Here is a 57671-nt window from a genome sequence, read left to right on the forward strand (position 1 = left end):
TATGATTTTCAGCAAAAACATTTAGAAGTTGTTGAAAATCTTGATATTCTGGACTTTCGAGATAAGAAACTTTCTTTTTATAATTTTCCAGATGTTTATATTTGGATTTTATTCTCTGATTCCAAACATTATTGTTAATTTTGAAAGGATTGTTATTTGAACTCTTTTCTCCTTGGTCAACTGCCAAGCGATTTAAATTCTCTGATGTTGGATCATTGGGTAATTCTTTTGCAAATTTGTTGATTTTTGGAGAAAGTCCCAAATGATCAGCGGTGAATTGAGACATATTTGAGAAAAGTAAATCTTCTTTCCGCCAAAATTGTAAGTTGGTTGCCACAGTCATTTTTTGCAAGGCAGTTAATGGTTTTTTAGCTGCTAAACGTTCTAGAGAATTATAAATTGTTTCCTCAGATTTAAGTGATCTGAATTTTAATAGATGTTTTGCAAGCTGTGTTGTTGTGGCAGCTTTAGGGTCTGCTTCTTTCAACCAACCATAAATTTCACCTTTGGATACAAAGTTCTTTAGTTCACTTTCAACAATTCCTTGTTTAGAGAACCATTGTGGACTAATAACAAAAACAATTTTACGATTTTTTAGTTCGTCTGCCACTGAATTCATATAGAAAAAGTGAGTTAATGTCGTTGTTCCGGGTTGTCCTACTAAAAATGGTATGAAACCTGAATTATACTTGCTGAAATAAGCACTTGGGTGAAATGAATCAACGTGTTCCATTTCTGACGAACCAAGAACTGGTAAAAATTCAGGATCTGAATAGGCTTGTTTCTTAATTGAATATCCTGTAAAAGTAGGTGTATTTAAGGGTGACTGTGCAAACTTAACGAGTTGGTCTTTAGAATATTTCATTCCAACGTTAAAAGGGAGAAATATTAATAAAGCAACGAGAACTAAAGCTGCAATTAGTGGGCCAATTGCTCTAAAAATTTTAATTTTCATCCGTTTTTTCCTGAACGCGTGCTGCTATTTTATTTGCTGTATTCCAATCTTCACGGTCCATTTCTGATGGTGGAAGACTAATATCAAATGCACCTTCTAATTCAACGATAAGCATAATAGCTCTCATTGAATCAAGAATTCCTTCTTCAAACAAATCCATGTCTAAGTCTTCACGGAATTCGTCTGTGCCTGAGATTGTTTCGATAATGTCAAAAATTTGTTCTTTCATTTTTTTCTCCTAATGTTTTTATAAGCCTAACTCTTTTAGAAGTTAGGAAGTGGGTAATGTGGATCTAAGCAGTGCATAATGATGTGGTTTGGTATTCCTGAGAAGATAAGGAAACTGATAAATACTAGGTTAAAAGTGATAAAAATACTTACAGCACTTGTCCATTTATTATCTGGAATCTTCCAGTTCTTTCGTTTTTTCAAACGTTTCCAAGCATCATAACCAATCATTAACATGGCATGGTAGAAACCATATAGAATGTAATACCAAGTCAATCCGTGCCAGAATCCCATGAGTAGCATGTTCGCAAGGTAACCAATATTTGAAATGGTTACCATATTTTTTGACCATTTTTTGACCATGAATGTTTTCACTAGACGCATGAAGACAAAATCTCGGAACCAAAAACTTAAAGTCATGTGCCATCTTTGCCAGAAATCATGGATGTTTTTAGCTAAGAATGGTTTATTGAAGTTATGTGGCAAATCATAACCCATTAAATTACTGACACCAATGGCAAAGAGTGAATAACCAGCAAAGTCAAAGAATAAATACAATCCATAAGCATACATAGATGATGAAACATTCAAGAAACTTGGGTGAAGCGTTGCACTAATTGCGATACCATGTAACCAATATTGGTCAATCAAATAACCGATGATAAATTTATAAAGGAAACCTTGGAAAATTCTAAATATCCCTTTATTTAATAAATCAAGATATTTTTCAGTAACTACTGGTGCTTTTAATTCTTTAACGAAACGGCGGAAGCGATCGATTGGCCCTGATGAAATTGTTGGATAGAAATAGAGGAAATAAAGAAATTCTTTGAGTGGAACTGCTTTAATAAGCCCATCTCTTATTTCTATAATCATCGCAACGGTTTTAAAACTGATGTAAGAGATTCCTAAAAATCCAAGAATTGAACCAGGACCCGGTCCAGGATTGAACAAAGGATGAACTTTTACAATCACTAATGGCAAGATTGATAGTAAAATGATGAGATAAAAAACAAAGGTTTGGTTTTTACTCTGTTTTACCCGATACCATTCATAAAACTTAACAATGATGGTCTGAAAGACCCCAAATCCGATTAGAGCCCAAATAGTAACTGTCCCTGAAAATGTAAGCCAAAGAAAAGCAATGGTCAGTAAAACTTGATACCACATAAGCTTTTTGCCAAGGAGCTGAGCAATAACAATCGGAATTAAAGCCAGGCCTAGAATCAGGAAGTAAAAGGGAGTTGAATAGGGTTGCACTAGTTGTCACCTCGCTCTTTTTGGGCGAGTGCCTTACGGTCAACTTTTCCATTTTGATTCAGAGGGAACTTTTTGAGATAAATAAATTTGGTTGGCATCATATAATCCATAATTGTTTTTGAAAGCTCTGCTTTGAGTTGCTTTGTAAAGGCTCGTTCTTCAGCACGATCCGCAAATGTTTTGTCACTTTCAAGATAAGCGATTAAAGCTGTAACTTTATGTTGGTCATTCGTTTTAGGTAAAACCACTGCTTTTTCGATATCTTTTAGGTTTTGAATATTAGCTTCAATATCTTGAAGTTCAATCCTAAATCCATTAAATTTGACTTGAAAATCAATTCGTCCTTGATAACGAAGCATGCCCTCATCAGTTAGTGAACCGGCATCGCCTGTATGATAGGCAGGTTTTCCATCTACTGTGAAAAAGGCTTGAGCTGTTTTCTCTGGGTTTTCAAAGTAACCTTTAGCAACGGAATCACCGATAATAATGATTTCACCATCCATGATTTTTAGTTCTACACCAGATTTGGCAAAACCAATAGGAAGACGGTCATTTTCTGTCAGTAATTTTTCAGTCACTTTTATTGATGAAATGGCTCCTGTTGCTTCTGTTGGACCATAAGTATTATAAATAGTTGCTGACGGAAATGCTGTCAGTAATTTTTCAGCTGTTTTTTTCGTCAATTCTTCTCCACAAAAGATGAATTGTACTAAATTAGGATGTTCTTTCTCTGTGAATGAGGGATCCAATAAGCAAATATCAACAAATGATGGTGTCGAAATCCAAGTATTGATGACTGTTGAATTCAATCGTTCAAAAAGCAATTTAAAGTTTGTTGTTTCGTCACGTGAAAGTGAGACTAATGTTCCACCAGTTGTCAGGCTTGGATACAAACTAAAAATTGATAAGTCAAAGCTATAAAGGGCTTGTGATAAAATTTGATTATTTTCAATTTTGTTAAAGTCGTTGTTCATCCAGTTTGTGAAGGTCACAAGATTATCATGGCTGACTTCAACACCTTTTGGTACTCCAGTTGTTCCCGAAGTATAGATAATATAATTGCTGTCATTACCAGAAACGGCTTGACTAAAATCAAGTTCTGGAAGTTTTTCATCGAGAGATAGAGTGTTTAGATTAACTGAGATTCTGTCAGTAAAAAGAGCAGAAAAATCTTCTGAAAGATTAACAGTCGTTATCACAACTGCTGGTTTTGCTGCTAAATTAATCATTTCTGTCCGCTCAAATGGAGTGTGCGCATCGACTGGAATATAAGCATGTCCAGTCAAATTTGCTGCTAGCATTGCTGCTAAACTAATAAAGTCATTTTTACCAAAAATTAGGATTGGACGATTCACTAATGTCCGCTCCTTGATTTGTTTTGAAATCTCCGATACAGCGACGAATAATTGGCGGTAAGTAAATTTCTGCTCACGCTCGGCAAGCACGATAAGGTCAGGGTTTTTGTTTGCAATTTCAAAAATTTGTTCTAATAATTTCATAATTAACTTCTCCAATAAATCTCTCTAAAATTCGTTGTAAATAAAGTGTGCTCCCCCAGTATGACTGTAGGAATAAAGATAGAGTAGAATTAATATAATTACAAAGTAAAATATTGTTTTAGCCAAAAATAGACGAATTTCTTTTTTCTTGTCCATTGGAACTCCTTTTAATATATAAATTAATAAGAGGTTTTTAGAATACTCAGTTAATCTCATATCATTTATGACTTAGATTATAACATTTATTAAGCGAAAAAAAACTTACATTTCTGTAAGTTTAAATCATGTTTAGAAAAGAAAACGGCAACAATTTATTTTTAGTAATTTTAAGTGTACGTCATCCGTTTTTAGTGATTTTTTGTCTAATCATTTGAGCAACTTTTTTGGGATTTTCTGCTTCTGTCAGTAAAGAAATAACCGCAAGTCCGTCAAGTCCAATTGCTGACAATTCTGTCAGTGAATCTTGCGTGATTCCACCGATTCCTACAATTGGTAATTGATTTTCTAGAAGCATCAGTCTTAAGTCTTTAATGCCAATTGGCTTTGCCGCATCATTTTTACTGTTTGTTGGGTAAATTGGCCCAATTCCTAAATAATCAGCCCCACTGCTTTGTGCCGTTTTTAATTCGTCAGCCTTAGTGATAGAAAGACCCAACCACATTTCCTGACCAACCTTCTCACGAACTTTACTGACCGGCTCATCTGTTTGTCCAATATGAATTCCATCAGCATTTAATTCACGCGCCAACTCCACATCATCATTGACAATAAAAGAAACGCCTGCTTCTTCGGACACTTTTTGTAATTTTTGAGCAATTGACAGACGCTGCTTCTGCTCTTTATAAATGGTTCCCTTATCTCGAAATTGATAAACAGTGACACCACTTTTTATAATTAAAGCAATCTTTTGCGTTGCTTCATCTAGTGAACATTCTGGAAAATTTTGTGGTCCGGCAATAAAATAAACACTTAAATCTAAAGTTTTCTTAGTCATTAATATTCACCCAATGATTCAATGGCCCATGACCATGCCCCACCATAATCGTTTTAGAAATTGCCTCACTAATAAAAGCTTTCGCATTAGGCATGATTTCTCTCAGACTTTCTCCCATAGCTAAATGAGCAGTAATATAGGAAGAAAGTGTATCTCCAGTTCCATGTGTTCTTTCTGTCAGTAATCTTTTAGAGTCATAAGTACTGACAGAACCATCCGTCAGTAATAAATAATCTCTGACAAGTTCTCCTTGGCCATGTCCACCCTTAATAAGAACATTTTTTGCTCCTAATTTTTGAATATCATGAAGCGCGCTTAAAAGCGAATTTTCGTCAGTAATTTGATAGCCGGTCATGACCTCTGCTTCCTCCAAATTAGGAGTAACTAACTCTGCTAAGGGAAGTAACTCATCTTTTATCAAGTCAATCGCTTCCTTCGTTAAAAGAATAGCCCCACCTTTAGCCACCATTACTGGGTCAACCACCAAATGTTTTGGTTTGTATTTTTTTAATCCTTGAATCACCCCTTCAACTTGAGCAGTATCAAAAAGTGCTCCTGTTTTGGCTGCCGAAATTTCCAAATCAGAAAATACCGAGTCAAATTGAGCTAAAATAAAATCTTTATTTGTCGGTAAAATTTCTTGTACGCCATAAGTATTTTGTGCCGTTAAGCCTGTTACGATCGTTGCTGAATAAACTTTTTGATTATGAAAAGTTTTCATGTCCGCATTAATTCCGGCACCGCCAGAAGAATCAATTCCAGCAATTGTCACAACCTGTGGAATAGTAATCATTATAATACTCCTTTATTTTATTTCTTGTGTCGCTTGATAAAGTGTGTCCAGAAGACTATTGACAAAATTACCCGGTAAATTTTTCACTTGTTTGGTCGCTATCATTCCAGCTTCCCCGAAAAATTTTGTCGCTTCATAAGCAGCTGTAAACAAATCATCAGAAACAGCTGCAAAGGTGCCAACCACTGCTGTCAGCATGTCCCCACAACCAACATTAATTTTAAAGAGCGGGCTGTCAGTGTCAACAAACATCTCTTCATAACCGTTAGAAATAATATCCACCTTACCTGTTTCTATAATCACTGCGCCTGTTTTTTTAGCCGCAAGTCGCGCGTGTTCATTATCTATATTTGACTCAAGTGCATCAATGCCTTTATTTAAACTTTTTTTGTCAGCAAACCAAGCAATTTCAGCCGAATTTCCGCGAATAATATTAAACTTTACTTCTTGACTCAACCTTTTAACTATGGATGCTCTGAAAGGAACATTGACCGCAACTGGGTCCAAAATTAATGGTTTTGCTTTTTGATTTGCCAAGCGACAAGCTTCTAAAAAAAGAGGATAAGTCGATTCTGATATTGTGCCAATATTGACTACCACAGCATCTGAAATTTCAACTAATGACTCGAGCTCAGCAATTTCTGACGTCATTAAAGGTGAGGCACCAATAAAACTGATAACGTCCGCAACTCGTTGAGGAGTTACAAAATTCGCCAAGTTCAAAATAAGCGGTTGTGTTCTTTGAATCTTACCTAAAATAGACATAAAAAAGCTCCTTTATTTACACAAGGAGGGCTCAAGCATGACAAGAAAGTGAGAATTACAATTTTCTCAAAAGAAAATATGATAAAAACTCGGACACATTCTTACGCAGGTCTTAACCTGTTCAAGTTTGATGGTCTTTCTCAACCGATAATTTAAAATTATCAGTACCCATTGTGTATTAGATTTATTTTTGAAACTACAACCAGTTTAGCATATTTATAGCAAAAAAACTGATTTAATAAATTTAAGAAGAAAAAAACCCACCGAAACGGTAGGGTTTTTACATTATTTTTTGTCTTCATTCAAATTTTTATCAATACTTTCCTCTTGACGATTTGTTTTCACCCAGTCATTTTTAGAGTTGAAAAATCGAATCGCTGACTGCGGATAGATTTGAGTCAAAATCAATAAAAATTTAGTTAAATTAGCCGTATCTTTCAGGACATCCCAAGCCTTCATTTTTTCATTGTTTTTCCCTCTATTATAAAGCAGAGCCCAAACAAAGTTGACAATGATAATGTAAATAGACATCACAATAAAAAGGATAACAACAATTTTAAGTGATTGAGTAATTCCCGTTAAAATCGCAGAATTGATAATCATAATCATAGTATAAATTACAATGATATACTCAATTCCCATTAACCAAGGTTTAAATAAAGTCATCAGTATCTCAAATTTTTGTTTCCAAACCAGATTTTTCGAACGAATCGTTGGTAAAATATATTTTGATGATTGAATATTACCCTGAGCCCAACGGACTCGTTGCTTGACCAAAGCTTCATTATCATTGATAATTCCAGTTTGTTCAATATAAATATCATCATATTGTGCATTTTTCACTTCAATATCTGAGAGAAAAAGACGTGTTGATAAATCAAAATCTTCCACAAGTGAATCTGTCCACGGTTCTTCATTTAAAGCTTGAAGAGTGCTCAATTTACAAAACTGCCCGTTCCCACCAAAAGCAACTGTATTAGTCAAAGTCCGAAACATTTGAGTGGCATTAATAATCTCGGAAAATTCAAGGTCTTGCGACGAATCCTTTAATAAATTGGCGACACGAACTTTTGATTGAAGACCAGTGAGCTTATCATCATAATTAAATGCACGATTGACTTTTTCAAAATAATCAGTTTCAAGTTTTGTATCAGCATCAATAATTGCTATCAATACTTCCTCAGGAGCAATTCCTTTCGCTTGAATCTGTTTACTAATTTGATAATAGGCCCAATTAAGCGCGGTTCCTTTTCCTTTTTGCGCATTTGGTTTAATTCTCCTTAAAACATTTAAACGAGAATCATTAATTTCTGATATCTTTTCTAAACTTCGGTCATCACTTGCATCATCAATAACTGTGACAACTAAATTTTTATAATTATTTTTCAAAATACTTCTTAAAGTTGTTTGAATGACCAACTCTTCATTCAGACATGGAATCAGGACATAAATGTGAAATTGTTTTTGAATCCCATCAGTTCGCAAGTCCAAAGCATTGACCCTTTGCCTTTTATTGTAAGAATACCATAGAATGATAACTTCTACTGTATAGTATAGGAAAACAAAAACCGAAAAGATAAAGAAAATGTAATTGATTCGGTCAAATACATCAATCACCAAATAGCTCTGTTTCCAATAGTGATATCTTACAATATATAAATAAAGAAATGGAAGACTTGAACCGATATATAACAATATTTTTGTTCGAGGTCTGATAAACTTTTTCAATCCAGTATAGATTGTCAAAAGCATAATGACACCAACTTCAAATACTTGCAATGCAAAATAGCTATTAAAGATTTTTTCATTAAATTGGATAAAATTACTTGGAGCATTGAGTAGAAAGATATAGGCATAAACTCCAAGTGCAACCAAGATTAAAACATAGATTGGTTTTAAAGAGAATATTTTTCTCTTTGATTTCTCCCCTTTATAGCCGATGACCAAAGCAAAAGCTATAATCGGTAGAACAAACTGAGAGACTACTGTTAAACCCTCTATCCAATGAGCTAGAAAAGCACTATAGTTAAGTTCAATACTATTAAAGAAACCTTCTTGAGCAAAATTAAAAGTAATATTTATCTGAGTTCCCGAATAGACAACCAGGGCTACCAAATAAATTACTAAGAGAACATAGACGGTAGACTTGATATTTTTACCTAATTGTTTGACATCAATTCCCGTAAATTTACAAAAACTTAAATACATAATCGGCATAAATGGAACAATCAAATAACGAATATCCATATTACTGACGATACTGAAATCAAAACCTTGATGTTCAATTAATAATTTAAAGAGAAATTGAAAAATGATAATAGGAAGCGTGACAAACCACAAGGAAGCAATCAGTGTGGCTAGATTATAGATTAATCTTTTTTTGGTTGAAATATAATAAGCCAATCCACAACAAAGCAAAGTGAATAAGGCAATTAAAAAGCGAAAAGGAAAAAGTTGAGGAACAGCAAATTCTCCACCAATTAAATAAGTCAAAGATACGATTAACCGATTTGAGCCATAAATTAAGAAGCCAAAAACACCAATAATACTCAAATTTCTAACGGAATTTGATATCTTTTCACTGTCCGTAATGATGAAAAATGAGCTGAGCATTAACGGAGCCACAAAAAAGAAAATCGTGAAAAATTTTTCTCTTGATGTGAAATTTGAAAGTCGAAAGATAAACTCAAAGTTAAAAAGAAAGATAAAAATGAGACAGACGGATTGAAAGGATTTAAGTGAAATTTTTCTATTTTTCATTTAGGATATTAATAATCTGTAAGGAAGTAGTCCCATCACCATAAGGATTTTTACTTCCTGACATCCTTTCATATTTAGTCTTGTCTGTTAGTAAATCCCGAGTCTCATTTACAATATTTTCTTTTGAAGTCCCTACAAGTTTTAATGTTCCTGCCAACACTCCCTCTGGTCTTTCTGTTGTATCACGTAAAACAAGAACTGGAATTCCTAAGAAAGCAGCTTCTTCTTGAATCCCACCCGAATCCGTGAGAATTAGCTCTGCATGCCTCATCACATTATGAAAGTTGATTGTATCAAGCGGGTCGATAATTTTGATATTACTATGTTTTAATAATTTTTGAGCCTTTTGACGAATAATCGGATTCATATGTATTGGATAAATAATTTTATGAGTTTCTTTGAACTCATCAGCGATTTCGGCAATTCCATCAAAAATTTCTTCTAAATCATTCAAATTTTCTCGACGATGTGCCGTGACCAAAATCATCTTTTTATCCGCTTGCCAAGTCAAGGCTTCGTTTTCATAATTATCTTTCAAAGTGTATTGAAACATATCAATGGCACTATTTCCAACAACAAACACTTGTTTTCTGTTTTTTCCCTCTTTTAGGAGGTTGTCTCTTGTCATCTCAGTTGGGGTAAAATGATAATCTGCCAGTAATCCAACAATCTGCCGATTCATTTCTTCTGGAAATGGTGAAAACTTATTATAGGTTCTTAATCCAGCCTCAATATGCGCAAGCTTTATTTGATTAAAATAGGCGACCAAAGCTCCAGCCAATGTAGCAGCTGTATCTCCATGAACGAGAATAACATCTGGTTTTTCCTGTTTGACAATCGGTTCAAGACCGCTAAGTGTTCCTGATACGATTTCTGATAAACCAGAATAAGAATCCATAATCTTCAAGTCATAATCAACTTCAACTGAAAATTCATCAAGAAGTTCATTTAACATCTCCTTGTGTTGACCCGTATTAACCAAAACAATTGGATTTCCTTGCTTTTTGGCCTCTTGAATTACCGGATAAACTTTGATAAATTCTGGTCTTGTCCCAAAAATAAAGAGTAATTTTTTCATCTTCACCTCATTCTTATATTTTAAATAATAATTGTGTTTGCTATAAACAACTCCTTTAATAAATCAAAAACTTACTTACACATCTGCTATAGACTACATTTATTGTGATTTTTAAAAACAAATATCAAATTTAGGTATTATAAAAGCATGGTACAACAGGATACCACACAATTATAAAATGTAATCTTTTACGGACATTTCTTAATTTCATTCTAGCATAAGACCAGCTACTTAGTCAAAGTATTTGAATGCAATTTTTGGTTAAAAACAACAACTTTTTTATGTATTTCCCTCTCAAATAAATTACCTATCTTGTCCATACAAAAGCTACAAAAAAATAAGATATTTTTGACTTTGAATGCATGCTTGATTAAACAAATCCATTCTCAACTAATCAAAAAAAAGCGAACCGAAGTTCACTTTTTGGTGTCTAATTTCAACTCATTTTCAGGAGTGACCTTTATAGAGCAAACAGAATTTTTTACTAAAACCTTATTTTTAATAAGTTTAATCCTTGATTCCAAGTAACGTCTTCATTTGCGAAACCATGAGTTTTGCATAAGCATCTGGATTAGAAGTTTTCATCGCTGCCATTTGAGCTTGCTTTTCTTCCGCTGCCGTTTCGATTGCTTGTTTTTCTTGTGGCGTTTTTGCCGCCGCAATTTCAGCTTCTAATTGCGCTTTTTGTTTTGCTTCAAACTCAGGAGCTAATTTTTGCAATTTCTGTGCTTGTTCTGGTGTGAGGACAAGCCATGTTTCTTTTGGTACTTTTGCAGTAATCTCTTTTTTGATTAACTCGCCAGATTCCCCACCAATGCCAAACAAGAATTTCGCAAAATTGTTATCCCATTGATAAGTTGTCGTTTTAGTGACTAATTTTGCATTTTTAGCATTCGCCACCAACTGATAATTGGCTTTCTTTTTTGATGATTCTACAACATTTTTTGACATTTCATCAGAAATCCAAGTTTTCATCATACTTGTTGCAGCTTTGTCTGATGTATTCATCATTTTGACGTTTCCAATAAAATTGACGGTTGTTTTACTGTCATTCGCTTGTGCTTTATACATTAAGATATAGTTTCCAGAATTAGTTCCAAAAGCTTGTGTCAGTAACATTCCAAAAGGTTGAGTGCTCCCAGCGGCAGAATAAATCGTCGTTTGCGTCGTTTTAGTCACTTCTTTCATCCCCCAGTGATTATTATCATGATAAATCAAACCAAACATGGACAAAAGTAAAAGAAGAGTTGCAATACTTCCAAGGATATTTCCTGTGGAGCCCTTGATGTAGAAGAAACCCACAATCATCAAAATAACAACTAATATAATAATGAAAAGTATCATGATTTTTGACCTCCTTCTTCTGTAACTTCTTGTTTATTAGCTTCTCGTACAGGCGCTGGTGCGACCTTTCCTTTATGCAAAAAGAGTGCTACGAAGATTCCTAATACAGCAAAGCCAAATGCGATTCCAAATGAAACATGAAATCCATTGAGTGATGCTTGAATCATCTTATCCGCATATTGAAGCGGATTCGTCGTTGACAGATGATGTGCGGGTTTCGTACTATTGATGACATTAGTTGTAACTGAAGCCAATATCGCAACAACAACAGAGGACGCGATCATTCGTACCGTATTGTTTGAAGCAGAACCCTGTGCTGATTTTTCAACTGGCAAAGCATTCATACCCGAAGTGATTAAAGGCATCATGATTAAACCAATCGCAACAAAACGCACCCAATAAGTAATGGTAATAAAAGCCTCTGGTGTTGTTGCCGTCAAGAAGAGATAAGGCAAAGTTCCGATGGCTAAGAGAATAAAACCAATAAAACTTAGTTTCTTCGCACCAAATTTATCATAAATTCCCCCCGCGATAGGCGACATTAATGCCATCATGACCGAACCAGGTAAAAGTAATAATCCAGATTGTAAAGCTGTTAATCCGTGAACATTTTGGATGTAAGTTGGTAGCATCATCTCAACGCCCATCATTGCCATTGTATTAATCGCTGCTGCGATTGTAGTAACCGTAAATTGTTTGATTTTAAAGACGGACAAATCAAGGAAAGGATCCGCCATGTGAAGTTGACGACGAATAAAGAAAGCAATAATGACCAATCCAATAATAATTGGAGCAATAACGCTCTGAGCGTCTCCCCAGCCATCATTTCCGACATTAGTAAAACCGTATAAAAATAATCCAAATCCAAGTAGCGATTCTAGTAATGAAATAAAATCAAGTTTCATATTTCGGTTAGGTAGGACATCCGCCATTAAAAATGGGGTCAAAACGGTCACAATAATCAGTAAAACAAAGGGAGCAAGAAAAAGTGTGCGCCAATCACCCAATTGTAAAATTCCTAAAAACTTTGTATTTCCAGATAAAATCCAGCCCCCATAAGTAGGACCAATCGCAGGAGCAAGTCCAATCACAAGTCCGCCCATTCCCATTGGAACTCCGATTTTTTCAGGTGGAAAGATGTTTGTGATAACAGTCATCATCAGTGGTAATGAAATTCCAGCGCCCATCGCCATCACTACACGACCTAAAAGGAAAATATTGTAGTTGGAAGTGGGTGCAATCATAGCAATCAACGTTCCAGCAGCTGTAAAGCCGTAGGCAATCATGAATAACCAACGAGTCGGAATTTTGGTTGTCAGATAAGCTGATACTGGAACCATAATTCCATTAGCAAGCAGGTACCATGTCGTTGCCCCTTGCGCTGTGGAGAGGCTGATGTTAAATTTGTCCATCAAGGTTGGGTAAGCTGTAGACAAAAAAGTTTGTCCTAACATTCCAGCAAAGGTCCCAATCAAAATCATTGCAAACATGACATTTCTAAAATAATGATTGCCATGAATATCTTTTGAATAGTCTTTTCCCATTAGTTCAGGCATTTATTGTTCCTCCTTTTCTTGTTCTAAGATTGACATGCTCGTTTGTATAAAGAGCGCCCAAGCTTCAATGAAGTGTTGAGTCCTCTCTTCTCCCATCGCTTCAAAAACATTTGAAATGCGAGTAATTGTACGCGTACGTCGTTCTTTTGTTTCTTTTCGTCCTTTATCCGTCAGAAAAACTAATATTTTTCTACGATCCTCTCTTGAAATTTCTCTTGAAATCATTCCTTTTTCCTCAAGATTATTAAGAATATTTGCAACTCGTGCGGTGCTGGCTCCAATATATCTCGCAATGTCACTCGGGACAATTAAAGTGCCAGCATTTTTATAAAGATAAACCAAAACCAGAGGCTCACCTTGAGCATTCTCATTGAGTTTCAGCAAAACTTTTTTTGCGTTTTTTTGCTTCATACATGAGAAAAAGTCTTCTGCTGCTTTTGTATAATCCATACGTTTCCTTTCTGAAAAAAATCTTTTTTTGCTAACTATACTTCATTGCTAACGATATTAACATTTATAGGATATTCTTTTATTTGAAGATTGTCAATTATTTTATTTGATTTACTTATATTTTATTTGTGTGTAATTTATAAATTATTTATAACGCCAATTGTTTTTTTAGGAATATCATAACGGTTCCCAACTTTCTAAATTCCAAAGAGCTTTTCACTACGGCTAAACGAGAATGTCCAACTTAGAACAAAGCATTTCAAGACCCTGATTTATCTTTTAAGCCTAATGGCCACGAACAACACAGGTATTTACTAAGCATCAGTTAAATGGATAAAATTTATGAATTTAGACTCTAAGAACATTTCATCAACATATTACACAAACTGAATAGAATAAATTAAGAAGCAAATCTTACAAAAATAACCCCCAGTATTTCATAATACTGAGGGTTATTTTATAAAGAATCAATTTTATTTTATTAAAAAAAACAAAAAAACCACCAAATAACTTTGGCAGTTTTTTCAAATTGATAACAATTCTTATTTAAGAGTGATTGAAGCACCAGCTGCTTCAAGTTTTTCTTTGATTTCGTTAGCTTCTGATTCAGAAAGACCTTCTTTAACAACTGTTGGTGCACCATCAACGAGTTCTTTAGCTTCTTTAAGTCCAAGACCAGTGATTCCACGTACTTCTTTGATAACTGCAACTTTTTTGTCGCCAGCTGCTGTCAATTCAACGTCGAATGAATCTTTAGCTGCTGCTGCTTCACCAGCACCTGCTGCTGCTGCAACTGGAGCTGCTGCTGTTACGTCAAATTTTTCTTCGATTGCTTTTACAAGTTCAGAAAGTTCAAGGATTGTTGCGTTTTCAAGTTCAGCAACGATGTTTTCAATGTTCAATGCCATTTTAATATTCTCCTATTAATTTTTTAGTTTGTTGCGTAAATCCGCCGATATAAGTGATGTTGCTTATAATTAAGCAGCTGATTCTTCTTTTTCTGCAACAGCTTTGACTGCAAGAGCCACGTTGCGGATAGGTGCTTGAAGCACTGAAAGAAGCATAGAAAGAAGTCCATCGCGGCTTGGAAGAGACGCAATAGCTTGGATTTCTTCTTTAGAAGAAACTTTACCTTCGATGACACCAGCTTTGATTTCAAGATTTTCAGCATCTTTTGCGAAATCAGCCAAAACTTTTGCAGGTGCTACAACATCTTCGTTAGAAAATGCTACTGCTGATGGGCCAGAGAAAGCTTCTGATAAACCTTCAAGACCAGCTTTTTCAGCTGCACGACGCAAGATTGAGTTTTTAACCACTTTAAATTCAACGCCTGCTTCACGAAGTTGTTTACGAAGTTGAGTATCTTCATCAACTGATAAACCACGTGAATCTGCAACAACGATAGATGCTGCTTCAGTCATTTTTTGTGCGTAAACATCAACCAATTCTGCTTTCTTAGCAATTGTTGCTTCATTTACTTTGTAATCGCTCATTTTTTTACCTCCATTTTATTTTGGTTGTAGAAACAAAAAATCTCTACACACAAAAGACATAGAGAGTTCAATTATCATTTTGATATTTGTCCTCGGTAGGAAGTTTATGACTTTCGTCCCCTACTGTCTTCGGTCAGTTCTTTTAGAACCGTAAATAAGTATATCAAAGTTTTTTTAGAAATGCAAGGATAAACTTACTTTGAAATCTATTTATCTTTTATTAATCTATATCTACTGAAAAATATCTTCTATATTTATTGCTTTCCTTTTGAGATTCTAGTATAAGCAAGACCGAAACAAAAAATAGAAAAGAATAAGGTCATCATGTCCAGCAGTAACCAAGGAACTGCCTGTGTAATCCAATTTCCAACTATCAATAAGATAAATGGATAAAAGATACTAGAAATAAATAGAATTTTCGCCCATTTATTAACTTTTGGAGTGTCTAAATTTGCGATTACTATAATACTAAGGGCCGTACAAAGCCATAGTAAAATAAGATCAATTAATAAAAACATTGGACAGTAAAAAATGATAAAAGCTAACGATATCAAAAGCCTTCCCCAAAAATGAGTCTCTGGTATATTTGGCAAATTAAATGTAATTATCAATAGGAAGAAAATAGCAAATAACCATTGCCCTAATAATCCTAGAAGAATAGTATCCTTACTCTTTATCATGAAATTATATCCTTAAAATGTTTTCTTCCTAAATCACATAATTTAATATTCCTAACGGATTTATTTTTAAAATATCTTAGCATATTTCAATGAATATTTTACATTAAAAAACTATACCAAGTCATTTATAAAACCCACTATTACCTTTCATAAAAGCCTAAAAAAATTATACCACTTTAATATTTATTTCAAAAGAAAAAGCCGAACCATTTCGACTTTTATTTTATTTTATTTTTTATCTCAGTTCATGCAATATTCTTCTGATTTTTTGAACCGTGAAAAAATTTCACGTTAATGATCTTTTTTTCCTTTTTTTCTTTCACTTTGTCGTCATTTTCTATCAATTTTTGTGAAAGCAATAGGACAAGTTCATAAACAACTGCAAAGATTAATCCAATCCCCAGTATTGGCATAATTTCTCTTATCCAATTCATTTTAAGCCCTCATTTAATCTATAATTTGTGATTCTTCAATCTCTTCAAAATTATCAACCACTGGCCCAATAATGCGGAAATTATCTTCCTGTCCTAGATAAAAGTCCTTGTATTGTGGGTCTGGATTGAGTGAATGAATTCGGAAATTTCCGTCTTCTTCTTCAAATACTTGTTTAATATATAAGCGTTCTTCTCCCAAATCTCCTTCAGCAATGGCATAGACATCTCCACTCCGTCCAAAACCTGTGTGTAAGAATGTTGCAATAGAAAAATTTGGAAAATCTGGTTCCATGGATTCACCTTTAACTCTGGCAGCTCCATCATATCGTCCAAGATTTTCTGTTGTATACGCTCTATAATGTCCGCCTGTGTTATTGGCTGTTTGACCAAAACCTGCTGAAAGTGCTTCGTCTTCAACAACAGCATACTGTAATGAAGAACGTCTATAAGTTTTCAAATCAATGAGATCTGCTTTATTCTGTTCTATAAGAAAATCAGTGAAATTAATGACAGATTCCTGTTGTTCTCCTGTCAGCGAACGATAATTATCAATTAATTGCTTTTCAGCACCATTATCAGGATTTTTGATTAATTCTTGAATGGGTAAATCATATATATCTGCTAGCTTTTCTAATAATTCTAAAGTTGGGTTAGTTGCCTTTTGCTCCCAAAGGACGTAAGCATTTTGTTTCATTCCTAGTTTATCTGCTAATTGACTTTGCGTAAGTTTAGCTTCTTTTCTGAGTTTTTTTAAATTCTGACCAAAATTCATAACTTCTCCTTTTTCATCACTTTATCAAACTTTCTTATATTATATCTCTTATTTCATTTTTTGTCAATCTTTTTATCAGATAAACTGATAAAAAATAAAAACCACTGATAACAGTGGTTTCAAAGTTCTTTTTGTAATGTTTGAATTCGATACATGTCAGCATAGTATCCATTAAGCTCTAAGAGTTCATCATGATTTCCTCGTTCAATAATTTCTCCCTTATTTAAGACTAAAATCTGGTCAGCATCTTTGATTGTTGATAGGCGGTGAGCAATCGCCATTGTCGTTCGATTTTGACGCATATTTGTCAACCCATCTTGGATAAGGGCTTCTGTTTCAGTATCAATATTAGCCGTTGCTTCATCTAATAAGAGTATCTTTGGATTTCGGACGATTGTCCGAGCAAAGTTAATTAACTGACGCTCGCCAGCTGAAAAAGCAGCCCCACCTTCAATGACTTTTGTTTCATAACCATTTTCTAAATCCTTGATGAAATGATCAGCTTGAACAAATCTCGCAGCTTCTTTCGCATCTTCGTCAGTAATTTGAGAATTCATCATTTTAATATTGTCAGTCACAGAGGCCACAAACATAAAGGAATCCTGTAAAACTAAACCAATTTTATGGCGAAGTTCTTCTTTAGTAAAGGTCCGAATATCTTGGTCATCAATCAAAACTTGACCCTCTGTAAATTCATAAAAACGCATAAAGACATTGATAATACTTGATTTACCAGAACCAGTGTGTCCGACAAAAGCAAGCGTCTCTCCAGGATTTACAATGAAAGAAATATTTTTCAAAACTTGATGTTCTCCGTCATAAGAAAAACTGACATTTCGAAATTCAATTTTTCCTTGCTCAATCAGTGGAGCTTTGCTGACAGAACTTTCACTTCCTTGTTTTGGGGAAAATTCCTGTTCTTCCATAATTGTTTTAATTCGACTTGAAGCCACTAAACCATTTGAAAAGTTTGACAAAGAATCCATTAGTCCTGAAATAGGATTAAAGTAAATTTGAACATTACTGATAAAGGCGTAAATTAATCCTGCTTCAACCACTGCATGTAAACTCCGATTAGAATACATCAGTAAGACTACTACAATAGAAATTGCCATCAAGAAGTTTACCAGAGGACTCAGCAAAATACCATTAATTTGAATGACTTTTTTTCTATAACCATAGTATTCATCATTTGTTTTTTCAAATTCATTTCCCAAACGACTTTCTTGACGAAACTGTTGAATGATTCTCATACCAGAAATGTATTCATTTAATTTCGTGTTTAACTCTGAACGTTTAGCAAGCATGGCTTGGTAAACTTTTGTACTCACTTTTTGATAAATGATAACTGCCAAAATCAATAATGGCAAAATCAACAACATTACCAGAGCAATTTTGTGGTCAATAACAAACAAAGCAACAAATGCAATGACAATCGAAAGAACACTTGTCAATGCATTAAATAAAGTCTGCCAGAAATCAAATAAATCAGTATCATTTGTAATTCTGGTTATCAGCCAGCCTGTTGGCTTCTGATCAAAATATCTCATACCTAGCTGATGAATTTTTCCATAAACTTTCTTACGAATGTATTGATTGACAAAAATTGAACCATTCTGAAGATAATTCCATTTGAAAAAGAAAGCAATTGAATTAATTATTGCTAGAAGCAGATAAAGTCCTGCAAAATAGAAAATAATCTGGTCAGTTGCTTTCATTGGAGTCAAATAAGAATCCATAAAAACTGATAAAACAAAAGGCATCAGTGAAGCCAGAGCTGTTGTAATCACACTAAAAACAAAAGCCCAAATAAAATACCTTTTGAAAGGAAGTAAGAATTTAAAAATAAATTTAAAAACTTGCCAACTTTCTCTGACAGACATTTTGTCAGTAGATTTCTCCATTTTCTTCTCCTTCCCGATTTACTGGCGAACCTGTCAGTAAATTTTCATCTTTATCAGTGGCTGTTAAATGACTTTCAATTTGTTGCATTTGCCACATTTGAGCATACCAGCCCCCTGTTTTCACCAAATCTTCATGCAGACCACGCTCAATAATTTTTCCTTCGTCTAAAACGAGAATTTCATTGGCTTCCATTACTGATGACAATCTGTGGCTGACAACCAGTGTTGAACTCTCATGACGCAGAGCCTTCAAGTTTGACAAAATCAACTGTTCGGTCTTGGCGTCAACCGCTGATAATGCATCATCTAAAATCAATAATTTAGGCTGAATAAGCAGTGCCCTCGCAATAGATAATCTTTGTTTTTGTCCACCAGAAAGCGAAACACCACGCTCACCGACCAAAGTGTCATATCCTTCAGGAAAAGTAATAATGTCTTCATGAATTCCAGCTGTTTTGGCTGCAATTTCAACTTCTTCTTGACTCGCTGAAATCTTGGCAAATCGAATATTGTCCCTGACAGACATCGAAAATAGAAAATGTTCTTGTGGAACATAACCAATTGCTGGCAAATACTCATCTAACTGATAATTCATTATATCCTGATCAGCAAAGGTAATTTGTCCTTTGTAATGGTCAAACTCCCGCATTAAAAGTTTAATGATTGTTGATTTACCTGCACCAGTCCGCCCAACCAAACCTAAAACTTGACCTTCTTTTAAATTAAATTGAACTTTCTCCAGATTTCGTCCTTCATTTTCATTCGGATAAGTAAAACTTTCAATATCAAAAGATAAATCACCTTCTTTAGGCATTTTTAAAGTTCCCTCAGAAATCTTAGATTCTGCTTTTTGAGCTAATAATTTATCTACTCGACTATAGGAAGCTCGTCCACGTTCAATAACATTAAAGAGGACACCAATTGCAAACATCGGCCAAACTAAATTTCCAATATAAGTCACAAAAGCAACCAGTTGACCAAGGGTTAAGACATGATGAACAACATAATATCCCCCTAAAAGAATTGTCAGAGTGTAAGATAATCCGACAATCAGAGTAATTAGAGGGTCATACATTGAATCAATCCAATTGACCCGAACAAAGGCTTTATCAATATTATCCAATTTATCTTGAAAATCAGCCATATCTTGTTCTTCTTCGCCAAAAGATTTGATTGCTTTCATTCCTGTGATTGATTCTTGGACTTTATCATTCATTTCCGAAAATGTTTCTTGAGCATGTTCAAAACTCACATGAATTTTGTCTCCCAAAATTTTAGATACTAACGCTAACAAAGGTAAAGGGAGGACAGCAATAATCGTCAAACGCCAGTCGATAAATAAAAGCATGGCGATGATTGTCATCCCACCCGTCATTAAAGAATCCGCCCAAGTCAAAACTCCAAGTCCAGCAACACTCTGTATCGCTTGCAAGTCATTCGTCGCATGGGCCATCAAATCGCCCGTTCGATTTCTTTGATAAAAAAGGGTGTCCATCCGCAAGAAATGTCTAAAAAGACGACTACGGATAATTTTTTCTAGTTTAAAAGCTTCTCCCCAAATATTTGTTGACCAAAGAAAACGAAAGCCATATTCAACAAAAGCCGTCAACAGTAAAATACCAGAAAAACTCAGAATTAAAGATAAAGTCAAGTTTCGCTTAACAATATGGTCAATGATTTTTCCAATAATTAAAGGTGGAATCAAGTGTGTCAAAGAGACAATAAAAAGGGCCAATAGACCAACGCCATAACCTTTTCTCTCTGCCTTAAAAAACCACCACAAATCTTTAAAAATTTTCATACAGTTTATTCCAATTTATTATATAATATTCTAAATATTAGTATACCATAAAGAAAGCGATTAAAACAGCTTATTTGGTTAGTTTTTTTGGGAAATAAAAAGGGTTTTGTAGGCACAAAATCCTTTATAATTAATATCTAAAGTCCATACCAACTAATTTTCTCATATCTCCAACCGATCTTCACAAGTGAATCTCGTTCTGCGCTACTTGATGTATAAAAATGACTGATTTGTTTACCTTTGGCATTAGGATTAAAAAGCCGATAAATTGGCGTGTGTTTTGCTGTGTCCGAATAAAAAGCGATTTGTTCAAAACGCCAACCTGCTTTGACTAGTGAATCACGCTCAAAGGAAGATGTCGTATAAAAATGTTCCCCTGAATTAGGGTTATAAAGTCGGTAAACTGCATTACCTGTGGCAGGCTGTTGCGAATTGACACCCTCGTAATTCCAGCCTGTTTTTGATAAAGTCGTCGTTTCATACAAACTTTTTGTATAGAGATGTTCGCCATTGTTTGGGTTATAAACACGATATAATGCTGTTGATTTTAGTGCTGGTACATTATTTTGAATCCAATTGATATTACTTGCAGTGAGTTGAACACCGTAGTTGGGATATTGCGAAGCGAGGGAGGAAGGAACTTTGTTGTTATCTCCATTTGGATTTGGGTTCAGATAACTCGCTTCTGCAACATTAATACCAACAATATTTTTACTTGTATTAAAAACAGGGCTTCCACTTTGACCAGGATACATACTAATATTAGAGTAACTAAACAGTGGGTTACTTATTTGAGAAACATTTCCTGACATTCCCCACATTTGCTTAGAGAGATCTCCTGGGAAACCTACTAAAGAAATAGCTTGATTTTTTAAAAGGCTTGAAGTCATTCCCATCCAACCCGTAGATAACCCTATGTTTTTAGAAAGATTAAGAATTCCTAAATCATCGGCGCCTAGAGGATAATTCGTCGTTCCAGACTTATCTTTTGCCAGCCAGTCTGGATTAGCAACTTCACTTGTTACTGCTATCGCCGTATTGGGATTATAATTTCCATTTGCATAAGCTTGATAAACAGTTGCGGATTTAATATGGCCACCTTCTGACGCGTTGTACACCATGTGTCCTGCGGTTAATACCTCATTAGGTGCAATGATAACTCCACTGCCTCTGTATAATCTCCCATCTCCCCCAACAGTTTGGATGTAAACTATTGTGTTATATGGGAATTGATTAGCAGTTGAAATCAGTTTGCGTTGGTCTGGTTGGTAGACGTTACCTGCCGTAGCCCCACCAGATGGAATAAACGGCACCGTATCCGCAAAAGCACTAGAAGAAATTAAAAGCAAAGTTGAAGCAAGTGTGATATAAAGTTTTTTATTTTTCATTATTCGTTTCCTCCATCATCTTAAACTGCTGTAGCTGGACCAGTTTGAGGAGGTTCAGGCGATGTAAATGAAAATGCCTCCCCTTCATCGTGCCAACCTAATTTTACTAAAAAGGTCGCTTCATCTCTACTACTGGTGTAAAAATGCTGACCGCTATTTGGATTATAAAGTCTTTCAACTGTTGTTTCTTGATTCCAAGGCAATATAGTAGCATCGTAGAAAACAATCCCCTCATTGACCCAACCATAATTTTTAAGCTGATTTACTTCATTGGTATTTATAGTATAAAGATGTTCCCCACTATTTTTACTGTATAGACGATAAACAGGGACCTTACCATATGTTTGACCAGGCATTGTGTAGTAGGAAGTTCCAATGGTTCCTTCATAGCCCCAACCTAGATGGACAAGGTTATTTTTCTCAGCTAGTCCCATTGTATAGACATGCTCGCCTGAATTTGGATTGTAAAGGCGATAAACTGGTCCATTGAAGTTTGCCGTAACAGCTTTTGCTGGTGTCGCCTCTTTTAACGAGAAAGCTAATCCAAGCAAAAGCGCTCCAAATAAGAGCCCGTTTTTTAAAAGTTTTTGATGCGTTCTATGTGTGTTCATAACAAACACCTCCTTATTGTTTATATTATTTCTATATTAAGCTGGACTTACTGGCCCATCCCAATGACTAGGCAAATTAAATTCAAAAGCAATTCCTTCGTTCTGCCAACCAATACTATCTAAGTAGGCCGCTTCGCTAAAATTATTTGTGAAAAAGTGCTGTCCATTATTAGGGTTATATCTCCTATAAACTGTCAAAATGCTTCCAGGAGGACAATTTGATGAATCATAAAATACAATTCCTTCATTTGACCATCCTTTAGTTCTTAAAGAAGACACTTCATAAGTATTTTTTGTATAGAGGTGCTGTCCACTTTGAGAATTATAGAGGCGGTATACTGGAATTTTTATATAATTTATCCCAGGATAGTTGTAGTAGGAGTCAGCCAATACTCCTTCATAACCCCAACCCAAATGGACAAGATTATTTTTCTCGGTAAGTCCCATTGTATAGACATGCTCGCCTGAATTTGGATTGTAAAGGCGATAAACTGGACCATTAAAGTTTGCTGTGACAGCTTTTACTGGTGTTGCCTCTTTAACCGAGAAAGCTAATCCAAGCAAAAGCGCTCCAAATAAGAGCCCGTTTTTTAAAAGTTTTTGATGCGAAGTATATATGTTCATAAAACACCTCATTTTTAATAATTAAAATAATCAAAGAAATACATATGTAATTTTTCCATTAATTCATTATTTTCCAATAAAAGAATATTTCACCCATAGTATAGCGCTTTAGTTTGAATTAAGCAACTACTTTTTTGATAAAAAATATCCTTAAATACATTTAATGTAACAGAATAGAAATGTTTCTTTAGGAAATTTTTCAAGTATTTTTAATTATACATATTGAATCATTAAGCTATAAAATAAAAAAATACGGTAGGAAAGTCCCACCGTATTTTTATTTAGAATTATTTGCCTAATCTTTTGAATTAAGCATTGTAAAATTTTACTACTTTATTTTTTTTGAATACAGTAACAATCAAGCCGAAAACAAGGGCAAAAATGATATATTGCAAGGCATTGAAAGGTAAAACAACTGTTAAGAGGTAAGTTGGATTTAAAGTAACTGATAGCGAACCCATGTTAAAGAGATGTGTTGCTCCAGCAAAAATTTTGTCAACATCAAATCCTGCAGCCAGACGATATAATGGTAGAGCATAGAAAACATTCAATACCATCATTACAAGGACTGAAGCAATAGTCGCCAAGACAATCCCAACTGTATAATTTTTAATTGAAAACTTCTTCTTTGTAAAGAACCAAACGATGGCCATGAAAATTCCTAGAGCAACAAAGTTCATTGGAACTCCAATCCATGTTGATGGGCCTTGATTAAATAGAAGATACCATAAGACAGAGCGAATAAAGAGGATAATAAATCCATCACCCAATCCTAAAGTAAAGACTCCTATAAGTACAGGAATGATTGAAAGTTCCACTTTCATAAAATCAATTCCAGGCAATAACGGAAACTGCAAAATTGGCAACAATAAAATTGTTGATAATGCAGCAAGCATGGCAATTAATACCATCCGACGTGTTTTAGACATAAAAAAACCTCCAAATATGAGAAAATAATTCTTCAAATTTCGAGGAAGTTGATAGACATTTTTGGTTTAGCTAAAAACAGTAAGTCGACCGAGGTCGATTACTCTGCAAAAATTGTTCATCTTCTTCCATCCAGACTTTACTGTCGCTAGCAGAGTTTCACTGCTTCAATCGCCGTAGCGAATCGCGGAGTCATAAGGTCAAAGCCTTATTTACCGCCGGTCCCGAATTACACGGTGCCCTGAAGATATTTTTATTATAGCACAAAAATACTTAGCATATCAAGAATAAGATTTATTTAAGAAATAAAAAAACAACTCTTTATAGAGAATTGTCTTTATTTTATTTAAACTATTTTCCTTGCGCAGCATTAATCAATTGAGAAACTTCTTTTTTACTCAAACGACGGAATTGTCCTGTAGGCAGTCCATCCAATGTAAGTGTTCCATATTGAATACGACTTAATTTTTGTACTGGAAGTCCAGCAGCAGCAAACATCTTCTTAACTTGATGATTTTGACCTTCATGAATCGTCAAGCTAACAATTGAATGGTTTTTTGTTTTTTCTTGTTTGATAATTTCATAACGAGCCGGGCTAACTTTCTTACCTTCAATCGTCATTCCAAGTGTTAAGGGACGCAAGTTTTCTTTGTTCGCTTGTCCTTCAACCTTAGCCACATAAACTTTATCAACACCGTGACTTGGGTGAGTCATCATATTTGTGAATTCACCATCGTTAGTGAGTAAAAGTAAGCCACTAGTATCCCAGTCCAAACGCCCTACTGGATAGATACGTTCTTTAACTTGAGGCATTAAATCCATCACCGTTTGACGTCCTTTATCATCACTGACAGAAGAAATATAACCTCTTGGTTTGTTCAATAGATAATAAACAGGTTCTTCATTATAAACTGCCACTCCATTAACTTCGACGACATCTCCAGTTGAAACTTGATAACCTAAATTTGTCATCGGGACATTATTAACTGTCACTTTTCCCGCCAAAATTAGTTCTTCTGCTTTACGTCTGCTTGCCACTCCTGCATGGGCCAAATATTTATTGATTCTCATTTTCTTCACTTTCGTTAAATAGGGTTTGTTGTTCTGCCACATATCTTGACTCATCAATTTCAGGTAATTCTTCTAAATTATTGATACCAATATAATCTAGGAAAAATTCAGTAGTCGCATAAAGGCTAGGACGTCCCGGTGCTTCAACTTGCCCTACTTTTTCAACTAAATCAAAAGCACGAAGCGTAGATAGAACACCTGACGAGTTAACTCCACGTAATTGATCAATCTCAATACGCGTTAATGGTTGTTTGTAAGCAATTATTGAAAGAACTTCAAGAGCAGATTTTGACAAAGATTGGTTAAGTGGAGTTTTCGCATAATTTTTAAGAATCTCTGAAAAGTCTTCTTTTGTGGCCATACGATATTTTCCAGCCGTTTCAATAATTGTCAAAGCTGATTCTCTATCAGAATGATATTTTTCTTTCAAATAATCAATTTGTTGCTGACAAGCTTGTTTAGACATTTCTGTCAGTGATGACAACTCTGTCAATGTTAAACCAGCTTCTCCAGATACAAAAAGTAAAAGTTCACATGTCGCTGTCTTATTCACTAATTTCTTTTCTTTCTAAAATAATTTCTCCAAAGAGCTCTCCTTGAGAAAAAGAAACTTGCTGATTTTTAATCAATTCTAGAAGAGCCATAAATGTTGTGACGAGTTCATCTTTATTGGTTTTATCTGAAAATAAATCTGTAAATTTACATATTTTTTGTTCTGTAAATTTTCGATTTAATTCAAAAATTTTATCCGCAATCGTAAATTTTTCAGCTGCAATCTTTGTATTATCATCTTCAATTTGTTGCCTTTGTAATTCCAAAATTTTACTAAAGGCTAAGAACAAATCTAATGCCGTTTTATCTTGCAATAAGACTGTCTCATCTGTGATGATTTCAGTTTTCGATTTAGAATAATAATGACTACGTTCTTGATGTAATTCGTCCAAATCCTCTGAAAGCATTTTATACTTCCGATATTCGTCGATTTGAGCTAATAAATCATATTCAAGCTGCTCGGTATCTTCTATAAAAGTTTCGGTCACCGTTGGCAAAAGTCTTCTTGATTTTATCAACATCAACTGACTTGCCATCAGCATATATTCACCTGCCAACTCCAACTCAAGTTCTTTCATCGTTTGGATATAGATAAGGTACTGTTCAATCACCGGTACTAAAGGGACTTCAAAGATGTCCATTTCGTACTGACTAACTAAATGTAAGAGAAGATCAAGCGGACCCTCAAAGTTTTTAATTTTTATATTGATTTCTTTGATCATAATTTACATAATTAAAATAGCGTAAAAATCCTATCTATAATATTTTTCTAAGGTAGTAATTGTGCTTAAGCCAAGTAAATTAGCCAACTCATATATTGTTTTTCCCGCTTTTACCTGATGCAAAATATACTGTTCCCTAATCTCTTTAGAAGAATAATTAGTGAATTTCTTTAATTCTGTATATAGGAATTGGCGAGATTTTGCAAATAATTCATCGGCATTTTTTATGGCCTTAACTCTGATGGCAAATTTTTCTCGAATGGGTAAGACTCGTTTTATTCCAGCTTTTTCGATTGTGAGATATTTAAAATTCCAATTAAAATTTTCCCATTTTAATTTTTGAATCTCTGCAAAATTAAGACCAAATTCTAATATCAATAAAGCTAAAAATTGCCCTGGACAACTTAGAGGTCCATAAAATTCTGGAAATTCTTTTATCATAGGATGATAACTCTCAGAACTTTGAGTTTTTTTCTGAACAACTTGCTTAATTTTGAAAAACTGGTTTATTTTTTTATTTTCATATAAAAATAGAAAATATTGGTTGGCACTCGAAATTTTTCGCCGTTGTGCCGCGGGAGAGAGTTTACTAAGCTGGTGTTTGTAAAGTTCTAGTGCTTCTTCTGTGACAGACTTATCTTCAAAAAAAGCCTGCAAATAGACTAAGTCATAATAATAATTTGAGCGAGTATTTTCAGAAAAGTTTCTACTTACTAAATACTCCTCAATCTCGTTTGGTAATTTCATAATATTTTGTAAAGTCGTGAGCGAAGGCACTAAAAGCCTTCAATATTTCTTGACGAACTACGATTCCCATAAATTCCTGCCTTTTGACAACTGGTAGAAAGGGCTCCTTAATTAATTTGTGCATCATTTCTTCCAAAGTTACTGTGGGACCAACCGTTTGGACCTCTTTGTTAACAATTTCAGAAATAGATGTATTGTGTAACTTTTCAAAAAAGAAATTTTGTTCCATTTCAAATTCAACAATTTCTGTTAAACCTAAAACTCCCACATATTCTTTTCTTTCATTCAAAACTGGAACTCGTGAATATTTGTACTGGCTAAGCATAAGTTTCGCATGTGCGATATTATGCTCTGCGTAAAGTACAGCGACATTTGAGGCTGGAATCATAAAGGTTTCACTTTGATTCAAAATAAAATCCTCAATTTTTTTATCAATCATGTAAGTTACTCCTTAAAGAGCTTTGTAGACTCAGAGTCTAAATTGTAGTTCAGGAATAGGTTCATGTTGGAGATTTCGATAAGAAACTATAAATTCATCTCCGTCAATTTCAATTATAGCATACATTTTGACATCATACTTCCCTCTAGGTTGTGCAACCGAACCGGGATTTACATAAAGAATATTCTTTATTTTTTGCGCTACTGGCTGATGAATATGACCAAATAGGGCAATATCAGCCCCTTGTTCTTCAGCAAAATAAGAATACCGTTCTAGGCCCAAACCAACATAATAGAGATGACCATGTGTAATTAATACCTTTTTTCCCTCAACCGTTTGAGTAAGAAAATCATGATAGCCATCATCATAATCACAGTTCCCCGCAACAACAGTTATTCCATTCCAAATTTCATCAGAGCTCGGAAGTTCTGAATCCCCACAGTGAAATATTGCTGTTGCTTCGTTCAAATACTTAGATTTTATAGATTCAACCACTTCACGATCATAGTGTGAATCAGACATTACTACAAACATAAGCACCTCTCTTTTACATAATTAATTTTATGTTAAGTTTATTTCTCTAACCATTCTGGAAGTTCTTGCATTAATTTTCTTAGTGCTTGACCTCGATGTGAAAGTTGATTTTTTTCTTTTTCTGATAATTCTGCAGCGGTTCTGAAAGCATCAACCATAAAAACAGGATCATAACCAAAGCCATTTTCCCCTTTAGGAGCAAGGGCGATATAGCCATTCCAATCAGCTTCAACAACTAAGCTGTCGTGATTAGGTCTTGCCGCTACTAAAGTAGTATGGAAATGAGCGCTTCTACGTTCTGGTGTAATTGCTGTCGGAGCAAGTTCATGCAAAAGTTTAGCAATATTTTTCTCATCAGTAGGGTCTGGTGCTGAAAAACGGTGTGACCAAATGCCTGGCAAACCACCTAGTACATCAACACATAGTCCTGAATCGTCTCCAATAACTACTTGTCCAGTCAACTCAGCAATTTGTTCTGCTTTTAAGCGAGCATTTTCTTCAAAAGTACTTCCTGTTTCTTCAATTTCAGGAAGTTCTGGGTAGTCTGATAAGTCTTTAATTTCATAACCAAAGTCAGCAAACAATTTTTTAAATTCTTTTGTTTTACCAGGATTTCTAGTCGCAATAATAAGTGTATTTTCCATTTATTTTTCCTTATTGAAATTCTCTATTTCGGCATGTTCAATATGAAGATGTCCTATATTTAACCATTTTTCTGCAATTTCTCGAAAAGAATTGACCCCTGCTGTTGTATAAAAACAGTGCTGAAATTCCTTGCGCTCGTGAGCATTGATTTCGAAATAGTTCAACAAAACTGAAATATCTCGTACTGCTTCCGCACCTGAATCAATCAAACGAACTTCTTTCCCCATTGTTTCTTGAATCAAGGGACGTAAAAGTGGGTAGTGTGTGCAGCCTAGAATTAATGTATCTATTTTTCCAACCAGTGGAGCCAAACTTTCTGAGACCACTCTTTTAGCAATTTCAGATTCCATTTCATTTGATTCAACAATTGAAACAAACTTAGGGCAGGCAAGACTTAAGACTTCAATAGCTGACGATTTGCGAGCAATTGTTTTATGATATTCATCTGAACGGATGGATGCTTGGGTGGCAATCACTCCAATTTTGTTTGTTTTCGTTTTTTGAATGGCTGAGCTTGCCCCAGGTAAAATAACCCCAATCACTGGAATATCCAATTCTTCTTTGACGATTTCCAAAGCCATCGCCGTAGCTGTATTACAGGCCATGACGATCATTTTTACATTTTTTGAAAGTAAAAAATTGACCATATCCCAAGTAAACGCAATGATTTGTTCACGACTGCGTGGGCCATAAGGAGCCCTTCTTGTATCTCCAATATAGACAATTTCTTCATTTGGGAGTTGCCTAAGGAGTTCGCGAGCAACAGTCAGTCCACCAACACCAGAATCCAAGAGGCCGATTGGTCGATTGTCCATTTTTCTTCTCCTTTTAAAATATCTAATTCAAAATTTTTGAAATATCCAAAATCATTTTGGACTTTTTAATTTTCAAGCCAAGTCTTTTTTGGATAATTTTTTTACGATGATAAAAGCAAACGCTGAGAGAGTTTAGAACTTTGTTCTACTGCTTCGCTCAGCGTATTATAATAGCTTATTTTTTGTTTGTGTCTGATTGCTTTGCAGCAGCACGAATTTGACGAAGAACTTGTTGCACTTGAACTTCACTTGGTTTACGTCCCATTGATCCCATCATAAGACGAACGGCATCTTCGTTAAGGGGTGGGTTGTCCATAAGTAATTTTTTTGTTTGGCGTTGTGAGAACCATGTTCCCAAGAAAAAACCTGCCAAAAGGCATACAACCATAAGCAAAATAGCTAAGATTAAATTCATTTTGAATCTCCTAAATTTGGCGAAACGCTTTCGCCATTGATGACATCTTATTATATCAAATTTTAGTCTTTTTGTCAGCTCTTTATATTAGTGACAAAAGGACTGAGAAAAAGATAAGTTACTGACAGAATCATCAGTAACTTTTATAAATCAATTGTTGAAATCAAATCCATCTAATGTCGCAAAATAATCAGCCGGCTTTTCTGCTCGACGAATCAAACGTGTTTTTCCATCTTCTTGAAGTAAAATTTCAGCACTTCTTAGCTTCGCATTATACTGATAACCCATCGAAAATCCATGTGCTCCTGTATCATGAATGACCAACAAATCTCCTACTTTGATTTCTGGAAAAGCACGTTCTTTAGCAAACTTATCATTGTTTTCACACAAAGAACCCGTAATATCATAGGTTACAGTCGCCTCTTGCTTTTCCTTTCCAGCGACTGTGATGTGATGGTAAGCATCATAAAAAGCTGGGCGCATCAAGTTAACTGCTGATGCGTCAACCCCAACATATTTCCGGTAAGTTTCTTTTAAATGCAGGACTTTTGTAATCAAGTGACCATGCGGCGCAAGCATAAAACGACCTAATTCCGTGTAAATTTTTAGATTTTCAATGCCATTAGCAGTCAATACTTCTTCATAAGCCTTATGAACACCTTGTCCAATTTTTGCGATATCATTGGCTTCTTCATCAGGACGATAGTTTACACCGATTCCACCTGATAAATTAATAAAATCAAGCGTCACTCCTGTTTCTTGACGAATTTCTAATGCAAGTTCAAAGAGTTTGCGGGCGAGTTCTGGATAATAATCATTGGTCACAGTATTTGAAGCCAGAAAGCTGTGCATTCCAAATTCTTTGACTCCTAGTTTTTGTAAGTCTTTAATTCCTTGAATGAGTTGTGCTTTGGTCATACCAAATTTTGATTCTTCTGGATTGTCCATGATTTTTGTACCCATCGCAAAAACTCCACCTGGATTGTATCTCAAGCTCATTGTCTTTGGAAAAACAAAATCTGGCAGATTTTTTAAAAACTCAATGTGTTCATAGGCATCAAGATTGATTGTCGCGCCCAATTGATTAGCAAATTGAAACTCTTCTGCTGGAGTGTCATTGGATGAAAACATCATTTCAGTGCCATCAAAACCACATTTTTCTGAAAGCAATAGTTCGACATAAGAAGCACAATCGACTCCACAACCTTCTTCATGTAGTATCTTTAATATTGCTGGGGTTGGTGTAGCTTTAACAGCAAAGAATTCTTTAAATCCTTTATTCCAAGCAAAAGCTTTGTGAAGATCACGCGCTTTCTGACGAATTCCTTTCTCATCATAAAGATGAAAAGGAGTGGGGTATTCAGCTGTAATTTGTTCGAGTTGTTCTTTTGTTACGAATGGTGTTTTCATTTTTTCACCTCATTTTTAGATTATTTATAAGTATAGCATATCGTCAAAAACTTAAACACAAAAAAGTTCCCATCATTTTACTGACAGAAACTTTTTTACTGACAGAGTTATAAATTATGCCGTGGCTACTTTCAGTAGCTCTTCGTCAACAATTTCAGCAGTTTTACGGCCTTCTCTAATCGCCCAAATGACTAAAGAAGGACCGCGTCTAGCATCACCCGTGACAAGTACTTTATCATTGTTTGTTCGATAATCATCATAAATTTCTTGAACACCAAATTTATCAAGCAAGCCTGTGTCCGTACCCACAAATCCCATCGCAAGCAAGACTAAATCTGCTTCAATCAATTGCTCACTACCTTCAATTGCTCTGAAATCTGGACCGACTTTTGCCACTTGTAAGCCTTTTAGATGACCATTTTCATCAGCTTTAAAAGCTGTGGCTGTCATCTGATAAGTCGTCAAATCTGAATTTCCTACAAATTGAGCTTCTTGTTGCCCATAACCCTCTCTCAAGGTCATTGGCCATTCAGGCCAGGGATTGTTTTCTAAGCGATTAGTTGGTAGACTCGGTGTAATTTCAAGTTGTTGAACCGATTCGGCACCCAAGCGTACTGCCGTCCCAATACAGTCATTTCCTGTATCTCCACCTCCAATGACCACAACTTTTTTTCCTTTAAGAGATTGGGCAATATTTTTTTCGCCATGCTCCAACACTTTTTTAGTTGTCTCTGTCAAAAAATCCATCGCAAAACGAATACCTGACAATTCACGACCTGAAATTTTTAAATCACGAGGAACTCCTGCGCCAATCGCCAGAATAATTCGATCAAAATTTACTGACAGCTCTTCATAGCTGATTGTTTTTCCAATTTCGCTATTTGCGACAAAAGTCACGCCAAGTTCTGTCATTAAATCAATCCGTTTTTGGACGACTTTTTTATCCAATTTCATATTTGGGATACCATACATCAACAAGCCACCCAACCGGTCTGACTTCTCAAAAACGGTAACGCTATGTCCCAATTGATTGAGACGCCAAGCAGCTGACAGACCCGCAGGTCCAGACCCAATAATCGCTATTTTATAACCTGTTGCTTTTGCCGCTTTGCCAATTTCAGCTACCCAACCTTCATTATTTCCTAAATCACCTAAGAATCGCTCATTATCTTTAATGGTTACTCCTGCACCGTTTAAGGCCTCGGCACAAGATTTTTCACAAGGAGCCGGACAGACTCGTCCAGTGAATTCTGGAAATGGATTGGTTAAAATCAAGCGTTCATAAGCTTTTCTTTGCAGACCGCGATAAATCAAATCATTCCACTCTGGAATATGATTATCATTTGGACAGCCTGAGACAGCTCGTTTGCCCCCATAAAATATCCCTTGATGACAAAAAGGAACATCACAATGCATACAACGTGCCGCTTGTTTTTGTCGTTCTTCAGTAGATAAGGGAACTTGCAATTCAGCAAAATCCTTTATCCGCTCCGCTAATTCACGGTAAGGATTATCATTTCTTGGATAATTTAAAAATCCATTTGGATCAGCCATTAGCTCACCTCCGTTACTTTTTTAAAGGTTGTCATTGTAAGTGCTTCGCCTGACAATCCTGTTTTAGCCAAATCTTCTTCAATATTTTTAATGTGATGATACTCACGCGGGTAAACTTTAACAAATTTTTCACGTTCACTTTGCCAATGTTCTAAAATGTATTCGGCTTTAGCTGAATCGGTGTAAATCAGATGTTTTTTTAGTAATTCTTCTAATACTTCATCGCCTGATGTTTCATCTAAACGATAAAGATCAACCATTTCTCGATTGACTTTAGAAGCAAATGTGCCATCGGCATCATAAACATAAGCAAGACCCCCAGACATCCCAGCAGCAAAGTTACGCCCAGTTGTACCAAGAATAACTGCAAGACCACCAGTCATATATTCACAACCATGGTCGCCAACACCCTCAACGACAAAATGTGCCCCTGAATTTCTGACACCACAACGCTCCCCAGCACGACCGCGGAAGTATGCTTCTCCACCAATCGCTCCAAATAAGGATACATTACCCACAATTGAGGTATTTTCAATATCATAAGCCGCATCAAGAGGTGGCTTCACAATCAAGCGTCCACCTGATAAAGATTTACCAATATAGTCGTTGGCTTCACCAATCAAAGTGACTTCCATTCCGGCAGTTGCATAAGAGCCAAAAGATTGACCCGCAACCCCTTCGTATTCATAGGCAACCGAAGCATCTTTTAAGCCAAAATTGCCATAACGTTCAGCAATCCAACCAGCCATTCGAGCTGTCGTTGTCCGATTAGTATTTTGAATCTTGCCATGAACAGTGGCTTGAGCACCATTGTCCAAAGTTGCTTGGGTAAATTGGTCTAGCTCTTGCCAAGCACGCGGATTAGCAAATGGATCACTATGTCGTGTGGCGATTGGTAAAGCATGACCGATGATACGACTAAAATCTAAACCACGCATTTTATCTGGCAAATCGTCTTTAGCTTGCAAAAGCTCCGCATGTCCAACGAGTTCATTAATGGTTCTAAAACCAAGTTCAGCCAGAAGTTCTCGAACTTCCTCAGCCATAAATTCCATTAAACGCACAATGTGTTCGGGTTTCCCAGCAAAATTGGCTCTTAATTTAGGATTTTGTGTGGCAATACCAACTGGGCAAGTGTTCAAATGACAATTTCTTGTCATGATACAACCAATCGCAACTAAAGCTAAACTTCCAAATGAATATTCTTCGGCTCCAAGCATTGCAGCAATAGCAACATCTCTTCCTGTCACGACTTTCCCATCAGTTTCCAAAATCATACGATCCCGCAATTTATTCAAACTAAGGGTTTGATGCGCTTCTGCTAAGCCCATTTCCCAAGGCAGCCCTGCGTCTCTCGTTGAATTTCGTGGACTTGCGCCCGTTCCACCATCATAACCAGAAATGACAACCTTGTCAGCGCCCGCTTTAACACAGCCTGTCGCAATTGTTCCAACGCCTGTTGAAGAAACCAATTTGACATTGATTTTTGCATAAGGATTGATTTGTTTCAAATCAAATATGAGCTGTGATAAATCTTCGATTGAATAAATATCATGATGAGGGGGTGGTGAAATTAAGCTCACCCCAGGAGTTGAATTTCTTACCTCAGCTACCCAAGGGAAAGCTTTCTTACCTGGCAATTGTCCACCTTCTCCCGGTTTAGCTCCTTGTGAAATCTTGATTTGGATTTCTTCAGCCGACATCAGATAAGCCGCTGACACACCAAATCGACCAGAGGCGACTTGTTTGATTTTCGAATTATTGATTGTGCCATAGCGTTTCGCATTTTCACCCCCTTCGCCAGAATTTGATTTTGCACCAATTGAATTCATGGCTTGGGCGATACATTCGTGAGCTTCTTGTGACAGTGAGCCAAAAGACATAGCGCCAATCTTGAAACGTTTGACGATTTCACTGACTGGTTCGACCTCACTCAACTGAATAGCCTTGCGATTAGATTTAATTTTCCATGTGTGCCGTAAGCTTGTGGGGGTTTCCAAGGCAATATCATTTAAATACTGACTATATTTTTTATACTTTTCAAAGTCATTTTGACGAACAGCATTCTGGATTTGATAAATCATTGTTGGATCATAAATATGATGTTCACCTTCATCTGCTCGGTACTGGAAGGAACCACCTGTTTCCAACAAATCTTGTCCTCGGTGTCCGTATGCTTTTTCATAACGGAGGCGATACTCTGCCTCGATTTGAGCAAGAGAAAGTCCACCAATTCGAGTACTTGTTCCTGTGAAGTATTTATCGACAACTTCTTTAGATAAACCAATAGCTTCAAAAAGTTGCGCCCCTTTGTAACCAACAATGGTTGAAATTCCCATTCGGCTCATGACCTTAACAATTCCTTTTTCTGCCGCATGCCGGAAATTTTCGACTTGTTCAGCTGTGCCCATTCCCCAGTCTGAAAGCGTCGCATAAGCGCCGTAAGGGTGAATCCCTGACGCGCCATAACCCACTAATGCTGCAAATTGATGGACTTCATAAACCTCTGCAGTGTCAAGAATAATCGCAAACTTGGAAGCATTATGACGACCAAGCATATAATGATAAAGTCCTGACAGAGCCAATAAAATTGGCATTGGTACTTTATTTTTGGCAAAATCACGGTCTGATAAAACAATAATTGTTGCCCCTTGGTTAATCAATTCCTCTGCTTTATAAAAAAGTTTATTTAGAGCATTTTCTAATAAGTCATCTTTATCATAGAGGGTTGAAAGGACTTCTGTATGATAATGTTTTTCTTTCAAAGCAAGAATTTTTTCAAAATCGGCTGTCGAAAGCACCGGACTATCTAATTTTAACTTACGGACATTTTCGCCAGTGATTTTGGCGGGATTACCATCTTCGCCCAGATAAGTTTCTGTCCCAATAACAATTTGCTCGCGAATGGCGTCAATTGGCGGATTGGTAACTTGGGCAAATTGTTGTTTGAAAAAATTATAAAGGGATTGAGCTTGGTCAGATAAAACGGCCAAAGGTGCATCAAATCCCATGGAAATTGTGGGTTCGTTGGCGCTTTCTGCCATTGGCAAAAGGACCGTCCGAATCACTTCGTCAGTATATCCAAATAATTTCCACAGCGTGTTCATTTTTGCTGACGGAATTGAACTTGTCTTTTCACTTTCTGTCAGTGCTGACAGCTTTTTCAAACCTGCTGACAGAAATTCCTGATAGGGGTATTTATTAGCATAGTAACTTTTGACTTCTTCGTTACGAATAATCTTTCCTTCGTCAGTATTTACCAAGAGCATATTTCCGGGACCAAGAACTGATTTTTCAATGATTTCATTGGCAGGAATATCAACCACACCTGACTCACTTGATAAGATAATGAAATTATCTTTTGTGACCAGATAGCGACTTGGACGTAGACCGTTTCGATCCAACCTTGCCCCAACGGTTTTTCCGTCAGTAAAAACTAAAGCTGCCGGTCCATCCCAAGGAGCAATATGAGCCGTTGAATATTCATAGAAAGCTTTGAGTTCTGGACTTAGACCCGTCTGCTCGCCCCAAGCTTCTGGAATCATGGCCAGCAAACTTTCTGGCAATTCACGTCCATTGCGATAGAAATATTCCATGCAATTTTCTAATTTTGCCGAATCAGAGTTTTCTTCATTATACATTTCAATATCGTTGACTTTCATCCAATTTTCAGCGCCACGTAGGGTATTGATTTCGCCATTGTGCGCCAAAAATCGGAAGGGCTGCGCCCGATTCCATGAGGGAAAGGTGTTCGTTGAAAAACGGCTGTGCGTCAGCGCAATATGACTTTTGAAGTCTTCATCAGACAAATCTGGATAAAAAAGTTTCACTTGATAAGCGTGAAGCATTCCTTTATAGACCACTGTTTGACTAGATAAAGAACAAATATATAGCTCTTCTTCGTCAAAACGTTTTTCCAAATTTCGTCTAATCGTAAATAAATCATTTTCAAAGTTAGAATTTTTGTTGTCAGTTCCTTTAGCTTCACTGATAGCTTTTTTTTCAATGAAAACTTGCACAAAAGAAGGCATAATCCCTTGGGCTGTCACCCCACAAGCTTCATAATTAAAAGGAACTGTGCGCGTGAATAGAATATCATATCCCTGAGCCTTAACAGCCGCTTTTATCGCTTCAAGAGCTTGATGTTTTTTGTTTTCTTTGCGCGACAAGAAAAATTGGCCAACAGCATAATTACCAATTGCTGGCAATTCTATCTCTTGCTCTGCTGCAATTTTACGAAAGAATTCATCAGGTAAAGCAAGTAAAATCCCTGCTCCATCTCCAGTTTCAGGTTCAGCACCTGTTCCTCCACGATGATTCATTCTTGTTAACATGGTCAGCGCTCTTTCAACTAAGAGATGACTGGCTTTTCCGTCAATTTGAGCAATAAAGCCCATTCCACAAGCATCTGATTCAAAATCAGGCTGCCAAAGTGTTGTTTTCATGGCTTGTTTAGCTTCTTTATTCATAACACAACCTCTTTTATTTTACAATTTGGTTCTTTCATTCTACTAAAATTTCGATGAAATATCAATATATTCTGATAATTATATATAAATGTAATTTTTAATAGCTTTATCTAATAGATAAAAACCCTTAAAATTGACAAAAAACATCTAAAATCATAAGATAAAAGAATGAATAAAGAACAAATTAAAACACTCATCAATTCTGGAAAAACCTATGATGACAATGACCTAGAACTCAGTGAGTATCGTAATCATGCCCTTTTTGAAACCCGACGTTACAATCAAAAAATCAACAATAATGAGGGTTATCAACCAGAGATTTTAAGACAGCTCTTTGAACATTTGGGAGAAAATCCCTATATTGAATCCAATTTTCGCTGTGAATTTGGCTTTAATATAAAAATTGGGGATAATGTCCTTATTAATCATGATCTGATTATTTTAGATTGCAATCAGGTCACGATAGGTGATAATGTTTACTTTGGGCCTCGCTGTGGTTTATTTGCTGCCAATCATTCAGAAGACCCAGCAGTCAGAACTGCTGGTGGGGTCTATTCAAAGCCAATTACGGTTGGAAATCAAGTCTGGCTGGGAGCAAATGTCAGCCTTCTTCCAGGAGTAACGATTGGTGACAACTGCATTATTGGTGCAGGAAGTGTCGTTACCAAAGATATTCCAGCAAATGTTGTTGCCGCCGGAAATCCTTGCCAAGTGATTCGGACAATCCGAATCGAAGACCAAGAATGGATTAAAAAGGATAAAATATTCATTCCAAAATAAAAAAGCTAAAGAATATTCTTTAGCTTTTTAAATTAATCAACTTTAACAATCCAGCCTTCCGGTGCTTCAACATCACCAAATTGAATGCCGACCAACTCGTCATATAAACGTTTAACTGTTGGTCCCACTTCTGTTTCAGAATGGAAAATATAAGAATCTTCTCCATCGTCAATACGTCCAATTGGGGAGATAATTGCTGCCGTTCCACAAGCCCCTGCTTCGACAAATTTCCCTAAATCTTTAGCAAAAACTTCACCTTCAATTGCTTTTAATCCCAAACGATGTTCAGCTAAATACAACAAAGAATATTTAGTAATTGAAGGTAAGATAGAAGGACTTAATGGGGTGATAAATTCATTATCTGCAGTGATACCAAAGAAATTTGCTGCCCCAACTTCTTCAATTTTAGTATGTGTGCTTGGATCAAGATAAATCGCATCCGCATAACCTGAGGCTTTGGCTCCAACTTCTGCTTGCAAAGAAGCCGCATAGTTCCCACCAACTTTAGCACCACCGGTACCAAGGGGAGCCGCTCTATCATACTCTCTTGAAATAACAAATTTTGAAGGTGCTAACCCACCTTTAAAATAAGAGCCAACAGGCATGGCAAAAACTGTAAAAATATATTCATCCGCAGGCTTAACCCCAATAATATCACCAACCCCTATCAAAAGTGGACGAAGATAGAGCGTGGCACCCGTTCCATAAGGAGGAACAAAATCTTCATTGGCTTTAACTACTTGTTTAACTGCGTCAATAAACATTTCAGTTGAAACTTCTGCCATACAAAGACGGCGAGCCGTTTTTTGCAAACGAGCAGCATTTTGGTCTGGACGAAAAAGTTGGATTGACCCATCTTTTGTCCGATAAGCCTTCAATCCTTCAAAACCTTGTTGACCATAATGCAAAGCAGGTGAAGATTCACTAATATGAAGCTGATTATCTCCTGTCAGCTCTCCAGCGCTCCATTTTCCATCTTTAAAACGAGCGATATAACGAAAAGGTAAGTTTCGATAACTAAAACCTAAATTTTCCCAGTCTAAATTAATTGCCATAACATCCTCCAAATTTTTTTGTTATAATAGATTATATTATTTTCTGTAACATAAAACAAGAAAATATTCATGAAATTCAGTAAAATTTCAAACAATTTTTTCAAATATAGTCAATTTTTCTATAAATGAATTAGAAAATTACTGAACAAAGGAGCAAAAATGAACTTATTAAAAATAAACTGGGAAGACTTGGGCGCATTTTTACTAAACAAAGCAATTACAATTTTATTAGTCAGTGTTCTTTTTTTTATTCTCTACCAAGCAAGTTCTCGGATTGTTAACCGATTATTTAAAAATTATAGTGAGCAAAAATGGACAGATACTTCAAGAATCCTGACCCTTTCAAGACTGACCACAAGCGCTATTCATTATTTGACCGTTTTCCTTTATATCTACACTGTCTTGGGTGTAATGGGAATTCCTGTTGCAAATGTCCTAGCTGGCGCGGGTATCCTTGGAGTCGCTCTTGGTTTCGCTGGACGAGATTTAGTCGCTGATATCATTAATGGTTTCTTTATTATCGTTGAACATCAAATCAATGTTGGGGATACGGTTGCCTTTGCCGGTCTTGATATTGAGGGAGTGGTGAAAACCGTAGGGATTCGTTCCATTACTGTTATCGGAGCCGACGGTGCGACTACTTTTATTCCAAACCGAAATATTGCGGCTCTCAAAAATTACTCTTATAAAGAAAGAACGGTCAACCTAGATGTGCCCGTGACAGACGAAAATATTAGTGAGAAAAAAGCCCAAATTATAGAAGTCAATGCTAACTACCCTCAAGTTAAATATCTGGGTATCATCAACATTGAAGATAAGCTCTTCCTAAGAACAAGTCTAACTGCCCCCCTATCTAAAATTGCTCCTTTAAAAATGGAAATTTTGGATAAATACTATGAAAAATAATAAGCGACAAGCTAATTATTAAATAGCTTAAAACAAAATAAAAGCGATATATCTAAGATATATCGCTTTTATTTTTAGTGAGTAAAGCCATATGTTTTATTTTCAGGTTCCTGATGAAATAGAATATGAGCCTTATTTAGTGCATCAATTGCTTCTTGCATATCTTGAACATAGTTAAATGCCATATTCATCCCGAAATCTGCTCGAATTACTAAACGTTGAATGATTTCATTTTCCAAATTTTTAGGAAGTGGATAAGCAGGCACTTGCCATCCCTTCATTAATAAACGATCTGCCAAATCATAAAGATTCCAACCAAGATTTGAATTTTCTTTTAATTTGTAGCAGACAATTGGCAATTGTGACCCATCGTTCATAATCTCAAACATTCCTGTTTTTTCAATTTCTTCTGCTAAATACATGGCTACTTTATGCGTTCTCTCATGAATAGCTTTATATCCATCAAATCCATAACGTACAAAATTATAGTATTGACCGATTAATTGAGAAGCACTGTGAGAAAAATTAATCGCCATTGTTGGTAATTCTCCTCCAAGATAACTTACTTTAAAAATTAACTCTTCAGGTAAATATTTTTTGTCACGCCACAAGACCCAACCTACACCAGGATATACTAAACCATATTTATGTCCTGAAGTATTGATTGAAATGACATTTTTCAAACGGAAATCCCACTCAAGTTCTGGCTCAACAAAAGGAGCATAAAGTCCTCCTGAAGCAGCATCTACGTGAATATAAACTTTGTAGTCTGTCTGTTTATTATATTCTTCAATCAAATTATCCAAAGCTTTGATATCATCATAACGACCAGTATAAGTAATCCCCATAATTCCGACTACTCCAATCGTATATTCATCAACATAATCCATCACTTTTTCCAAATTGATTGACATATGTTCTCTATCCATTGGCACTTCTCTCATTTCAATATCCCAATAAACACAGAATTTTTCCCAGCAAACTTGATAACCAGAAGAAATGACTAAGTTTGGCTTTTTCGCATTAATATCTAGGCCTAATTTTTCTGCTCGCTTACGCCAAGAAAACTTCATAGCCATTCCCCCAAGCATACAAGCTTCTGAAGAACCAATTGTCGAAGTCCCCATAAATTTTTCTTTTTCACTCGCATTCCAAAGGTCAGCGATCATGTTGACGCAACGGTTTTCAATTTCAGTTGTTCTTGGATATTCTGATTTGTCAATCGCATTTTTTTCCAAGGTCTGACTCATCAGCTTGACTGCTTCAGGTTCCATATAAGTTTGACAGAATGTGGCCAAATTTAAACGAGCGTTCCCTTCATCTAGCATTTCATCTTGAACTAACTGATAAGCCACTCGAGGCTCAATTGATTGTTGAGCTAATTTATATTTAGGCAAATCCACTTGTTCACTTTCCGAACCAAAAATTGGTTCCAAGAACTCCGCTTCATCTCGATTTTCTTTTCCGTATAACATTTGTACATCCTCCAATTTTTTAATGTTTTAAAATATGTTCTTCTTTTTTAATAATATGATGCTCTCCACGAGCTGCTGGATAAATCGCAGGGTTCACATCTCCTGCTTTAAAGTGCCTTGGTTCTTCAATAGTATCATGTCCCTTTTTATCATGCAATTCATAAATAATAAATGGCAAGATAGCGGTCACAACAAAACTTATAAGAAGTATCATTTGATAGGTATAAGTTTCATTTTTCGCAATTGATGCTGGAGGAACAAAGGAAATAAATAGAGCAAAAATTGATAATAAGAATCCAATTCCCGCAATGATTGTTTTTCCCATTATTTTACCTGGAACATTATAAGTACGCTTTAAATTTTGTTTTTTATAGATTAAAACAAAGTAACCAATAAAGAACAAGAGGTAACCCACCAAATAAATCACTACAGTCAGTGAAATGGCAACTAAGAAAGATAAATTATTTCCTCCTCCTCCAAAAGTTAATACAGCGCCCCAAAGTGTAACAATGATTCCTTGAATCATAACTAAAGGAACAGGGACTTCATGTGTATTCGTTTTACGTAAAAATTTTGGTAATAAACCTCTTTGTGCTGCTGCAAACATCCCTCTAGAAGGACCAACAACCCATGAACTCACTTCTCCCATAACCCCAAAGGCAATCATTAGTGCAATCACTTTAACTAACCATCCCAAATGATGATTAAAATGTAAGATTAACGTTTGAAAAGTTTGAATTACCCCTGCACTTAATGATAACTCTTTTTGAGGAATAACTGCTGCTACAGAAAATCCACCTATCGCATCTAAAGAAATAGCCAAAATTACTAATAAAATCATTGCTAAGGGATAATTTCGTTTTGGATTTTCAAGTTCATTAATATGTGAAGCTGAGGCTTCTACCCCCATATAAGCCAGAATAAAAGAAACAAAAACTACTAAAGTTGATACTTGTGAAAAATCTGGTACAAAAGCATGGCTGTTAATTGGTATTTCTATAGGGTTGCCTCCGATAAAGTATGCCGCTGCTAATCCAAACAAGATAACCGATGGAATCACTATTCCAACTACAAAGCCAGCTTTTACTAATTTGGCAGTCCGTTGCGTCCCACCTAATTGAGAAAAAGTCAATCCCCAAAAAATGATTAGTAAACCAATAAATTTTATCAATGGATCTGTATTGAGCACCTGAAAATTTAACACATAAGAGAGGGCCCCTAAAATGAAATAGATCATAGTGACAAAACCTACTGTAATTTGGAACCACTGAAAAAATATAGCTGCAAAACCAAAGCGCTCACCTAAAGTTTGACTGACCCAACTAAAGATTCCACCATTTTTCCAGCCTTCAACCGTCGCCATTTCTGCTGCGCAGAGCGCTACAGGCAAAAACCATAGTAGTCCTCCGAGAAGTAAAAAGAACACCAAATGTAATTTTGACGTGGCAAAAGTCGGATACTCATAGACAGTCAAAACCATTGAAGCGGTTAATGCGAAAAAACCGAATAATGATAATTTTTTTTGATTCATCATACCTCCTTATATTTATGATTGAATTTTTTAAAAGACAAGTTATAATGCTTCAGACAACCTATCTTCAACCTCTAGTATATGCTCCAGAATAAAGAAAATCTCTTTTGAGCTGTTGCTTTAAAGCAACAGCTCAAAAGAGACTAAATTGACCTTTTCAAATACTTTTCCATTTTATTCTGATAGAATTCTTTTATCTTCTTTCCTCCAAATTCTTCCAAAATCTCAAGAGCATAATTTATTTTTTCTTCCCCAACCTCTGCATTTTCAAAATTAAAAATAATGATAGCTCTAGCAAGATGTCTTAATACTTCTGAATATAAATCGACTCCCACAGTTCGATATTTTTTAGTCATTTCTAAAATATTTTCGGCTTTTTTTCTTTCTCCGTTGGCCGCGTATATCGCAACACTTTTATAGGCTATTTGCAATAGTCTCCTTCTATATTTTAAGACTCTACAGTAATTTTCACATCTTTTATCAAAATTAAAAAGCAGCAATTCTAATTGATTGACATTGAGATAATCAGATACAAAATAAAATAAAGTAAGTTCAAAATATCCCCACTCTTCAATATTGCAAAGATAAGCTTCAATTTCTTTAACTTCTGTCTGACTTATATTCCCAAGCTTCGTTTTCACGGTAACCGTCAGTAAATGATTCCCTGTTTCTTTGACCTCAGAATACAACTCTTTTATTTTATCTCGATTTTGGCTAAATTCAGCTTTTTCCAATTCTAATATAAAAAATTCTTGGAAATTCGGCATATAATTATTTACTATCAATTCGTACTCAGATAACGGAACTTGCATTTCTTCTAACATCAAATCTATACGCTCAAAACTCATCATACATTTTCCATGTTCAAATCTAGATATATTTGAACGGTCTATTCCAAGTTTACTAAAATATGATAAGCCTAAATTCTTTTGGTTTCGCAATTTTTTAAAACAATCTCCATATTTTTTATACATCTTTAACATCCCCCAAACTATTATTTTTATTTTTTTAAGGTTTATAACAGTTCATCAAGTACACTTTTTAATCAGTCTACCAATGTAGTTGTTATTTCTGTATTTAAGAAATTACGCAATTGAGATTATAACTTATTTAAGACTTAATCGTCAAATCTATACCAGTACAGATAAAAAAATATATCTCACATAATTTATTATAAAAACATTTATATTACTTTATATTTCTCTTAAAAGTTGATATAGAAAGACGTAAAAGCTTATACAAAGCTCATTATATACTTTGAAAGAGTTTTGATATAAGTATTTTGTTAAAATAATTATTATTAAAAAATATTGGAAATTATAACAGATTTAACTATACCAATTTCAAATTTTTTATAAGTAGCTAATTTTATAAAAAAACTCTGCTTATTAATTTTGTCATTTAGATTAACAATAAATTAGTTTATTATTAAAAGACAGAAGATTAGTCTAGCAAATTACTTATTAGACTAGATTTTTGAAACCTTTGAAAATAATTACTGACAGACTTGTCAGCAAAAAAACGTGAACAAATATCGTTCACGTTTTCCTTTTTTTACTTACATAATCTACTAGTTGAAGTTGACCATCGATTTAATTGGTTCATAGGATTTCCGATGAATTCTTGTGATACCATATTTTGTCAGAGCTGCAAGATGTTTTGCTGTTCCATAGCCTGCATTATGTTCAAAATCATACTCTGGAAATTCTAAAGCGAAATCCTTCATCATTTCATCACGAGTCACTTTAGCTACAATTGATGCGGCCGCAATTGAAGCTGAACGAGCATCTCCATGAATGATTTTCGTCTGAGCAATGGGCAAATCTAAAACCATCGCATCTATTAAGAGATGTTCAGGTTTAAGAGATAATTTTGATACTGCCTGAATCATTGCAATTTTTGTCGCCTCATAAATATTTACTTCATCAATTTTTTCGGCATCAACAATACCAATTCCAATCGCTAGCGCTTTTTCTTGAATTTCAGATAGAACAGCATGATGCTTTGATTTTGGCACTTTTTTACTATCATTCAAACCACGAATTTTACAATTCTTTGGCAAAATTACTGCAGCTGTGACCACAGGACCAGCAAGGGGGCCACGTCCAACTTCATCAATCCCTGCAATTAGTTCAATTTCTTGACTATAAAGTTCTTTCTCAAATTCTAACATTTGTTCCAAACGTTCATCTTCTGCGCATTCTGCTAAAATTTGTTTTTTTCTACTTTTCAGAGCTGCTTGAACTCCTGCACGTTCGTCTGTTTCAAATTCTACAAATTCTTTTGCTGACAAGTCTGTCAGTTCAGCTAACCGTGCCTTAATTTCTTTAATAGTCTGTCCCACTTTATTCACCAACTCTCAAAATTACTAACAACTTTCTTGTCAGTAATTTTACATAATATAATTTATGTCAATTACTACTGACAGAACCAGCAGCAATTAACTATTTTTTTAATTAAAGTTCGTCAGTCCCAACTTCATCCAAGCAAAATAGTCCTAGTTTACCATCTCGGACATCTTTGACAAACATATTGTAGAAACGGTCATAATCATCACGGAATCCAAATCTAGCAGTCAATTCCATTATCAAATCTGGAATTTCAAGTTCCAAATCTTCTTCCGTCATTCGATAACGTTTCATTGTCATAGAACGATAATTTTTCAAAAAATGATTTAAACCAAAAATAGTCACTTCATCCATTGGCAATAAGTCATCTTTGATTGCACCAGTCAAGGCCAATTTTAATCCGACAAGTTGGTCCTCAAATTTCGGCCACAAAATCCCCGGTGTATCCAATAATTCTAATTCTTTATTTGTTCGAATCCATTGCTGACCTTTAGTGACCCCTGGACGATTTCCTGTCACCGCAACTTTTTTACCTGCTAAACGGTTCATCAATGTTGATTTACCAGCATTTGGTATTCCAATAATCATAGTACGTAAAGTAGTATGAGCAATTCCACGCTCCTTATCATGAGCAACTTTGTCAGCCATTAATTTTTTAGCTGCGACGGTCAATCGTTTAGCCGTATATTCTTCCTTCGAATTGATAGCCAAAGTTACAAATCCTTGCCCGTCAAAATATTCAATCCACTCAGCTACCTTGCTTGAATCAGCCAGATCAGCCTTATTTAAAGCAATAATTCTTGGCTTATCCCCAATAATTTGCCCCAACATAGGATTACGTGAAGACATTGGCAAACGCGCATCAACCAATTCAATCACAAAATCAACATATTTTAAATTTTCCTGAACCTGACGACGGGCTTTGGACATATGTCCTGGAAACCATTGTATAACCATATTAATACTCCTCAAATTATCTGTACATCACTACAGCTTTTATATATTTTTAATTTCACATTCAGATAAGAATCAAGACTTAGCTGAGTTTTCATTCTATTAAAAGAATACAAGTTTGAATTCTAATTTCGTCCTCTTTTTAACAACCTAGCCAAAAGAATATAAAAAATGGACAAAGATTACCTTATCCATTTTAGCATTTTTCAACTTTTTTTGTAATCCTCAATTTTCAAGATTCAGATTTTCCAATTTTTAATAAATCAAGACCCAAAGTTAATTCTCTTAAGACCTTTTTAAAAGCCTCTACAGAGAAAGATTGTGATGTTGTCAAAGTTAAGAAAGTTTCTCCCCGATCAATAATCGTGTAGTCTGTATCATAAAAACCATTCTTTTGATAGAATTTTAGGCGTTTTACTCTCTGTTCATAATTATCCGCTTCTGGATCAAGTCTTTCAATATTCAACGTAATATTTTTATCTTGAAATTTTTCTTTTAACGTTTCTAAAATCGCTGAACCATAACCTTTAGACTGAACTTGATTATTAACTGCTAAATATAAAACAAAAATCATCTCTTCATGACTGACAAGATAAGAAATACCACAAAACTCATCATTTTGATAGTAAGCCCAAAAATACACATTTTTCTTTAAAGCCCAAAGTTTTAACAGCCAAATTGGATATTGTTTTTCTTTAGGAAAGGAATTTTTTACTAAATCTATGACTTGACGATATTCCGGTAAAGTTTTAGATACATTTTTTATTTCTAAATTCATCACTTCTCCTCTACTTTAAGGGTAATAAATTGATTATATCAAAAAAGATTTAGAGGTCATAATGAAGTCCTGTCAAAAAAGTAAATCTTCCCAAGCCATCATAAATTCTTAAAGCGTTTAATCATGAAGAAAAATGAAGCGCCTAAGAGAGCTAACGAACCTAAACTATAAGATAAAATACTAGAGCTTTCCCCAGTATGTGGTAAACTTTTCGATTTTTTTTCAATAGCTATTATTTTTTGACTCTTGATATCTTTATCTATTGATGACTTCTTTTGGGCTTGGCTTTCAGTTAATTCACTACTGTGATTCAAAACTTTTGCATCACTATTCTTAGGCACCTGAGCGTTTGATGCGTCAGTTGTATTAATCTTGCTTATCCCATCTGTATCTTTCTTAACATAAAATTTGGCTTCACCTGTCTCTCCACCAATAAATGTTGGAGCATATGAACCTTGACTCTTGTCTAAAACATAACCTTTGAGTGAAGCAATCTGGGTTTCAATTTCTGATTCATGTGATTCTAACAAATGACCCGGAACATCTGTGATATCAAAATTTTTAAGCACCTGACCGCTTGAGGAATCGATTATATTGACATTAATCGTTCCACTAGTTGCCCTCTTGACATAAAACTTAGCTTCACCTGTCTCTCCACCAATAAATGTTGGAGCATATGAACCTTGACTCTTGTCTAAAACATAACCTTTGAGTGAAGCAATCTGGGTTTCAATTTCTGATTCATGTGATTCTAACAAATGACCCGGAACATCTGTGATATCAAAGCTTTTAAGCACCTGACCGCTTGAGGAATCGATTATATTGACATTAATCGTTCCACTAGTTGCCCTCTTGACATAAAACTTAGCTTCAGCCGTTTCCCCGCCAATGAAATTTGGTGCATATGAACCTTGACTCGGATCTAGAATGTAACCTTTTAATGAAGCAATCTGGGATTCAATTTCTGACTCATGCACTTGCAGTTGAACATTTGAAAAATCTGTAATATCAAAACTTTTAAGCACTTGACCTGAAGATGAGTCAATAATACTTATTTCAATTGTTCCTTTTTTAGCTTGTTCGTTTCCATTTTCGATAGTAGTTGTACTCTCATCAGCATGGATGTTCTCGTGAATAAGAGTTTGTGGCCCTAAAATTGTCAATGCAATGACTCCATAAATTACCCATTTTTTCATTTTTTTGCTATTCATAGCTCTCTCCCAAAATGTCTTTTTGTGTTCAGTTTTTATAAGATTCAATTTTTGTAATAAATAATCATATATTTTTCGGACACTTTACGTTATTGTGTACAATAACACTGTCGATATTATATGCCTTTTTTTCTTAAATTGCAAAAATTTATGAATATTCTAATTTATAATTAAAACATAATTAATAATTATGCTTTTTTAATTTCTATATCCTTCAATCATTAGTAAAATAAAAGCAAGGCATTTGCATTATTTTGCAAGTTGAATTTATTTATAATTAAATAAATGCATTATGTTGCACAATCAAATAGTCTATGATATGATGATAAGTAAGAAAGGAGAGCAAATGTTATTAGAAGAAAGACTATCACAAATTAGCCAAATCGTTGATGAACAAGGCAGTGCCACAATTGACTTTTTAGCTCAAAAACTTGAAGTTTCAAAAGATACAATTAGAAGAGATTTAATGAAATTAGAATCCAGAAAAAAATTGCATCGAGTTCATGGTGGAGCAATTCCAATCGGTAAAGAGGCTGAAATTTTAAATTATGAAGAACGCTCAAATATTTCCAGTAATCTAAAGAAAAAAATAGCAAGTAAAATAAAAAATCTCATTAAAGATCATAGCACTCTTATTTTTGATTCATCAACAACCGTCGAAGCTGCTATTAAACAACTTGATAACCTCTCTATCTCAACCATCACAAACTCCCTTACCAATGCAATATTACTTTCAAAGTATGAGAAGGCAACCGTACAACTTCTTCCAGGAAAATTAAACAAGAATCAACTATTTTTGTATGGCGCGGAGACTGTTGAAAAACTCTCTCAATACCAAGTGGATTTTACAATCTTAGGTGTTTTTGCTCTTTCTAATGATGGCTTATTTATTCATACGCAAGAGGAAGGCATTGTCAAAAGAAAAATGATTCAACAAGGTAAGCAAGTCATAGCACTAGCAGATCATACTAAACTTAATAAAGAAGGATTCTTTAAAATTTGTGATTTAAAAGAAATAGACTACCTCATTACTGATGAAAAAATTGAAGGTGAATTGATGAAAAATTTAAATGATAATAATGTGAAAGTAGTGACTATAAATGAATAAAGAAATTGTTTACGAAAGAATAAACGAACCAAAGCTCTTTAATAATGTTCCACCAGTTACACTAACGGACAAAACATTAGAGGAACGAAAAGAAAAACTTTTATCAATAATGGCTAAAGAACAATATGATGCACTAATCATCTATGCGGACAAAGAACATGGCAGTAATTTTGAATACTTTACTGGCTTTATTCCGCGCTTTGAAGAAGGATTGCTCATTATTGATAAAAATGGTAAGGCCACGCTTGTTTTGGGTAATGAGAATTTAAAAATGTCTAAACACTCAAGAATTGGAGCTAACCTTATTCATTACCCTCAATTTTCTTTGCCAAATCAGCCCATGGATAACGAAAAAAATTTAACTCAAATTTTTAAAGAGTTAAAACTTTATAAAAACAAAAAAATCGGATTGATTGGTTGGAAGATGTTTACAACGCAAAATGAAGAACCTTCAGAATTATTTGATCTTCCCTATTTTATTGTAGATGCACTAAAGAATTCACTCTCAACAGATACAATTGTCACTAACGCTGCCCACCTTCTCATCGGTCCAAAAGGAATTCGAACAATAAACAATGCAAATGAACTCGCACATTATGAATATGGAGCAAATCTAGCCTCTCGGTGCATTCTAAATGCCATGAATCAGCTAAAAATAGGAATGCGAGAAACAGAAATTGGAGCACTCCTCTCTGATGAAGGCCAAGCTCATTCTGTGATTACAATTGCAGCTGCAGGAGAAAGATTTGAAAATGCCAACTTCTATCCAACCTATAAAAAAATAAAATTTGGAGAAGCAATCTCTATGACGACAGGTTTCAAAGGAGGATTATCTAGTCGGACTGGATTTTTAATCAATGTAGAAAGAGAATTGCCTGAAAATCAAAAAGACTATCTTGAGCGTGTAGTTATTCCCTATTATAAAGCTATTGTGGCATGGTTAGAAAATATTTCGCTAGGAATGTTAGGCGGAGAACTCTATGAAATCATTGATAAAACCTTACCAAAAGCTTCTTATCATTGGCACTTAAATCCTGGTCACTTTGTGGCCGATGAAGAATGGATGTCCTCACCTTTATCTAAAAATTCTCAAAGACAGATAGCTAGTGGCATGATCTTTCAGATTGATATTATCCCATCTGTTGCTGGCTATACTGGTGTAAGCGCTGAAGAATGTGTAGCCATAGCTGATCAGTCTCTTCAAAATGAATTGAAAGTAAAATATCCTGAACTTTGGGAACGAATTACAACCAGAAGAAACTACATTATCAATGAATTAAAAATAGACTTAAGTCCTGATGTTCTTCCTTTATCAAATACAGTCGGATACTTACGGCCCTTTCTACTAGAAAAAAATAAAGCTTTGAAAGTAAAATAAAGTTATATCCTTATCAAAAAAGAGACCTAGTTGTTAGAGCTCTTTTTTTCATTATTAAAGTTAATTTATCAAGGAATTAAATCAGACAATAAATTTGAAAGTTCAAAACCTGTATTAATTTTTGAATAAATAGAACAAACCACAAAGAGCTTTTTATTTGAAAAGCTGACCATCTTTGATTGTCCTGATGATGCAGGGATATGATGATGACCATGAATTGCTCCAATAATATTAAATTTATCAAATAAATTCAATATTCCTCTATGAGCACATTTATAAGATTTATTATAGGATTTACTTTTTGGTGAAAGCATACTTAATTCATTAAATAATGGCGCATGAGAAATAATTACAGTTGGAATGTCTCTATCTTGAGCAAGTAGTCTTTCCATTTCAATAGCAATAAAATTTTGTAGTTCTTTCTTTCTCTTTGAAAGGGCCACTGGTATGGTTAATCCAATATAACGTATTCCCTCATAAATCACAGATTCATTATTTAATATCTTCATTTTGGGATAATTTTGAGCTAACTCATCTTTTATGAGCTCATAAAAAGAATTGTTCCCCACTGGTAATTTTGCCCATGCCTGATCTGGGTCAACAACTAGTTCTTTAAACCACTCTTTTTCTCTAAAAGCATCCCATTTACTCTTCTTAAAAATTATATTGTCTGAAAGAAGGTCTGAAAGCTCATGATTTCCAATAACATAAATGCCTTGCATTTCTGTATCTGAAACTACAGAATTGGAAACATTTCCTACCAAAATATTGAAGTTAAGATTAGAAAACGGGAGTTTTCCGTTCTGACTATCAATATCTGAAATGACATTAATTTTATTGTCATTATGAGTGGAATGAACATTTTCAAAATATTGCTCGAGTTCTTTCGGAGCTTGACTGTGTGCAACATAATTTTTTCTTAGAGCTTTCAATTGATTACCCACATTTGATTTCAGTAATGGTTTGGTCATCACTTGACTAATTGGATCAGAAATTTTAAGATTTTCAATTTCTACTTTAAGAGTTGCTGGAAGATTTTCTAAGCCAACTTTCAAATCTGATTGACTTGTCAGTGCTAAAGACTTGGGTTGGTCAAGATAACCTTTTTCGCTAGTTTGTTCATAAGCAGAATCAAGCAATTGGACATTTTTTCCATCGGTCGAAATCGGTAATGTCTGAGTCACTTCTACTACAAATTTCAAATACTCTGCTAAATAAGGAGAAATTCCGGTTTTTATATTCTCACTATATAAAAACTTACCTGCCAAATTAGCCGAAAGAGGTCCCGTTTCATCATGTTGCATTAATCTTCCTAAGACTTGCATTTCAAATAAAGCGTCCTCAAAAATTTGTTGATAAGCCCGCTCAACTTCATTGGAATCAAGCGTAACTTTTCTTCCGCTTACTTGAAAAATGGATAAAGCCAGATATTTTTTTAGATTATTTTCATGATTTTCAATATATTTTCTTGTCTTTGTTGGATGCAAAATTGATTGAATCAGTGCTTTTTGTATATAATTTCTACCTGTATCATAAGGAATTGCAGAGTAAATTAAATCGCCTTTGCTCTCAATCGTCAGTGATTGGGAGTTTAAATTATAAACCAATTGAAAATACTGATTATGATAAATAACTTTATTGACAGAACGACGTCGATTTTCTGGATAAAGTTCAAAACGGCTTTCTAATAAATTTTGACTGATTTCAAAATTATTTTGTTTAATTTCAATCGCAGTTTCCAAATTTTCTTTTTGCTCATTTAGCATGTCTTTAAAAATTTCATTTTTAGCCTTCAAGTCATCAAGTCCATTCTATATTTTTTATAATCTTAATAAATTTAACTCTTTGATATCATCAGAGCTTTGATAGACTTAAATTAACGATTATATCCTGTTTTATTCTAAATCTATTATATCAGATAAACATTTTAATAATACTTCTAAAATAAATCACTTAAGCAAAAATAGCTAATATCATCATATTAGCTATTTTTCTAAAATCACCGATAAATCTCCCGACCTTTATCATCTGGGATACCAGACATTCGATAAAAATAAGTATTAACTTGGTCTCGCCAATTTCTGGCATTTTCCAGTTGACGCTCTAAACGATCGGCAACATTATCATAAGTTGCTTCATCAACTTGCCCCTTTAAAGATTTCCAGCTTATGGTATAAGATTTAACGCGTTCAAAACCTTCAAAATGTTGATCATAAATAGTTTGAATCAATGTCTTTCCATTATGCAAAAGATGACCATATTCAACATAATGGAAAAAGAGTAGAATTTCATCCGGAGTTTTGCTTTTATCTTCAAAAACCTTGGCTACTTCTGGAGCATAAAGACTAGCATAGCCAGTTCCTGTCGCAGTCGTTCGATCAATACCCAGACCGTTGCGGTCAGCAAAATGATAAGCGCCCCAACGATCATACTCATAACCATTGATTGAAGGCCCGTAGTGATAATGTGGCACCATCATTGAGCCCACAGCAAGCGGGGCGTTGTAGAGTTCATAAGTTTGATTAGAATCAATCAGGAGTTCATAAATCTCTTTTTGGACCTCTGCTTTTACCTCTGGAAAAGTCAATGCAAGCCATTCTTGCAAAATCTCAGCGGCAGACAAATCATTGCTCCAACACATGCGGCCAAAACCATAGAAATTGGCTTGGGCTAGTTTATTGCCGCACCAATTTTCGTCCATTCCCACATTGCCAATGGCAACAAAACCTGAGTTTGTCGCTATAGGAGAATTAGCTCTTATCGTATCCTTTGGCTGACCATAGTTATCAAAATGAATCATTTCCAACCATTGAGGAAGAGCATAGTTCAGGTCAATTTGATGCCCAAGATATTCGGCTGTGATTTGAAATTCCATTAGTTGATTAGTCTTTTTAAGTGCCCCAAACAAGGGCATCAAGGGTTCTCTCACTCCAAAATCAATAGGTCCAAACTTAATCTGTAAAATCACATTGTCAGAAAAATCACCATCAAGAGGCATGAAGTTTTCATAAGCTGCCTTAGCTCGGTCATTTTTACGATTCCGCCAATCAGTCTGAGAATTATATACAAAAGTTCGCCAAATGACAAGTCCATTATATTTTTCAAAAGCTTTCGCTAGCATATTGGCCCCGTCAGCATGATTTCGACCATATTGATAAGGACCAGGTTCACCCTCAGAATCTGCCTTAACGACAAAACCACCAAAATCGGGAATGACTTCATAGATATGGTCAATGGTTTGTTGCCACCATGTATATACATTTTCATCCAAGGGGTCTGACGTTTTTAGCTCACCAATCAATTTTGGTGCTGCCCAATTAATGGCTAAGAAAGTCTTTAGACCAAAAGTAGCAAAAAGTTTAGCAATTTCCCCTACTTTCTCGATGTAAGGTGAGACAATCAAACTTGTTCCTAATCCTCGAACATTTACATTATTAAGCGAAATCGCATTAATTCCAATTGAAGCAAGAAAGCGAGCATACATTTTCAAGCGCGTGAAATCATTGCGAAAGATGTCTGTTCCAATATCTTTTACAGCAAAAGAACCTGTGTCTGTATTGTCATTTGAACCAAAGCGACCAAAGAAAATAGACTCACCAGCATAGCCACGCTCAATAGTTCCATCCACTTGATCCCAATGATTAATCATTCGCAAAGATTGAGCAGGTGCTGATTTTTCAGATAAGTTGGCTCCTGACAGCTTTAAGCGCAAATAAGCATAAAATCCATAAAGCAAACCAACTGACGAAGCGCCAATAATCTCATTTTCTTTGACCTCATAAGCTTCCAAGTTATCATCTAGCTTACTATTTACTGACAAGACCACTGTTGCTTCTGACTTTTCTCCTGTCAGCTGACAACCTAACCATTCACAGATTTCTGAGCGCAAGCGAATCGTAATTTTATCCTCATACTCCAGATTCACATAGAAAATCTCATTGGTCAGTCGTTTTTTCAGTATTGAAGACTGCAACCACATTTCATCTATCGCCATTTCTTATCCCTTTCCATTTGACCAATAAGTTCAACTTCCACCAAAACCTGTTTTCGCTCGCTTATCACGTGAATAATAAATATAAGCTTCATCATTAAGTTGAGCACCCAATAATTCGGGAATGCTCTTAAAAGTAAAATTTTCTTCCTCAAGATAATCTAAAATTTCTGGTAAAGCCAAAACATCGGCTTCTTGAAAATCATGCATCAAGACGATATCCCCATCTTTAGCTTTATGGATAGCTTCAACACATTTTGCTGGATTTCCATGGTCCCAACTCATCGTATCCAAAGACCAACAGATAAGCGGACGTTGAATGATGGCTAAGGTATGAGCATCACAATCCCCAAAAGGTGGACGAACAAAGTCAAGTTTCTCCCCTGTCAGTTCATAAAAAAGGTCATCTGTTTTGTTAAGTTCTGACAAGATTTCTTTATCTGATAAGTCGGTCAAATGACGATGATGATAAGTATGATTCCCGAAAGCGAAAAGTTCATTTTCTGCCGCTACTTTTAGAATTTCAGGATATTCTGCCATATGCTCACCCCATATCATGAAAGTTGCTGGAATTTTTCGATTAGTCAGTTCATCAAGCACCCGAACTGTTCTTATTCCCCAAGGTCCGTCATCAAAAGTTAAGGCAATTTCTTTTGTCATTATTTTCTCCATTTTTATGACCAATCTTTTTGATAATTTCCTGACAAAGCAAGAAGAGCAAAAAAGTAGAGGAGATTATCATAATAACGATACTTGCCTGTTCTAAGATTCAAATTCCAGAAGTATTTGAGATATTTCAAAGCTAAAGTGGAATCAAACTCATTGGTGACAAGTGAGGCTTGAGCTAAAGTTGACCATAGACCAATCGGATGATGGACTTTTAGAGGTGGAAATCCTTCCGCGGTCTGTTCTTCTTTCCTTAAAGGCTGGCCATTTATTTTAAAAACAGGAATTTCTTTATCACTATTAAGATATATTTCAAAGAATTTTTGAATATTTAAAGCAATCTGACTTTGTCCAATATCTTTGTGCTCCCAAATCCAGTCCAACCCAATATTAGCAGCCGTTCGATAAGCATCACTAAAGAAAGTCCAGTGACCATCAATATCATAGGGTTTTCCATCATAATCCGCATATTCTGGCGTAAGTCCAGTTTTAGCATTTGCTGATTTGAGCCAATACTTTCGTGCTTCTTCCTCAGCCTTCAGAAAAAAAGCTGAATCTTCTGGATTACCATATTTGGCATAAAGCTGATAAAAATGCGGTAAATGATATGATGGATCAGTCATCTGGCGATTAGCAACAAACTTAATATAGGTGTTTTTTGGTTCAAACATGGGATATCCATCCTGATTTTCCCCTTTATGAACCATGGCATGAAGTAAAGCTCTTGCTTCATCCCCGTATTCTTTGATTTTCCATCTCTTTTCAGCCAGCAATAGTGCTGCTGCAAAATATTCTTCACCATCTGGTGCTGGACCGTCACTATTGGGATGACCATCTAGTCCACAAGACCAGATAAAATAGCCTTCATTTTCATGTCCCGTGGGAAGCGTCATATAGCTTTTCACCCACTTCCATAACCTAGAAAACATTTCAGGTTTATCTAACTGTAAAGCAATCATCATCCCATAAGACATTCCTTCTGTTCTGACATCATCATTGCCTGTATCGACAATATAAGCCTTGTCTTCTTCTTCAAAATAGAGACGTTCAGGAGAATCTTGTCCAAAGAGAATTTCAAAGACTTTCTCTACTTTCTTGTCAATGGCTTCTTTTGAAGCGACTTTTAATAATAAGTTTTTCATCTTAACCTTTGACGCCTCCTGCTGTTCCTCCACCGACAATAAAACGAGAGAGAATCAGATAAACAATAATAATGGGCGCAATCGTAATCGAAAGACCAGAGTACACTGCTCCCCATTCAACCGTATGACCTCCAGCCCCTAAAGCTGTCATTGTTTGTACCATCATTGGTAAGGTATAGAGATTTTTGTCAGAAATCAGCATCAAAGGCATTAAAAAGTTATTCCAACTAAAGACAAAACCAAAAATTGCCATTGTTGCTAGACCCGGTTTCATCATTGGCAACATTACAGAATGAAAAATCTTAAGCTCACTCGCCCCATCAAGTCGAGCCGAATCTGCATAATCCTTATTGTAGACTGTTCCCATATACTCTACTAAGAAAAATATCGAAGCAGGCGCACACATTCCCGGTAAAATCAAGGGAATATAATTATCCAAAAGATTAAGCTGAATCATAAATTGATAGAAACCGACCATTGAAACTTGACCAGGAATCATAATCAAAGCAATTACAAAAGCATAAACCAAGCGTTTTGCTTTAAAATCATAAGCGACTAAAGCATAAGCCGCCAGTGCCGAACAATAAACCGACAAGACCGTTGAAACCACAGCGATAAAAGCCGAGTTAAACATTCCATGTCCTAAGTTAAAATCATAA

Annotated in this window: 52 protein-coding genes, 1 pseudogene, 2 riboswitches and 1 other annotated feature (2 of these 56 running past the window's edge); of the genes and pseudogenes, 4 read left to right on the forward strand and 49 right to left on the reverse strand. The window is 35.2% G+C overall.

The genetic code is table 11. The features are described from left to right. The 36 genes and pseudogenes from dltD to gltB form a co-directional block, all read right to left on the reverse strand. Positions 1-955: the 5' portion of a D-alanyl-lipoteichoic acid biosynthesis protein DltD gene (gene dltD / locus KW2_RS06035; protein ID WP_011676183.1), read on the reverse strand. It extends 332 nt beyond the left edge of the window; only the first 955 of its 1287 coding nucleotides appear in the window; its start codon is at positions 953-955; its stop codon lies beyond the left edge, outside the window. Next, positions 945-1184 (reverse strand): D-alanine--poly(phosphoribitol) ligase subunit DltC, encoded by a 240-nt coding sequence (gene dltC, locus KW2_RS06040; protein WP_011676184.1) that lies wholly within the window; start codon positions 1182-1184, stop codon positions 945-947. Before dltC ends, dltD begins: the two co-directional genes overlap by 11 nt. Before the next feature lie 35 nt (positions 1185-1219). Then, on the reverse strand, positions 1220-2443 hold the full coding sequence (gene dltB, locus KW2_RS06045) for a D-alanyl-lipoteichoic acid biosynthesis protein DltB (protein WP_011835111.1): 1224 nt from the start codon (positions 2441-2443) through the stop codon (positions 1220-1222). Then, positions 2443-3942 carry a D-alanine--poly(phosphoribitol) ligase subunit DltA gene (gene dltA / locus KW2_RS06050; RefSeq protein ID WP_021037286.1) on the reverse strand — a complete coding sequence of 500 codons (1500 nt, stop codon included), beginning with the start codon at positions 3940-3942 and terminating at the stop codon, positions 2443-2445. The genes dltB and dltA overlap by 1 nt, the downstream gene beginning before the upstream one ends. Before the next feature lie 24 nt (positions 3943-3966). Then, the gene (locus KW2_RS06055) at positions 3967-4098 is read right to left on the reverse strand and encodes a teichoic acid D-Ala incorporation-associated protein DltX (protein WP_021037287.1); all 132 of its coding nucleotides are present in this window, start codon (positions 4096-4098) and stop codon (positions 3967-3969) included. 181 nt (positions 4099-4279) lie between these two features. Then, positions 4280-4936 (reverse strand): thiamine phosphate synthase, encoded by a 657-nt coding sequence (gene thiE / locus KW2_RS06060; protein WP_021037288.1) that lies wholly within the window; start codon positions 4934-4936, stop codon positions 4280-4282. Beyond that, positions 4929-5729, reverse strand: a complete 801-nt coding sequence (gene thiD, locus KW2_RS06065; RefSeq protein WP_021037289.1) for a bifunctional hydroxymethylpyrimidine kinase/phosphomethylpyrimidine kinase — start codon at positions 5727-5729, stop codon at positions 4929-4931. Before thiD ends, thiE begins: the two co-directional genes overlap by 8 nt. Positions 5730-5741: 12 nt before the next feature. Continuing rightward, entirely contained in the window at positions 5742-6494 is a 753-nt protein-coding gene (gene thiM, locus KW2_RS06070) for a hydroxyethylthiazole kinase (protein WP_021037290.1), read from the reverse strand. 81 nt (positions 6495-6575) lie between these two features. Next, a riboswitch (TPP riboswitch) is annotated at positions 6576-6676 on the reverse strand. Positions 6677-6779: 103 nt separating this feature from the next. Beyond that, the gene (locus KW2_RS06075) at positions 6780-9254 is read right to left on the reverse strand and encodes a glycosyltransferase (protein ID WP_021037291.1); all 2475 of its coding nucleotides are present in this window, start codon (positions 9252-9254) and stop codon (positions 6780-6782) included. Beyond that, positions 9244-10332, reverse strand: coding sequence for a non-hydrolyzing UDP-N-acetylglucosamine 2-epimerase (gene wecB / locus KW2_RS06080; RefSeq protein WP_021037292.1), 1089 nt, complete (start codon positions 10330-10332; stop codon positions 9244-9246). The genes KW2_RS06075 and wecB overlap by 11 nt, the downstream gene beginning before the upstream one ends. Before the next feature lie 507 nt (positions 10333-10839). Further along, positions 10840-11676, reverse strand: coding sequence for a DUF4811 domain-containing protein (locus tag KW2_RS06085; protein ID WP_021037293.1), 837 nt, complete (start codon positions 11674-11676; stop codon positions 10840-10842). After that, the gene (locus KW2_RS06090; RefSeq protein WP_021037294.1) at positions 11673-13232 is read right to left on the reverse strand and encodes an MDR family MFS transporter; all 1560 of its coding nucleotides are present in this window, start codon (positions 13230-13232) and stop codon (positions 11673-11675) included. Before KW2_RS06090 ends, KW2_RS06085 begins: the two co-directional genes overlap by 4 nt. After that, a complete protein-coding gene (locus tag KW2_RS06095; protein ID WP_021037295.1) occupies positions 13233-13682 on the reverse strand; it encodes a MarR family winged helix-turn-helix transcriptional regulator in 450 nt (149 codons plus the stop codon). Positions 13683-14224: 542 nt separating this feature from the next. Next, positions 14225-14590: a 50S ribosomal protein L7/L12 gene (gene rplL, locus KW2_RS06100; RefSeq protein ID WP_011676194.1), complete on the reverse strand. Its 366-nt coding sequence runs from the start codon at positions 14588-14590 to the stop codon at positions 14225-14227. Positions 14591-14659: 69 nt separating this feature from the next. Beyond that, positions 14660-15175, reverse strand: a complete 516-nt coding sequence (gene rplJ, locus KW2_RS06105; RefSeq protein ID WP_011676195.1) for a 50S ribosomal protein L10 — start codon at positions 15173-15175, stop codon at positions 14660-14662. A 25-nt stretch (positions 15176-15200) separates the two neighbouring features. Beyond that, positions 15201-15326 (reverse strand) — a sequence feature (ribosomal protein L10 leader region). A 103-nt stretch (positions 15327-15429) separates the two neighbouring features. Further along, positions 15430-15855 (reverse strand): hypothetical protein, encoded by a 426-nt coding sequence (locus KW2_RS06110; RefSeq protein WP_021037296.1) that lies wholly within the window; start codon positions 15853-15855, stop codon positions 15430-15432. A gap of 245 nt (positions 15856-16100) precedes the next feature. Continuing rightward, positions 16101-16289, reverse strand: a complete 189-nt coding sequence (locus tag KW2_RS06115) for a hypothetical protein (protein WP_021037297.1) — start codon at positions 16287-16289, stop codon at positions 16101-16103. 13 nt (positions 16290-16302) lie between these two features. Further along, positions 16303-17061, reverse strand: a complete 759-nt coding sequence (locus KW2_RS06120; RefSeq protein ID WP_011676198.1) for a helix-turn-helix domain-containing protein — start codon at positions 17059-17061, stop codon at positions 16303-16305. Positions 17062-17180: 119 nt separating this feature from the next. Continuing rightward, complete coding sequence (locus KW2_RS06125; RefSeq protein WP_021037298.1) at positions 17181-18965, reverse strand: ABC transporter ATP-binding protein; 1785 nt, start codon at positions 18963-18965, stop codon at positions 17181-17183. Continuing rightward, positions 18949-20766: an ABC transporter ATP-binding protein gene (locus tag KW2_RS06130; RefSeq protein ID WP_021037299.1), complete on the reverse strand. Its 1818-nt coding sequence runs from the start codon at positions 20764-20766 to the stop codon at positions 18949-18951. Before KW2_RS06130 ends, KW2_RS06125 begins: the two co-directional genes overlap by 17 nt. Before the next feature lie 137 nt (positions 20767-20903). After that, positions 20904-22154 carry a trypsin-like peptidase domain-containing protein gene (locus tag KW2_RS06135; protein WP_021037300.1) on the reverse strand — a complete coding sequence of 417 codons (1251 nt, stop codon included), beginning with the start codon at positions 22152-22154 and terminating at the stop codon, positions 20904-20906. Between the two features lie 20 nt (positions 22155-22174). Then, complete coding sequence (locus KW2_RS06140; protein WP_021037301.1) at positions 22175-22765, reverse strand: hypothetical protein; 591 nt, start codon at positions 22763-22765, stop codon at positions 22175-22177. A 36-nt stretch (positions 22766-22801) separates the two neighbouring features. Further along, positions 22802-23389, reverse strand: a complete 588-nt coding sequence (locus KW2_RS06145; RefSeq protein ID WP_021037302.1) for a hypothetical protein — start codon at positions 23387-23389, stop codon at positions 22802-22804. 308 nt (positions 23390-23697) lie between these two features. After that, positions 23698-24318 (reverse strand): ECF transporter S component, encoded by a 621-nt coding sequence (locus tag KW2_RS06150; protein ID WP_011835093.1) that lies wholly within the window; start codon positions 24316-24318, stop codon positions 23698-23700. Between the two features lie 114 nt (positions 24319-24432). Next, positions 24433-24569, reverse strand: a riboswitch (FMN riboswitch). A gap of 98 nt (positions 24570-24667) precedes the next feature. Next, positions 24668-25387: a pseudouridine synthase gene (locus KW2_RS06155; RefSeq protein ID WP_014735014.1), complete on the reverse strand. Its 720-nt coding sequence runs from the start codon at positions 25385-25387 to the stop codon at positions 24668-24670. Continuing rightward, positions 25374-25940 carry an SMC-Scp complex subunit ScpB gene (gene scpB, locus KW2_RS06160; RefSeq protein WP_011676203.1) on the reverse strand — a complete coding sequence of 189 codons (567 nt, stop codon included), beginning with the start codon at positions 25938-25940 and terminating at the stop codon, positions 25374-25376. Before scpB ends, KW2_RS06155 begins: the two co-directional genes overlap by 14 nt. Then, positions 25933-26661: a segregation/condensation protein A gene (locus KW2_RS06165; protein ID WP_021037304.1), complete on the reverse strand. Its 729-nt coding sequence runs from the start codon at positions 26659-26661 to the stop codon at positions 25933-25935. The genes scpB and KW2_RS06165 overlap by 8 nt, the downstream gene beginning before the upstream one ends. A 30-nt stretch (positions 26662-26691) precedes the next feature. Beyond that, complete coding sequence (xerD, locus tag KW2_RS06170; protein ID WP_011835090.1) at positions 26692-27408, reverse strand: site-specific tyrosine recombinase XerD; 717 nt, start codon at positions 27406-27408, stop codon at positions 26692-26694. Beyond that, positions 27386-27847, reverse strand: coding sequence for a cyclic-di-AMP-binding protein CbpB (gene cbpB, locus KW2_RS06175; RefSeq protein WP_011835089.1), 462 nt, complete (start codon positions 27845-27847; stop codon positions 27386-27388). The genes xerD and cbpB overlap by 23 nt, the downstream gene beginning before the upstream one ends. 30 nt (positions 27848-27877) lie before the next feature. After that, on the reverse strand, positions 27878-28381 hold the full coding sequence (locus KW2_RS06180) for a metallophosphoesterase (RefSeq protein ID WP_021037306.1): 504 nt from the start codon (positions 28379-28381) through the stop codon (positions 27878-27880). 38 nt (positions 28382-28419) lie between these two features. Then, positions 28420-29013, reverse strand: a pseudogene (locus KW2_RS06185) (nucleoside-triphosphate diphosphatase); the annotation flags it as partial. A gap of 12 nt (positions 29014-29025) precedes the next feature. Then, positions 29026-29841: a glutamate racemase gene (gene racE / locus KW2_RS06190; protein WP_011835087.1), complete on the reverse strand. Its 816-nt coding sequence runs from the start codon at positions 29839-29841 to the stop codon at positions 29026-29028. A gap of 175 nt (positions 29842-30016) precedes the next feature. Further along, the gene (locus KW2_RS06195) at positions 30017-30256 is read right to left on the reverse strand and encodes a YneF family protein (RefSeq protein WP_003130191.1); all 240 of its coding nucleotides are present in this window, start codon (positions 30254-30256) and stop codon (positions 30017-30019) included. A gap of 150 nt (positions 30257-30406) precedes the next feature. Then, a complete protein-coding gene (locus tag KW2_RS06200; protein WP_021037307.1) occupies positions 30407-31666 on the reverse strand; it encodes a diaminopimelate decarboxylase in 1260 nt (419 codons plus the stop codon). A gap of 114 nt (positions 31667-31780) precedes the next feature. Further along, the gene (locus KW2_RS06205; protein WP_021037308.1) at positions 31781-33220 is read right to left on the reverse strand and encodes a glutamate synthase subunit beta; all 1440 of its coding nucleotides are present in this window, start codon (positions 33218-33220) and stop codon (positions 31781-31783) included. After that, positions 33220-37689 (reverse strand): glutamate synthase large subunit, encoded by a 4470-nt coding sequence (gene gltB / locus KW2_RS06210; protein ID WP_021037309.1) that lies wholly within the window; start codon positions 37687-37689, stop codon positions 33220-33222. The genes KW2_RS06205 and gltB overlap by 1 nt, the downstream gene beginning before the upstream one ends. 168 nt (positions 37690-37857) lie before the next feature. On the opposite strand from gltB, the gene KW2_RS06215 reads away from it, so the two are divergent. Beyond that, positions 37858-38469 carry a sugar O-acetyltransferase gene (locus KW2_RS06215; protein ID WP_021037310.1) on the forward strand — a complete coding sequence of 204 codons (612 nt, stop codon included), beginning with the start codon at positions 37858-37860 and terminating at the stop codon, positions 38467-38469. Positions 38470-38501: 32 nt separating this feature from the next. Here KW2_RS06215 and KW2_RS06220 read toward each other — a convergent pair whose 3' ends face one another. After that, on the reverse strand, positions 38502-39524 hold the full coding sequence (locus tag KW2_RS06220) for a branched-chain amino acid aminotransferase (RefSeq protein ID WP_021037311.1): 1023 nt from the start codon (positions 39522-39524) through the stop codon (positions 38502-38504). Between the two features lie 159 nt (positions 39525-39683). Between KW2_RS06220 and KW2_RS06225 the strand changes: the two genes are divergently transcribed. Next, the gene (locus KW2_RS06225; RefSeq protein ID WP_021037312.1) at positions 39684-40430 is read left to right on the forward strand and encodes a mechanosensitive ion channel family protein; all 747 of its coding nucleotides are present in this window, start codon (positions 39684-39686) and stop codon (positions 40428-40430) included. Between the two features lie 74 nt (positions 40431-40504). On the opposite strand, the gene gad is transcribed toward KW2_RS06225, so the two are convergent. The 7 genes from gad to KW2_RS06260 all read right to left on the reverse strand — a co-directional run bounded on the left by gad (position 40505) and on the right by KW2_RS06260 (position 48727). Next, complete coding sequence (gene gad / locus KW2_RS06230) at positions 40505-41905, reverse strand: glutamate decarboxylase (RefSeq protein WP_021037313.1); 1401 nt, start codon at positions 41903-41905, stop codon at positions 40505-40507. A gap of 19 nt (positions 41906-41924) precedes the next feature. Beyond that, complete coding sequence (gene gadC / locus KW2_RS06235; protein ID WP_021037314.1) at positions 41925-43436, reverse strand: glutamate/gamma-aminobutyrate antiporter; 1512 nt, start codon at positions 43434-43436, stop codon at positions 41925-41927. Between the two features lie 143 nt (positions 43437-43579). Beyond that, positions 43580-44410: an Rgg/GadR/MutR family transcriptional regulator gene (locus KW2_RS06240; RefSeq protein WP_021037315.1), complete on the reverse strand. Its 831-nt coding sequence runs from the start codon at positions 44408-44410 to the stop codon at positions 43580-43582. 596 nt (positions 44411-45006) lie between these two features. Further along, positions 45007-45780, reverse strand: coding sequence for a ribonuclease HII (locus KW2_RS06245; protein ID WP_021037316.1), 774 nt, complete (start codon positions 45778-45780; stop codon positions 45007-45009). Positions 45781-45892: 112 nt separating this feature from the next. Beyond that, positions 45893-46741 carry a ribosome biogenesis GTPase YlqF gene (ylqF, locus tag KW2_RS06250; protein ID WP_014572695.1) on the reverse strand — a complete coding sequence of 283 codons (849 nt, stop codon included), beginning with the start codon at positions 46739-46741 and terminating at the stop codon, positions 45893-45895. Positions 46742-46970: 229 nt separating this feature from the next. Continuing rightward, on the reverse strand, positions 46971-47516 hold the full coding sequence (locus KW2_RS06255) for a GNAT family N-acetyltransferase (protein ID WP_021037317.1): 546 nt from the start codon (positions 47514-47516) through the stop codon (positions 46971-46973). Positions 47517-47614: 98 nt separating this feature from the next. Next, entirely contained in the window at positions 47615-48727 is a 1113-nt protein-coding gene (locus tag KW2_RS06260) for an LPXTG cell wall anchor domain-containing protein (protein WP_021037318.1), read from the reverse strand. 346 nt (positions 48728-49073) lie between these two features. Here KW2_RS06260 and KW2_RS06265 point away from each other — a divergent pair, with 346 nt between their 5' ends. Continuing rightward, positions 49074-49835, forward strand: coding sequence for a DeoR/GlpR family DNA-binding transcription regulator (locus KW2_RS06265; protein ID WP_011835073.1), 762 nt, complete (start codon positions 49074-49076; stop codon positions 49833-49835). After that, positions 49828-51213, forward strand: a complete 1386-nt coding sequence (locus KW2_RS06270) for a M24 family metallopeptidase (RefSeq protein ID WP_021037319.1) — start codon at positions 49828-49830, stop codon at positions 51211-51213. Before KW2_RS06265 ends, KW2_RS06270 begins: the two co-directional genes overlap by 8 nt. A 68-nt stretch (positions 51214-51281) precedes the next feature. On the opposite strand, the gene KW2_RS06275 is transcribed toward KW2_RS06270, so the two are convergent. The 5 genes from KW2_RS06275 to KW2_RS06295 form a co-directional block, all read right to left on the reverse strand. Beyond that, on the reverse strand, positions 51282-53009 hold the full coding sequence (locus tag KW2_RS06275) for a metallophosphoesterase (protein ID WP_021037320.1): 1728 nt from the start codon (positions 53007-53009) through the stop codon (positions 51282-51284). A gap of 203 nt (positions 53010-53212) precedes the next feature. Continuing rightward, positions 53213-55207 (reverse strand): glycoside hydrolase GH67 family, encoded by a 1995-nt coding sequence (locus tag KW2_RS06280; protein ID WP_021037321.1) that lies wholly within the window; start codon positions 55205-55207, stop codon positions 53213-53215. Between the two features lie 30 nt (positions 55208-55237). Then, positions 55238-55864 carry a polysaccharide deacetylase family protein gene (locus KW2_RS06285; RefSeq protein WP_021037322.1) on the reverse strand — a complete coding sequence of 209 codons (627 nt, stop codon included), beginning with the start codon at positions 55862-55864 and terminating at the stop codon, positions 55238-55240. Positions 55865-55878: 14 nt separating this feature from the next. Then, positions 55879-57012, reverse strand: coding sequence for a family 8 glycosyl hydrolase (locus KW2_RS06290; protein ID WP_021037323.1), 1134 nt, complete (start codon positions 57010-57012; stop codon positions 55879-55881). Position 57013: 1 nt separating this feature from the next. Beyond that, positions 57014-57671, reverse strand: partial view of a carbohydrate ABC transporter permease gene (locus tag KW2_RS06295; RefSeq protein ID WP_021037324.1) — the 3' portion only. 197 nt of this gene lie beyond the right edge of the window; 658 of the gene's 855 nt are visible here — the last part of the coding sequence; its start codon lies beyond the right edge, outside the window — the gene reads right to left on this strand; the stop codon is at positions 57014-57016.

It is taken from the genome of Lactococcus cremoris subsp. cremoris KW2 (assembly GCF_000468955.1).
In the GTDB taxonomy this organism is placed as follows: domain Bacteria; phylum Bacillota; class Bacilli; order Lactobacillales; family Streptococcaceae; genus Lactococcus; species Lactococcus cremoris.

What these genes read in the sequence shown, in the direction of transcription:
- dltC (WP_011676184.1), bottom strand. Translation starts at nt 1,184, where the DNA reads ATGAAAGAACAAATTTTTGACATTATCGAAACAATCTCAGGCACAGAC.
- dltA (WP_021037286.1), bottom strand. Translation starts at nt 3,942, where the DNA reads ATGAAATTATTAGAACAAATTTTTGAAATTGCAAACAAAAACCCTGAC.
- KW2_RS06055 (WP_021037287.1), bottom strand. Translation starts at nt 4,098, where the DNA reads ATGGACAAGAAAAAAGAAATTCGTCTATTTTTGGCTAAAACAATATTT.
- thiE (WP_021037288.1), bottom strand. Translation starts at nt 4,936, where the DNA reads ATGACTAAGAAAACTTTAGATTTAAGTGTTTATTTTATTGCCGGACCA.
- thiD (WP_021037289.1), bottom strand. Translation starts at nt 5,729, where the DNA reads ATGATTACTATTCCACAGGTTGTGACAATTGCTGGAATTGATTCTTCT.
- thiM (WP_021037290.1), bottom strand. Translation starts at nt 6,494, where the DNA reads ATGTCTATTTTAGGTAAGATTCAAAGAACACAACCGCTTATTTTGAAC.
- KW2_RS06075 (WP_021037291.1), bottom strand. Translation starts at nt 9,254, where the DNA reads ATGAAAAATAGAAAAATTTCACTTAAATCCTTTCAATCCGTCTGTCTC.
- wecB (WP_021037292.1), bottom strand. Translation starts at nt 10,332, where the DNA reads ATGAAAAAATTACTCTTTATTTTTGGGACAAGACCAGAATTTATCAAA.
- KW2_RS06085 (WP_021037293.1), bottom strand. Translation starts at nt 11,676, where the DNA reads ATGATACTTTTCATTATTATATTAGTTGTTATTTTGATGATTGTGGGT.
- KW2_RS06090 (WP_021037294.1), bottom strand. Translation starts at nt 13,232, where the DNA reads ATGCCTGAACTAATGGGAAAAGACTATTCAAAAGATATTCATGGCAAT.
- KW2_RS06095 (WP_021037295.1), bottom strand. Translation starts at nt 13,682, where the DNA reads ATGGATTATACAAAAGCAGCAGAAGACTTTTTCTCATGTATGAAGCAA.
- rplL (WP_011676194.1), bottom strand. Translation starts at nt 14,590, where the DNA reads ATGGCATTGAACATTGAAAACATCGTTGCTGAACTTGAAAACGCAACA.
- rplJ (WP_011676195.1), bottom strand. Translation starts at nt 15,175, where the DNA reads ATGAGCGATTACAAAGTAAATGAAGCAACAATTGCTAAGAAAGCAGAA.
- KW2_RS06110 (WP_021037296.1), bottom strand. Translation starts at nt 15,855, where the DNA reads ATGATAAAGAGTAAGGATACTATTCTTCTAGGATTATTAGGGCAATGG.
- KW2_RS06115 (WP_021037297.1), bottom strand. Translation starts at nt 16,289, where the DNA reads ATGAATTGGATAAGAGAAATTATGCCAATACTGGGGATTGGATTAATC.
- KW2_RS06120 (WP_011676198.1), bottom strand. Translation starts at nt 17,061, where the DNA reads ATGAATTTTGGTCAGAATTTAAAAAAACTCAGAAAAGAAGCTAAACTT.
- KW2_RS06125 (WP_021037298.1), bottom strand. Translation starts at nt 18,965, where the DNA reads ATGGAGAAATCTACTGACAAAATGTCTGTCAGAGAAAGTTGGCAAGTT.
- KW2_RS06130 (WP_021037299.1), bottom strand. Translation starts at nt 20,766, where the DNA reads ATGAAAATTTTTAAAGATTTGTGGTGGTTTTTTAAGGCAGAGAGAAAA.
- KW2_RS06135 (WP_021037300.1), bottom strand. Translation starts at nt 22,154, where the DNA reads ATGAAAAATAAAAAACTTTATATCACACTTGCTTCAACTTTGCTTTTA.
- KW2_RS06140 (WP_021037301.1), bottom strand. Translation starts at nt 22,765, where the DNA reads ATGAACACACATAGAACGCATCAAAAACTTTTAAAAAACGGGCTCTTA.
- KW2_RS06145 (WP_021037302.1), bottom strand. Translation starts at nt 23,389, where the DNA reads ATGAACATATATACTTCGCATCAAAAACTTTTAAAAAACGGGCTCTTA.
- KW2_RS06150 (WP_011835093.1), bottom strand. Translation starts at nt 24,318, where the DNA reads ATGTCTAAAACACGTCGGATGGTATTAATTGCCATGCTTGCTGCATTA.
- KW2_RS06155 (WP_014735014.1), bottom strand. Translation starts at nt 25,387, where the DNA reads ATGAGAATCAATAAATATTTGGCCCATGCAGGAGTGGCAAGCAGACGT.
- KW2_RS06165 (WP_021037304.1), bottom strand. Translation starts at nt 26,661, where the DNA reads ATGATCAAAGAAATCAATATAAAAATTAAAAACTTTGAGGGTCCGCTT.
- xerD (WP_011835090.1), bottom strand. Translation starts at nt 27,408, where the DNA reads ATGAAATTACCAAACGAGATTGAGGAGTATTTAGTAAGTAGAAACTTT.
- cbpB (WP_011835089.1), bottom strand. Translation starts at nt 27,847, where the DNA reads ATGATTGATAAAAAAATTGAGGATTTTATTTTGAATCAAAGTGAAACC.
- KW2_RS06180 (WP_021037306.1), bottom strand. Translation starts at nt 28,381, where the DNA reads ATGTTTGTAGTAATGTCTGATTCACACTATGATCGTGAAGTGGTTGAA.
- racE (WP_011835087.1), bottom strand. Translation starts at nt 29,841, where the DNA reads ATGGACAATCGACCAATCGGCCTCTTGGATTCTGGTGTTGGTGGACTG.
- KW2_RS06195 (WP_003130191.1), bottom strand. Translation starts at nt 30,256, where the DNA reads ATGAATTTAATCTTAGCTATTTTGCTTATGGTTGTATGCCTTTTGGCA.
- KW2_RS06200 (WP_021037307.1), bottom strand. Translation starts at nt 31,666, where the DNA reads ATGAAAACACCATTCGTAACAAAAGAACAACTCGAACAAATTACAGCT.
- KW2_RS06205 (WP_021037308.1), bottom strand. Translation starts at nt 33,220, where the DNA reads ATGGCTGATCCAAATGGATTTTTAAATTATCCAAGAAATGATAATCCT.
- gltB (WP_021037309.1), bottom strand. Translation starts at nt 37,689, where the DNA reads ATGAATAAAGAAGCTAAACAAGCCATGAAAACAACACTTTGGCAGCCT.
- KW2_RS06215 (WP_021037310.1), top strand. Translation starts at nt 37,858, where the DNA reads ATGAATAAAGAACAAATTAAAACACTCATCAATTCTGGAAAAACCTAT.
- KW2_RS06220 (WP_021037311.1), bottom strand. Translation starts at nt 39,524, where the DNA reads ATGGCAATTAATTTAGACTGGGAAAATTTAGGTTTTAGTTATCGAAAC.
- KW2_RS06225 (WP_021037312.1), top strand. Translation starts at nt 39,684, where the DNA reads ATGAACTTATTAAAAATAAACTGGGAAGACTTGGGCGCATTTTTACTA.
- gad (WP_021037313.1), bottom strand. Translation starts at nt 41,905, where the DNA reads ATGTTATACGGAAAAGAAAATCGAGATGAAGCGGAGTTCTTGGAACCA.
- gadC (WP_021037314.1), bottom strand. Translation starts at nt 43,436, where the DNA reads ATGAATCAAAAAAAATTATCATTATTCGGTTTTTTCGCATTAACCGCT.
- KW2_RS06240 (WP_021037315.1), bottom strand. Translation starts at nt 44,410, where the DNA reads ATGTATAAAAAATATGGAGATTGTTTTAAAAAATTGCGAAACCAAAAG.
- ylqF (WP_014572695.1), bottom strand. Translation starts at nt 46,741, where the DNA reads ATGGTTATACAATGGTTTCCAGGACATATGTCCAAAGCCCGTCGTCAG.
- KW2_RS06255 (WP_021037317.1), bottom strand. Translation starts at nt 47,516, where the DNA reads ATGAATTTAGAAATAAAAAATGTATCTAAAACTTTACCGGAATATCGT.
- KW2_RS06260 (WP_021037318.1), bottom strand. Translation starts at nt 48,727, where the DNA reads ATGAATAGCAAAAAAATGAAAAAATGGGTAATTTATGGAGTCATTGCA.
- KW2_RS06265 (WP_011835073.1), top strand. Translation starts at nt 49,074, where the DNA reads ATGTTATTAGAAGAAAGACTATCACAAATTAGCCAAATCGTTGATGAA.
- KW2_RS06270 (WP_021037319.1), top strand. Translation starts at nt 49,828, where the DNA reads ATGAATAAAGAAATTGTTTACGAAAGAATAAACGAACCAAAGCTCTTT.
- KW2_RS06280 (WP_021037321.1), bottom strand. Translation starts at nt 55,207, where the DNA reads ATGGCGATAGATGAAATGTGGTTGCAGTCTTCAATACTGAAAAAACGA.
- KW2_RS06285 (WP_021037322.1), bottom strand. Translation starts at nt 55,864, where the DNA reads ATGACAAAAGAAATTGCCTTAACTTTTGATGACGGACCTTGGGGAATA.
- KW2_RS06290 (WP_021037323.1), bottom strand. Translation starts at nt 57,012, where the DNA reads ATGAAAAACTTATTATTAAAAGTCGCTTCAAAAGAAGCCATTGACAAG.